This is a genomic window from Shewanella sp., from assembly GCF_047975355.1.
In the GTDB taxonomy this organism is placed as follows: domain Bacteria; phylum Pseudomonadota; class Gammaproteobacteria; order Enterobacterales; family Shewanellaceae; genus Shewanella.
The window spans coordinates 115,343-159,175 of record NZ_JBKEDJ010000028.1; the positions used below are offsets into that span (position 1 = coordinate 115,343).

Annotated in this window: 32 protein-coding genes (1 of these 32 running past the window's edge); 13 read left to right on the top strand and 19 right to left on the bottom strand. The window is 48.2% G+C overall.

From position 1 onward, the window contains the following. On the top strand, nucleotides 1–1,570 hold the 3' portion of the coding sequence (locus ACK5NH_RS09905; RefSeq protein WP_416919665.1) for a diguanylate cyclase. It extends 98 nt beyond the left edge of the window; only the last 1,570 of its 1,668 coding nucleotides appear in the window; the start codon falls outside the window, past its left edge; its stop codon occupies nucleotides 1,568–1,570. Between the two features lie 104 nt (nucleotides 1,571–1,674). On the opposite strand, the gene ACK5NH_RS09910 is transcribed toward ACK5NH_RS09905, so the two are convergent. The 5 genes from ACK5NH_RS09910 to ACK5NH_RS09930 all read right to left on the bottom strand — a co-directional run bounded on the left by ACK5NH_RS09910 (nucleotide 1,675) and on the right by ACK5NH_RS09930 (nucleotide 8,395). Continuing rightward, nucleotides 1,675–4,800: an NAD(P)-binding protein gene (locus ACK5NH_RS09910; protein WP_416919667.1), complete on the bottom strand. Its 3,126-nt coding sequence runs from the start codon at nucleotides 4,798–4,800 to the stop codon at nucleotides 1,675–1,677. Between the two features lie 237 nt (nucleotides 4,801–5,037). Then, complete coding sequence (locus tag ACK5NH_RS09915; protein WP_011626757.1) at nucleotides 5,038–5,196, bottom strand: hypothetical protein; 159 nt, start codon at nucleotides 5,194–5,196, stop codon at nucleotides 5,038–5,040. A 288-nt stretch (nucleotides 5,197–5,484) separates the two neighbouring features. Beyond that, entirely contained in the window at nucleotides 5,485–6,858 is a 1,374-nt protein-coding gene (locus ACK5NH_RS09920) for an RsmB/NOP family class I SAM-dependent RNA methyltransferase (RefSeq protein ID WP_416919669.1), read from the bottom strand. 180 nt (nucleotides 6,859–7,038) lie between these two features. Next, the gene (locus ACK5NH_RS09925; RefSeq protein WP_374911547.1) at nucleotides 7,039–7,707 is read right to left on the bottom strand and encodes a glutathione S-transferase family protein; all 669 of its coding nucleotides are present in this window, start codon (nucleotides 7,705–7,707) and stop codon (nucleotides 7,039–7,041) included. A 61-nt stretch (nucleotides 7,708–7,768) separates the two neighbouring features. Next, complete coding sequence (locus ACK5NH_RS09930) at nucleotides 7,769–8,395, bottom strand: glutathione S-transferase (RefSeq protein WP_416919671.1); 627 nt, start codon at nucleotides 8,393–8,395, stop codon at nucleotides 7,769–7,771. A 155-nt stretch (nucleotides 8,396–8,550) separates the two neighbouring features. On the opposite strand from ACK5NH_RS09930, the gene ACK5NH_RS09935 reads away from it, so the two are divergent. Beyond that, nucleotides 8,551–9,162 carry a TetR/AcrR family transcriptional regulator gene (locus ACK5NH_RS09935; RefSeq protein WP_416919673.1) on the top strand — a complete coding sequence of 204 codons (612 nt, stop codon included), beginning with the start codon at nucleotides 8,551–8,553 and terminating at the stop codon, nucleotides 9,160–9,162. Between the two features lie 61 nt (nucleotides 9,163–9,223). On the opposite strand, the gene ACK5NH_RS09940 is transcribed toward ACK5NH_RS09935, so the two are convergent. Continuing rightward, a complete protein-coding gene (locus ACK5NH_RS09940) occupies nucleotides 9,224–9,937 on the bottom strand; it encodes a DUF2461 domain-containing protein (RefSeq protein WP_416919675.1) in 714 nt (237 codons plus the stop codon). Between the two features lie 341 nt (nucleotides 9,938–10,278). On the opposite strand from ACK5NH_RS09940, the gene ACK5NH_RS09945 reads away from it, so the two are divergent. From ACK5NH_RS09945 to ACK5NH_RS09960, 4 genes are all read left to right on the top strand, one after another. Next, the gene (locus ACK5NH_RS09945; RefSeq protein ID WP_416919677.1) at nucleotides 10,279–10,842 is read left to right on the top strand and encodes a PhnA domain-containing protein; all 564 of its coding nucleotides are present in this window, start codon (nucleotides 10,279–10,281) and stop codon (nucleotides 10,840–10,842) included. Nucleotides 10,843–11,020: 178 nt separating this feature from the next. Then, nucleotides 11,021–11,557, top strand: coding sequence for a MarR family winged helix-turn-helix transcriptional regulator (locus ACK5NH_RS09950; RefSeq protein ID WP_416919679.1), 537 nt, complete (start codon nucleotides 11,021–11,023; stop codon nucleotides 11,555–11,557). A gap of 71 nt (nucleotides 11,558–11,628) precedes the next feature. Beyond that, nucleotides 11,629–12,642, top strand: coding sequence for a succinylglutamate desuccinylase/aspartoacylase family protein (locus ACK5NH_RS09955; RefSeq protein WP_416919681.1), 1,014 nt, complete (start codon nucleotides 11,629–11,631; stop codon nucleotides 12,640–12,642). A 48-nt stretch (nucleotides 12,643–12,690) separates the two neighbouring features. Then, nucleotides 12,691–13,317 carry a fumarylacetoacetate hydrolase family protein gene (locus ACK5NH_RS09960; protein ID WP_416919683.1) on the top strand — a complete coding sequence of 209 codons (627 nt, stop codon included), beginning with the start codon at nucleotides 12,691–12,693 and terminating at the stop codon, nucleotides 13,315–13,317. Between the two features lie 162 nt (nucleotides 13,318–13,479). Here the strand turns inward: ACK5NH_RS09960 and ACK5NH_RS09965 are convergent, their stop codons facing one another. From ACK5NH_RS09965 to ACK5NH_RS09980, 4 genes are all read right to left on the bottom strand, one after another. After that, nucleotides 13,480–13,722, bottom strand: a complete 243-nt coding sequence (locus tag ACK5NH_RS09965) for a hypothetical protein (RefSeq protein WP_416919685.1) — start codon at nucleotides 13,720–13,722, stop codon at nucleotides 13,480–13,482. A gap of 177 nt (nucleotides 13,723–13,899) precedes the next feature. Continuing rightward, entirely contained in the window at nucleotides 13,900–15,177 is a 1,278-nt protein-coding gene (locus ACK5NH_RS09970; protein WP_416919687.1) for a sigma-54-dependent transcriptional regulator, read from the bottom strand. Next, the gene (locus ACK5NH_RS09975; RefSeq protein ID WP_416919689.1) at nucleotides 15,167–17,491 is read right to left on the bottom strand and encodes an ATP-binding protein; all 2,325 of its coding nucleotides are present in this window, start codon (nucleotides 17,489–17,491) and stop codon (nucleotides 15,167–15,169) included. The genes ACK5NH_RS09970 and ACK5NH_RS09975 overlap by 11 nt, the downstream gene beginning before the upstream one ends. A gap of 44 nt (nucleotides 17,492–17,535) precedes the next feature. Continuing rightward, the gene (locus ACK5NH_RS09980) at nucleotides 17,536–18,855 is read right to left on the bottom strand and encodes an ABC transporter substrate-binding protein (protein WP_416919691.1); all 1,320 of its coding nucleotides are present in this window, start codon (nucleotides 18,853–18,855) and stop codon (nucleotides 17,536–17,538) included. A gap of 319 nt (nucleotides 18,856–19,174) precedes the next feature. On the opposite strand from ACK5NH_RS09980, the gene ACK5NH_RS09985 reads away from it, so the two are divergent. From ACK5NH_RS09985 to ACK5NH_RS10010, 6 genes are all read left to right on the top strand, one after another. After that, nucleotides 19,175–20,518 carry an MFS transporter gene (locus ACK5NH_RS09985; protein ID WP_416919693.1) on the top strand — a complete coding sequence of 448 codons (1,344 nt, stop codon included), beginning with the start codon at nucleotides 19,175–19,177 and terminating at the stop codon, nucleotides 20,516–20,518. A 92-nt stretch (nucleotides 20,519–20,610) separates the two neighbouring features. Beyond that, nucleotides 20,611–21,654, top strand: a complete 1,044-nt coding sequence (locus ACK5NH_RS09990) for a porin (protein ID WP_416919695.1) — start codon at nucleotides 20,611–20,613, stop codon at nucleotides 21,652–21,654. A gap of 157 nt (nucleotides 21,655–21,811) precedes the next feature. Next, nucleotides 21,812–22,345 carry a histidine phosphatase family protein gene (locus ACK5NH_RS09995; RefSeq protein WP_416919724.1) on the top strand — a complete coding sequence of 178 codons (534 nt, stop codon included), beginning with the start codon at nucleotides 21,812–21,814 and terminating at the stop codon, nucleotides 22,343–22,345. Nucleotides 22,346–22,407: 62 nt separating this feature from the next. Continuing rightward, nucleotides 22,408–22,998: a histidine phosphatase family protein gene (locus ACK5NH_RS10000; RefSeq protein WP_416919697.1), complete on the top strand. Its 591-nt coding sequence runs from the start codon at nucleotides 22,408–22,410 to the stop codon at nucleotides 22,996–22,998. A gap of 169 nt (nucleotides 22,999–23,167) precedes the next feature. After that, complete coding sequence (locus ACK5NH_RS10005) at nucleotides 23,168–23,977, top strand: hypothetical protein (RefSeq protein ID WP_416919699.1); 810 nt, start codon at nucleotides 23,168–23,170, stop codon at nucleotides 23,975–23,977. 124 nt (nucleotides 23,978–24,101) lie between these two features. Continuing rightward, nucleotides 24,102–24,518 carry a DUF3224 domain-containing protein gene (locus tag ACK5NH_RS10010; protein WP_416919701.1) on the top strand — a complete coding sequence of 139 codons (417 nt, stop codon included), beginning with the start codon at nucleotides 24,102–24,104 and terminating at the stop codon, nucleotides 24,516–24,518. 163 nt (nucleotides 24,519–24,681) lie between these two features. Here the strand turns inward: ACK5NH_RS10010 and ACK5NH_RS10015 are convergent, their stop codons facing one another. Then, the gene (locus ACK5NH_RS10015; RefSeq protein ID WP_416919703.1) at nucleotides 24,682–25,230 is read right to left on the bottom strand and encodes a BON domain-containing protein; all 549 of its coding nucleotides are present in this window, start codon (nucleotides 25,228–25,230) and stop codon (nucleotides 24,682–24,684) included. A gap of 272 nt (nucleotides 25,231–25,502) precedes the next feature. Further along, complete coding sequence (locus tag ACK5NH_RS10020) at nucleotides 25,503–25,979, bottom strand: hypothetical protein (protein WP_416919705.1); 477 nt, start codon at nucleotides 25,977–25,979, stop codon at nucleotides 25,503–25,505. Between the two features lie 253 nt (nucleotides 25,980–26,232). Between ACK5NH_RS10020 and ACK5NH_RS10025 the strand changes: the two genes are divergently transcribed. Further along, the gene (locus ACK5NH_RS10025) at nucleotides 26,233–27,645 is read left to right on the top strand and encodes a sigma-54 interaction domain-containing protein (RefSeq protein WP_416919707.1); all 1,413 of its coding nucleotides are present in this window, start codon (nucleotides 26,233–26,235) and stop codon (nucleotides 27,643–27,645) included. A 114-nt stretch (nucleotides 27,646–27,759) separates the two neighbouring features. On the opposite strand, the gene ACK5NH_RS10030 is transcribed toward ACK5NH_RS10025, so the two are convergent. From ACK5NH_RS10030 to ACK5NH_RS10060, 7 genes are all read right to left on the bottom strand, one after another. Then, nucleotides 27,760–29,451, bottom strand: coding sequence for a diacylglycerol kinase family protein (locus tag ACK5NH_RS10030; RefSeq protein ID WP_416919710.1), 1,692 nt, complete (start codon nucleotides 29,449–29,451; stop codon nucleotides 27,760–27,762). Between the two features lie 154 nt (nucleotides 29,452–29,605). Continuing rightward, the gene (locus ACK5NH_RS10035) at nucleotides 29,606–29,800 is read right to left on the bottom strand and encodes a hypothetical protein (RefSeq protein WP_023267356.1); all 195 of its coding nucleotides are present in this window, start codon (nucleotides 29,798–29,800) and stop codon (nucleotides 29,606–29,608) included. Nucleotides 29,801–29,822: 22 nt separating this feature from the next. Further along, nucleotides 29,823–29,999: a DUF1328 domain-containing protein gene (locus tag ACK5NH_RS10040; protein WP_416919712.1), complete on the bottom strand. Its 177-nt coding sequence runs from the start codon at nucleotides 29,997–29,999 to the stop codon at nucleotides 29,823–29,825. Between the two features lie 676 nt (nucleotides 30,000–30,675). Beyond that, entirely contained in the window at nucleotides 30,676–32,310 is a 1,635-nt protein-coding gene (gene pfaD, locus ACK5NH_RS10045) for an eicosapentaenoate synthase subunit PfaD (RefSeq protein WP_416919714.1), read from the bottom strand. 144 nt (nucleotides 32,311–32,454) lie between these two features. Further along, nucleotides 32,455–38,373 carry a beta-ketoacyl synthase N-terminal-like domain-containing protein gene (locus ACK5NH_RS10050; RefSeq protein ID WP_416919726.1) on the bottom strand — a complete coding sequence of 1,973 codons (5,919 nt, stop codon included), beginning with the start codon at nucleotides 38,371–38,373 and terminating at the stop codon, nucleotides 32,455–32,457. Nucleotides 38,374–38,381: 8 nt separating this feature from the next. Then, entirely contained in the window at nucleotides 38,382–40,646 is a 2,265-nt protein-coding gene (locus ACK5NH_RS10055) for a PfaB family protein (RefSeq protein ID WP_416919728.1), read from the bottom strand. A 113-nt stretch (nucleotides 40,647–40,759) separates the two neighbouring features. Beyond that, a partial coding sequence (locus ACK5NH_RS10060; protein ID WP_416919716.1) for an SDR family NAD(P)-dependent oxidoreductase occupies nucleotides 40,760–43,833 on the bottom strand: 3,074 nt, incomplete at its 5' end.

The window sequence follows — 43,833 nt, forward strand, 5'->3', positions numbered from 1 at the left end:
CTATTTATTCCATGCAGATGTTGAGCAGGTTCCCCCCTCTGATTTTAATCAAATTACTCAATGGATGAGCCAGCTTGATGAGGCCAATTCTGTGGATGTTAAGGGTGGCGATTATTGGATGGTGTCACCAGTGATGATTAATAGCCGACAAACCCATTGGGTGGTGGATGCCAATAATTCCATTGTTGAGTACGTCGATTATTGGTTACTCGGTAGTGATGGTTCTGTGCAAACGGCTAACAGTGGTTACTATGCGCCCTATGAATTTTTATTCGATTATGGTCGCAAAGTTCGACTGAATATGGGGACTGACTATTGGTTGGTCACACGGCTCAGTAGCCGCTATTATTCCTCCGCCCCAGAGTTGGTATTAGAGTCGGAAGAAGTTCATCAATTAACCAATGACCATGTAGCCACGGCGATACTCATCTGTCTAGGGGGATTGGTGTTTATTGCGCTATACAATCTACTGATTTACTTCTCTATTTTTGATAAGGCCTTCCTATATTACGGCCTGTATGTGTTGACCTATTTTGGTGGTTGGGCGCTAACCTTTCATTTGCCTGCACATCTGTTCCACTTTCATCAGCTTGAATTGCATCATCTGTTTTTTATCGGTTTGCCGATTTTTAACATTTTGTTCTACAAGCACTTTTTACAACTTCCAAGCTATTCGCCTCGATTATGGCGACTCAGTAAGTACCTGTTAATTGCCTGCGTTTTAGCCTTGCCAACCAGTATTTGGTTACTGTCCTACACCGCGATTATTGCCTCTGTGCTTATCATGCTGTGGATTGCCTTGGCGATCACCTGTGGCAATGTGTGTTTGATGAAGGGCTTTGCTCCAGCACGCTATTTTATTATGGCCTTTAGCTGCTTATTGCTGCCTGCAGTGATTATTCTGCCGGGTAATATGGGGATCACCCCCGATTTCATCGAGCATGCCGAGTTAGCAACGTTGTTGGGTGGCAGTGTGGATGCCTTGCTATTATCCCTAGCCTTGGCGAACAAGCTTAAACTTTTATCCGAAGAACGTAAGGCGCATATCGAAGAGTTAGGCATCGCTTGGGAAAAGGCCCGACTCGATGGCTTAACCCGAGTGGGTAATCGCTATGCATTTGATGAATTTATGAATTCACAATTAACTTTTGGGGATAAAGTGGTACAACCTATGGCATTGGTGTTGCTCAATGTCGATAGCCTTAAAATGGTGAATGACACCTTAGGGCATCAAGAGGGGGACCGTTTACTGCAAAATCTAGTGCAGTTTTTGCAGGCGACCAATATTGCTCAACTTAAGATTTACCGGATCAGTGGCGATGAGTTTGTGCTGATCCTGCCCGCAAATGGTATGGCAACCTTAACGACCTGCTTGAGGGGGTTAACGACGCAATTTGCCGCTGAGGGGTTAAAGGATTGCCAGTTTAGTTTTGGTTTCGCCATTAATACCGATGTGGCCGAGCCCCACGTGTGGCTTCGCAGCGCTGATAGCAGTTTGTATCAGTCACGGATGGAAAAGCGCCGTCAGGAATACGCCGATACCCGCGCGGGCGAGATAGTCTCGATTTAGAGTGTCTATTAAAAGAGCCTCCATTTAATCGAGCGCCTCTTTAAATTTGAATACACACAAATACTTGGATAAAAAAGGGGCTGCATAATGCAGCCCCTTGGTATTTAGGCGAAGTCTTTTTCGCCTTTGATAATGGCCGGATGGCCGCAGATGGCTTTAGCGGTATGCATACCCGCCATCGTTGCTGCCTCCACACAACCGGCGTTGAGACCGGTTTTAATCCAATCTCCCGTCATATACAGATTGTCGATGCCCGTACCATCCGTGGTGATCCGATATTGAGAGCTGCCTTTCACTGACAGGACATAACGCTCAGAAGGATCCACATTGGCGCGCCAATATTGGCTATCGAATCGCGCTTCGCCTTGGCGCTGCTGTTCATCGTGCAACCATTCCCAAGGGAAGGTATCGCCAACCTGCTGCCACAGCTTATGAATTTCTGTATTGAGTTGATTGATGGCGCCAGCCTTGGCTTCGGCGGTTTTGCGCTGCTGGAAACCGATATCCGTACGCGGAGGATAAGCATCCACTGGCAACGCCGAGCAGAAATAACTGGCATTTTTAGGCTCTAGGCCGCGCCAGTCTTCTTTATCGAGCAATTGGTCCATCGATGCCCACGTATCGAAGGGCTCGGTAAAGCCGGATAAGACGGGCTGCTCGCCATCCTCTGAATAATTGGGCCAACCTATACCATTAAGATCTTGATTCATCCACAGTTGATAAGCTTGGGTTGCGACTGTCTGTACTTTATCGACACAGGTTTTGAGCGCCGGACTCTGCGCCATAACCTCGCTCGCCACATGGGGAACCGATCCTAATGACAGACCAAAAATCACTTTGTCGAAGTCCACGCCTTTTTGCAGACGTTTTTTCGGTAGCGCCTGACCAAATTTCGCCTCGTACAGATTGTCCCAATCGCTCCAGAAGTGCTCAAGATTTATATCATGGGCTTTTAGCAATGCGGCTTGTTCAGGCTCTAGCTGGTCGTAATTTGGCGTGCTGGGCCAGCAGGCTAATCCCTTGACATCCACGAGTGGATTGTAGTCTTTAACCGACGGTGCCAGTGCGACTTGCTCTGTGATTTCAATCGCTTGAATACTGTTGTCGCGACATTCTAACTTATCAACCCGATTGAAGAAGTGGAAATTCACCCCGCGCCGTTTCAGCACTTCATAGTAGGGGGTAAAGACCACATCGCCCATACCCGCCTGCATTTTCCACATGACTCCGCCTTGATAACACAGGGCGATACGCAGCATGGAGCGGATAATAGTCCCCGCTTCGACATTGGGTTTGTCGAAGTTGCCTTTTTCGTAGGCAAACACCAGATCATAAAAACCACGTACCGGCGCGCTGTCGACCGTGTATTTTTGGCTGGCGCCGTGTTTGGTTAACCATTCTTGGTAATCATAGTCGTTGATGGCATCGAAGCCCTTTTCAAACACATCATCGGCAAACATCCCTTTTAAGATGGTTAAGCCTAAGTCGACGGCAATATACAGATGGCGTAACTCATCGTTAGTGTCTAAATGGTCGCTAAAGCGTTTAACCAACCTTTGGTGCAGGGCATCGACGGCGGATTCGACCAAACCATCGTCACTCTCGCTGTGGACATGCTCATCGCATTCGCGGCCAATCATTTGATTAAAATGGCATTCGAGCTTGTCACCTAGGGCGTCTAGGGATTCCATCGCATCATCGACCGAATCCTCTAACTTATCCTTCAGCCGTTCAAACCAGCCGATATCGAGCCAGTTTTTCGGCGTCGCCATGGCTTTTTCATCGGCTTCCTGCAGGGCGTCCATGTCCTTCAACCATTCTTTTATCCAAGCAAAGGCGGCCTTAACTACCTTCCAGAAGGTTAAGGTTTCGGTGCCATCTCCAGGGATCCCTGGGAGTGTGGGAAAGGTGATGGGCCAGCTAACGGAGCGACCATTAATTTCTTCCTGCAGCACAATAAAATTATGGGGTTTAAAGGCATCGAAGAAGGTGGCTAGCGGCGCTTCGGGCGGGCGGTCTAATTCTTCATAGGCTTTACGCATCAAGGCGCAGGCATTTTGGTAAAAACCAAACCAGATATGGAGGCCATGCTCTTCAATCCGTTGTCCCATCGCGGCATTACGGCCACTTGCGCCCTTGCCTCCGATTCGCCAGCCTAATTGATAGACATCAATCTCATATTGATTCTGCCAGCCTGGTCTGTCGGTGAGATAACAGGCGGCGGTCATGGCGGCGACGCCTCCTCCGAGAATAGCAATTTTTTGTTTTTTGATTTCAGAGTTATCGACCAGCACTTCGCCCGGCGGTACTTCAAAGTCAAAGTTCACATGGTAGGGCAGTAATACATGCTGCTCGCCAACTTCGACGCCTAGGGTCTCTTTAAGTGGGAAACTGGCGTTATCAAAAATGGTAGCGAGAAAGTCATTTTCCAACAGGGCGACACTGTGCACTTTATTGACCTGTGCCGGTGCGGCAGTTATCGCCTGATAGATGGCTTTTTGGCCTGAAGCATCCGGAAACTGTTTTAAAAACACTTGGTCGATAGCGGGCTTAAACAACAAATGAAACAGTTGCTCCTCTCCTAGCTTATCCAGCTCTGGAATAAAATCCGTTTGTTCTTTAAAGAGTTGCCAGGTTTGGGCTATGGCTTCTAGTGTGGTGAGCTGCGCTTCGGGCTTAGCATTACAATTCACGTCAATCAGCGGGTGCATGGCAAGCTCTGTGTCAGGGCTAAAGTGTAAGAAGCTCTTTGTAGCGAGGGAGAGACGGGTTAATGGCTCGCCGACCGCGGGCATAGTGTATTCACACAAATACTTGGGATAACCGAATAGTTCGCGGCCATTGATCAGGGCCATCGCATCATTCACCCAAATATGCAGTGGCTGAAAATACACATGGCTGATGGATGCGCTGTTGCTATTGTCTTGGCGACCGACCATAACCCAAGTGATGATGTCGGTTTCTTGGATCCAACCCTTGGCTCTGTCGGTCGGGTCTTCTGAATAGGCTTTCTCGATTTGGGTAAAGGTTGTCAGTACGTAGGGCGACAGCACTTTAAAGTACATGACGCTGCCAGCCACTTGATTAAGCGTTTTATCGATGGAGCGCTGCAGGTTGGCAAGTTTTCCCTTGAGAAAAAAACCGTACATATCGGCTTTATTCAACACTAAGGGAGAGTGCATTAGCATACTGCCTTGGGGATAGATAAAATCGGGGCGTTGTTTTTCCATGGGATCATCCTTTAAACCCGTTAAGATGTATAGGGTGGTTTTGTAGACAAAGGCATTAATAAACCCTAAGGAGCATAGGGTAAATCAACTCATTAGCCTATTGATTTTACAATTGAATTAAAACCGGAAGGATAAAGGAAAACTTGGACTAACTAGCAAGTTGGAGGTCATCCAACTTGCTCGGATTTGACGGCTTTTAAAGCTCGAATTTGCTAAGGCAAACGGGTCGTAGTTCGATCACTTCGATTTATGCTGATAGAAATCCACCTCTGCATCATCTGAATAACGGCGCTTAGTGTCCCTGCGACGTTGTTTTACGCGTTTGTTTTTTTGCTTACCTTTGACGTTATCGCCCCATGGCGCATCATCGTCGTCAAATTCATAGGAGTGTGACATGGTCAAAATTCCAAAAATACCTGTGCCATTCTCAGCACTCGATCTTTTTACCCAAAGGCGAGATTAAGCTAAAGCGAAATATTTCATCACTGATGGTGAAAAGTTTTGTCCAAGAAGGGGAGATGTGTCCATATGAGATTAGGTTGGGAGTTTTACCCCTCGCTGTAGGGCTTATCTTGATGATTATTAAATGAATAAATCAAAAAGCCTATTCATATTGTGTGGATGCAAAAAGAATGGCACTCAGGAGATGAGTGCCAAGTTATGATAAAAAATAAGGAGTTAGTGCTACTGATGACGCTGCATACGCGCCACGAACATTCCATCTGTGTTGGCTTCGAAGGGCCACACGGTCAACATTTCTGTTTGTTCACCTGTAAAGGGATGGCGGATCGGCACTAAGTTGAACTCGGGATGTTGTTGTAAAAAGGCGGAAACCACTTGCTCATTTTCAACGGGTGACAATGAGCAAGTGGCATAGACTAAGCTTCCACCCAGTTTTACCGCTTTGCTGCTGCGGCTTAAAATATCCAGTTGGAGTGCTGCTTTATCAGTGACGGCCTCGATGCTATCGAGCCAGCGCATATCGGGATTGCGGCGCCATGTGCCCGTGCAGCTACAGGGGGCGTCGACTAATACCCCATCAAAATGGTTGGCGTCGACCGGCAGTGCATCACTGCGCCAGCGTGCAATGCTGATACCATCAAACTTTGCCCGCTGGGCACGTTTGCTGAGTTCTTCTAAGGCGTGGGCGCGAATATCCGATGAGACTATGCTGCCCACGAATGGATTGTGCTTAGCCGCGGCCGTTTGCATCAGTGATCGCAATTGCAGGGTTTTTCCGCCTGCGCCACTGCAGGTATCCCACCAGTGTTGCCAAGGCTCTGGTGCACAAATTTGACCTATCACTTGCGAGGCTAAATCCTGGATCTCGATTTTGCCCTCTTTATAGAGTGATATTTCATTGAGATTCATGCTCTTAGTGCCAAGGTTGATGGCATCTTCAAAATAGAGGCTGAGGCTTGCATCTATCTCAAGTGCTTGCATTTGTTTGACTGCCGTTTGGCTGTTGATTCCCTGCGCACGTCCCCAAATTGGTGGGCGGCTAGACATGGCTTCGATGAGATTTGGACGCAGCTCTGGGGCAATTGGGCATACCTGCCAAAACCATTCGGGTAATAAATCCGTGAGTTCGAAGGACGCTTCGGGAAATTGCAGCCGTACGAGTGCCAATTTATCCGTTAAGCTGCTAACGCTAAGGGACTGAAGTTGTTGATAATCAACCTGCGATTGGGCGAGCTCATGCCAGGCACTGGCGATATCCTGCCATGGATGGGCTTCGATTAAGGCACTCGCGCTGAGCATGGCAAAAAATTGTGGCGCCTGTTGATGATCGCCTGTGGCTTTAAACCAGCCCCACCAACGGAACAGGCTAAATAAGGATTCGCGGATCACTTTGCGATCTTTAGAACCGTGCTTTTTATGTTCCCTAAAGTAGTTCGCGAGAACTCGGTCGGCGGGTTGCTTGGTATTTAAAATCTCATCGAACAATAACTTAATGGTATTAGCATAACTTAATCCGCGTTTTTGCGCGAGGGTTTGCGGTTCGATATTCACTGTAGATGCCATGGTTGCTGATGATAAGCCGTTTGGATTGCCCATAAACTTAGCCTGAAAAGGGGCTCGGCCGAGTGACGTTCATCCGATGGGATGAAAATGGCCAAGCAAATCAATAAGTGGCGCAGAGTGTAGCAGTTTTACGTATCGCTAGCAGTAAAAAAGCCCCAATGCTGAGTTGGGGCTTGATGGGGAAAACGAATGCGCGGGTGAGGAAAGGATGACCTACTTAGTCACCATCTTCTGGATTTGTTTAGCACGCTCTTCATCACTCAAGACCGAAGGCGGAGGTGTCACTATGCCTTTTTGGCAGGCGGGGCGCTGGGCTAGTTCGTCTAACCAACGTTGTAAGTGAGTGAGTCCTTCCATATTGATGCCGCTCCATTCATGGATGCGTACCCAAGGCCAAGTCGCGATATCGGCGATGGTGTACTCATCACCGGCCAGATACTGATGCTTGGCTAACTGAGTATTCATTACCTCAAACAAACGTCGACCTTCTTTTTGGTAACGTTCAATAGCCGCAGGGATTTTTTCGGGGAAGTAACGGTAAAACACGTTAGCTTGACCCATCATTGGGCCAACACCGCTCATTTGGAACATCAGCCATTGAATGACCTGCGAGCGTTTTTTAGGATCGGCAGGCAAAAACTTACCCGTTTTTTCAGCCAGATACAGAAGAATCGCGCCGGACTCGAACACCACAAAGTCATCGTTATCTCGGTCGATAATGGCGGGAATACGGCCATTAGGGTTAATGGCCAGAAACTCAGGCTGTTTCTGTTCGTTAGTGTTGAAATCTAATTTATGCACTCGATAGTCGAGACCCATTTCTTCGAGCGCGATGGAAATTTTAAAACCGTTCGGGGTGGCGGCGGTATATAAATCAATCATAGTTATCCCTTAAGTCTTAACTGGTTAGTGCTTAACTTGGCTGCCCAACAGGGCATCGCTGTCAGTTTTTTGGGGTAAGCGACACTATTGCTGGGCGCTGGGCCACTGTCGCAAACCAAGCTTTAATGTGGGGCAGAGTGTCATCCACCAGAATATCTAAGTTTTTAATAAAGCTAATAAAAACGTATGCAGAAATGTCGGCAATCGTAAAGTTATCGCTGGCAACATAACTTGATTTAGCTAATTGTTGGTCTAAGGTCGGCAGGAAGTCAATGACCCGTTGGCGTGATTCTGTGCCCCAAGCCTCGACGCAATTCTCTCTGTCTTTGTAAATGCCAGTCAGATTTCTAAAGGCTTGAAAGCCAACCATCAGTCCCTGTAATTCAATGATGCGTTGCCACATTTCCACTCTGGCACGCTCTAGCGGACTGTTGCCAAAGAGCGATGTTTCACTCGGATGGATTTCTTCTAAGTAACGGCAAATAGCTACGGATTCACATAGATAGCTACCATCATCGAGTTCGAGCAGGGGAATACGGCCGTTGATACTTTTGGCTTTGAATTCAGGATTGAGGTTTTCACCGCCACGAATGTCTACATTCACGCGCGGAATGTCTATGCCTTTTTCTGCGAGGAAAATACTCACGCGTCTTGCGCTTGGCGTAGGGGCTAATTCATAAAGCTTCATGCTATTTCCTTCTCTTTATCTTTAAGTTTGGCCAAATAGGTCTTTAACGGAACGTTCGGTTAGGATAGAATTTACGCCATATCTAAACGGTCAGTCAAGAATGTTTTTGCCCAGTGGCATTCCGTTTAATGCAGGCATCAATGTAGGTTTGGACCATGGCACGCAGTTGTAATTTTGATAGACAAGAAAAGCTTATCCAGGCGATGGAGTTGTTTTGGCAGAAGGGGTTTGCTGAGACCTCGATTGCCGATCTGGTCGAACACTTGGGGATTAATCGCTTCAGTTTGTATAACAGTTTTGGCGATAAACAGAGTTTGTATCGCGAATCCCTGCGCTTTTATCTCGACCATTATTCCTTTGGGGCGAAGGAGCAAATCCTGCATGCGCAGGCGGGATTGAGTGAGATCTTGACCTATTTAGCGCGATTTGTGGCATTGCAGCGTGAGCAAGAATACGGCTGCTTTATGCAGAATGCGGTGATGGAAAAATGCCTCGACGATGACTGCGTGCAGCAGGAATGCCAGCGCTTATTTGCTCAGTTGCAGAGCCATTTCACCGACGTATTACGCTACAGCCAGTTACAAGGTGAGTTATCCCAATCTGCTCAACCTGAGCCGTTAGCGGCTTTTTTAGTGCTTCAATTACAAGGGATTAGAGTGTTAGGCAAGGCGAAAGAATACGCTTTGTTGGATAATGCATTTCAGGTATTAAGCGAGTACCTTAAGAGTCTCGCGTTGACGCCACTTAAGCCGGACGACGGGAAATAAGGTTTAGGTTAAACCGATAAGTATAAGGCCAAGTGAACGCTTGGCTTCATCATAGATAAAACTAAAAGTCCAATTCGAGGGCAAAGCACAAGTAGGCCATTAATTGGCTACAGTGGGCGAATTGTTCGGCGCAGTAACGGGCGGCATCGGTTTGGCAGAGTCGCTCAAAGGGGATTGGCTTTAGTGCGATAAAGTCCTTACGTTTGAGTTCGTCCAGCATAGGGTGATGCTTATCGAATCCCTTTGGCGGGCGAGTTAAACTATCACCATCCATCACAAATCCTTGGCTGGTTAAGGTTTGCAGCGCCTTTTTATAGCCGTTGGGGTTTTCATCTATACAAGTTCGAATCGCATTCAGCACTTTAGATTCTGGGTGCCAAATACCGGCAGCAATAAAACATCCATCCTCGGCTATGTGTAAATACAGCCCAGGAGCATGCACATCTTTCCCCTGAAAATGCCGAAACTGGATCCCCACATTGGTTTTATAGGGTGTCTTGTCGTTGCTAAAGCGGCTGTCACGCTGCGGACGCATTAAGCTGCCACCGACTTTTTTCGCAACCGCCGTTAATCTTGGGGAAATAGCAACAATATCCGGCTGAATTTGCTCGATAAAACGCAACGCAGGAGTTCTAACGTGATTCTCATATTCATCCTGATGGGCTTTAAACCAGTCGCGGGAATTATTGTGCGCCAGCCGTTTGAGAAAATCTAAGCTTTCCGCCGTAAATGTTGTATCGGTGGCATGTGAGCTTGAAGATACTTGCATCGCCATTTTTCTAAATCCCTTAATGTTTATGCGCGCCGTGGGTAAGCGTTCTATATTGCCAGCCTTGAGTTTAATTTTAAATGTGTCAAATGGTTCGATGACTCAGGTTCAATGTTTTAAACCTTAGCTTTTGTGGCTGTTTCCCTTCGGGAAGTATGACGAAAAAGCTAATACACTTTATCGAGTGAACTTTGATTACACTATGATTTTTAAGAAAAATGTCTTTACCCCATCCATAGAGATAAACTTTAGTCCTATCAAAGTTTATGGTTATTTTACTCCTGCCCCTGCCGTGAAAAGCCAATTTATGGCATAATCCGCGTTTTATTACGCATGTAGACAGAAAAATGACTGAAAATGAATTGCTAACTCGCTGTGGCGGCAAATGTGAACTTTGCGGAAGTGACGTCGAACTCTCTATTTATGACTTACCGGCTTCCGATGGTCATGAAAACGAGATTATGATTTGTGAAAACTGCAGCAGCCAAATCGCAGCGCCGGATACTATGGACATGAACCACTGGCGTTGTCTTAACGACAGCATGTGGAGCCAAGTACCCGCGGTTCAAGTGATGTCATATCGCATGCTGAAACGTCTAAGCAGCGAAAGCTGGGCGCAGGATCTGCTGGATATGCTGTATCTGGAAGATGATTTACGTGCTTGGGGCGATGCCGAATCTGCTGCCGCCAGCGATGATACGCCACCGACGTTAGACAGTAACGGTGCAGTACTGAACGCGGGCGATACAGTGGTTATCATTAAAGATCTCAACGTAAAAGGTACCAGCTTTGTGGCAAAACGCGGCACAGCGGTACGTAATATTTCGTTAACCAATAATCCTGAACATATCGAAGGCCGTGTAAATGGCACTCGTATCGTGATCCTGACCTGCTTCGTTAAAAAGTCTTAATCGACTTAAGTTAAAGCAGTCCGCTTGATACCTGAACCGCCCAATTTGTATGAATTGGGCGGTTTTTTTATGCTGTATTTTATCTTGCCTACTTATTAAAAGTATCCGCATATACAAATAGTTAAATTAGGCGATAAAATGCGTAGCATGTGAAGAATCTTTATATAGAGATAAAGCTATGGACAAAAACTCGCAATCATCCGAAGCAAAGCAAATGTCGACTCCAGTCGAAGACGGATTGGATAAAATCCTCGGCCAATGGCAGGCTCAAGGGGTGAAAGAGGATCTTGTCCCTATGGCGGTGTTGGGACGTATCGCGCGGCTGACAAAATATATGGAAAACGCCATCGCCCAGTGTCACGGCGAATTTGGCTTAGGTCAGGGGGAGTTTGATGTACTCGCGACACTAAGACGCTCGGGTGAGCCTTATATGCTATCGCCTTCGCAGCTCTATCAGAGCATGATGTTAAGCTCTGGCGCCATGACAAGTCGTTTAGATCGGCTTGAAAATAAAGGACTGATTGCCCGTGAACACAGTAAGGAAGATCGCCGCGCCGTGCATGTGTCGCTCACCACTGCAGGTAAGGCGTTGATTGATGCGGCGCTGCCTAAACATATTCAATGTCAGAGCGCATTATTGGCTGGGGTGCCCAGCGTCGAGCACGACACATTGCAACAGATTTTAAAGACTTGGCTTGCTCACTTTGAACGTTGATAGATGTGGATTTTTAAGGTTGTGTACTGAGTGCCATATGGCGTAACTAGGGATAGCATCAGGGAGTGACTATGGTTAAAAAACGCGAAGCGTTTGAAATTGATGGCAAGCGAGTCATTGCGGGCACGCAAATGGGGATTAAACTTCCCGCGGCTAAGCTCTATACCGATACTCAGCTCGATATTCATGTCGAAGTGTTTCACGGCCTCAAACCCGGCCCGAGACTGTTAGTCTGCGCTGCAATCCATGGCGATGAGCTAAATGGTATTGAGATCTGTCGCCGCTTGCTCGGACGCGTCAATCCTAAAAATCTGGCCGGTACCCTGATTGTAGTGCCGATAGTCAATGTGTTTGGTTTTATACAACAATCTCGCTATCTGCCCGATAGACGCGATCTAAACCGCTGTTTCCCGGGGTCTTGTAAAGGTGCGCTGGCGAGCCGTTTAGCTAACCTTTTTGCGACCCAATTACTGGTGCATGCGACCCATGTGATTGATTTACATACGGGCGCAATTCATAGGGATAACTTGCCGCAGATCCGTTGTGATACTGGTGATGAAACCATGTTAGCCATGGCAAATGCCTTTGGGGCGCCACTTATCATGCATTCTAAGGCGCGTAGTGTATCGATGCGTGGCTATGCGAACCAGCAGGGCATTCCCTGTATTTTGTATGAGGCGGGGGAGGCGCTGCGCTTTAGTGAACTGGCAATTAAGTCGGGTCTTAAGGGCGTACTGAATGTCATGCGTAGCCTAGGTATGCTTAAAGGCCGAATCAGTAACAAGGTCGCCAGTGTGAGTGCGATACGCAGTTATTGGATCCGCAGTGAGTCCGATGGTTTGGTAAATATGAAGCTCAAACTCGGGCAGCGGGTCAACAAGGGGTATATCATCGCCCATATTGTCAGTCCGCATGGGGGCGATAGCGTAGCCATTCGCGCGCCCACCGATGGCATTATCATAGGGATCAGCAATATACCTGTGACCAACGAAGGTGAGGGCATGTTCCATATTGCGCAGTTCGAAGGGGATGAAATTGAAATCGCCAACGAACAACTCGATGAATTTTTAATGGAATACGCCTGATATTAACTGTGCCATAGCTTTACAGCCAATAGCCCATTGAGGAGTCAAATGAAGACTGTTAACGTTGGTGATAAACAGATTTGCCCCAGTAAAATTCTTTGTATCGGGCGTAATTATGTTGACCATATTCACGAGCTTGGTAATGATCTTTCCGAAGATATGGTGGTGTTTTTCAAGCCAAACTCGGCGATTAGCACAGTGTTACATACCGAGCATTTAGGCGAGGCGCTGCACTATGAAACTGAGCTGTGTTTCATCTACCAGCAGGGGCGTTTTAGCCATGCGGGGGTAGGGCTGGATCTTACGAAGCGTGAGCTGCAAAGCAAACTGAAAGGCAAGGGGTTACCCTGGGAAAAGGCCAAAGCTTTCGATGGCGCGGCGCTATTTAGCCCGTTTGTCGCTATCGATGATGCCTGCGCGGCATTTGAATTCAGCTTAACTATCGATGGGACCTTAACCCAAGCTGGTCATCTTGAGTTAATGATCTATAACCCACAGACAATTCTGGCCGAATTACAAAGCTTTACCACCTTGGAAGACGGCGACATTGTGATGACAGGCACCCCAAAAGGCGTCGGCATCATTCCACCGAATCGCGTATTTAAGGTGGCCTTAGGCCTTAAGGATGCGCCACACCAAACGCCTTTGGTCGAATGTGAATGGCAAAGCCAGTAATCAGCGATGTCGTGATAGTCGGCACCAGTTTTTTGATATAACAATATCTTAGCTGGTTAGCCCGTAGCAGTATTGATGGAGCTGTTGTTTATTGGCAGTAATCTGGTGGGCTATAACCGCCATTATTTTTGCGGGCAATGACGCTCGTACTAAGGGCAAAGATTAGATGCCTGCTACGGCTTCCATATCTAGCTCGATATCGGTACAGCCCTTAGGGCAGAAAATGCCTGCGGCTTGGTCGGCTTTGGCCGTTTCTGGCAGGATGACTTTAAGGGGTTGATTACAGCGTGGACATTGCACTGGCTTGCCTTTAAAGACCCGTTTGATCAGGTTTTTCTGTTCATTAAACGAGTTTGCGGTGGTTTGATTTAACACAGCAAAAGGGCTAGTGGATGCATTTGTCATAGGCAATCAGATCCTTAAGGATTCAACAGGGGGAACGAGTTTTTGTGGGATATCACAAGGCCTTGGCGTATCCCTTAAGTTTGGGGATTATAGCCTGAGTTGGCACGGGATGGAAAAGCGCAAATCGGCTTGCTAATTGGCAGGATCAGCAAGCCTAGGTTGTTTATGGGGTTTTAACTAAGACTTAGGCTTAAATTTATCCTTCTCTAAGTTCAGTTTTTTCATTCTTAGGTACAGCTTTTTACGCGGGATCCCTAAGTAATTGGCGGCGTCTGTCACTCTTCCTGAACAAAGGTAAAGAATGTTCTCAATCACTTGTCTTTCATAGGCATCGACGAGTTCATCGAGCGGCGCCTCGGGAGCCTGCACCAATTTTAGGGTTTCTTCGCCGGGGAGTTTGATAATGCCAACCGCATAGAGTTCGGCGAGGTTTCGCAGCTCGCGGATGTTACCTGGCCAATGGTGGCGTTTAAGGATCTCAATGTAATTTAAATCAATTTTAGGGGTTGGGATATCAAAGCGCTTACAACTCTGGCTAAGGAAGTTGCGGAACAAGGGAATAATATCGCTCTTGCGCTCGGCCAAAGTGGGCAATTGGATCCGAGCCTGTGAGAAGTAGTAATAAAGTTCGGGTAACAGGGCGCCAGTTTTGACTTCATCGTCGGGATTGGTATCGAAGATACAAATAGTTCGATGGCTTTTGGTGTTGAGTCTTTCTTGATCCAACAAGCGAGTGCATAGCCAACGCTGATGCTCATGGCTCAGTTGAGTTAATGAACGCAGCACTAAGGTGCCATTTTGAACTTTAACAATGCTGGCCTCCAATTCGGCTAAGCTGGGGTACTCTTTGCAATCATGGATGATTAAGCTATTGTTTTTGTGCTGGCTTAAGCTATGAAGCACGGAGGCGACTAAGTGGCGACCCGTGCCAATTTGCCCTTCAATCATTACATCTTTATCGATTCTGGCAATCTGGCTTAGCTGTTGGCGGATTTGGTTGATTTGCTCGCTAGTGCCGAAGAGGTGTTCCTTAAAGGTGCTCGTAATGGCTTCCCGTTGTTCAATTATCCCTTGGCGAATGTGTTGCGCACGCTTCAGTAGTTGGATGAATTGCGCCGAATCGAGCGGTTTTTCGAGAAAATCAAACGCACCTCGTTTGACCGCCTCGACGGCCAGAGGAATATCACCGTGCCCAGTGATCATAATCACAGGGATTTCGGGATCGATTTTTTTCACTTCATTGAGTAAATCCATGCCATTCATCGCCGGCATATAAATATCTGAGACGACAACGCCGTTCCAATTCTCATTGAGTAGGGCAAGGGCCTTAGTTGGCGAATGGGTGCCCTTAGCGCTGTAGCCCGAAAGCTGTAATAAATGACGGTATGCGGTGAGAACATCTTCATCATCATCGACGAGTAGCACTGTAAAGGGCGTCGAATTTTCAATCGGCATTGTGGAACTCCAAAATAATCATAGCGCCGCCATCTAAGTGTGATGCCACATAAATGTTGGCGTTAAAACGTTCGAGAATCGAGCGGCAGATGCTCAATCCTAAGCCTAGACCAACGGCCTTGGTGGTTGTAAATGGGGTAAATATTTGCGGAAGAATGTTTTGCGCAAATCCCGGTCCATTGTCGTAAATGGCCAGAGTCAGTTTGACTGAAGTCTGTTCAAGCACAGTCACATAGATGTGTTTATCGGCCTGACTTGCGGTGGCATCCATGGCATTAATCAGGATGTTAAGCAGTACTTGCTCGACTTGAACTGCGTCCGCTTGGATCAGATACTCTTTAGTTAACTCATTATGAATTATGATGTTTTCATTTCTCGCGCGGGTTTCAACCAGTACCAGCGCGTTATTCACCAGTGAGTTGATATCTATGCTGACACTTTCAACCTGGGTGGGGGACTTGCGTGCAAAGTTACGAATTGCAGCAATAATTTTCGCCATCCGCAGATTCATCTTTTCCGTTTTACCGAGCATGTCTGTGAGTAAATCGAGCTGATCCGTCTCTAAGGCCAAGCGGCAACTGTACAGATAGGTACTGACGGCCGAGAGTGGCTGGTTTAACTCATGGGCAAGGCTTGTCATGGTTTGGCCTACAGCCGCCATTTTGGCCGCTTGGATAAGGTCCGCCTGTGCTTGATGTAAATGGGCCTCAGCCAGTTTGCGTTGCTCAATCTCCGCGGTTAATTCTTGGTTTTTCACCGTGAGATTTAAGGTTCTATCCGCCACTAAGCGTTCGAGTTCACGGGTGTTGAGCTCTTGCTTAGTGATGTCGGTAATCGTCACCATATATTTGGCTTGCCGAGCGTGTTCGAAAGCCTGCAGGTGAAAATGTAAGTATTGCGGCGCGTTATGTTTCACTAAATTGAGGATACATTCACTCTGGCCTATTCGGTTCAGCTCGCTATCGACGGCGAACAGCGCCAATAATTGCGGTTGGCAGGCGGCGGGAAAGGCCTGCCATAGGGTCAAATTCGGTGCGAGCGTGCTTAGACTCAACAATTGCAAAGCATGGGGATTGGCCGATTCGATTTCGCCATTGGGATGGCAGGTTATCAAGCTAGCTTGGGCGTTATTGATCAGGGTCAGCGCATTGCTTTTGACCATGGCTTGCATATCGACACAGAATTGTCTTAAACAGTCCCCCATATGGCCAATTTCGTCTTTCCCTTGGGTGGTGATTGGCCAATCTAAATGGCCATCGGCCACATTTTTTAAGTCAATTTCGAGGGTGTTGAGGCGTTTTAATACCCTTTGGCGGATAAGTACCGTCAGCACCAATATGCTGATGACAATGGAGATGATTGAAATGAGCACAATAACCAACTTTCCATTGATGATCATGGATTTGGTATTGGTATTGAGGGAATTGAATGCTTGGCTAGATTGCTCAAGTGTTGCAATGTTCTTGAGGTGAAACTGGGTTAACATTTGGGTTAAAGGCTCGGCTAACTGGGATACAGCCAATTGCGCTTGCGTATCCAGTTTGAGTAGTCGAATCAATTCACCATTAGAGCTGATGAGGGTGATTAAATTCTTCATTATCTGTCTATGGCTGATCGTCGAGGGGAAGCTGGTGAGTTTCTCCACAAGCGCTTCAATTTCGGCGATTTTCTGATCCATATATGAGAAGGCACTGGTTAATTCCCGGGTGTATCTCTGGTCAATAATCTCATTGACTAGGGTAAATAGCTCAGTCTCCTTGGTTGAAAGTTCCTGCAGAATAAAGAACTCATTCATTAAGGCATTTGGCGATAGGTTATCGACTGGGTGTGAGAGTAACCGAGTGACGTGCCACTCGACTTCCTGCATCAAAGGGGTCATCTCATCATTGAGGTCTTGATGCAACCAAGTGATACGTTTCTGAAGATTATCAAGCTCTTGGCTATAAGCAATTTTTTGCTTTAACAATGTGTCCTGTTGTTCAATCAAACTCGAAAAGTGGTCAAGAGCCTGCCGTTGTTCTGGAAGTAATTGGCGGTCTGGATTACTGCTGATATAGGCTTGTTTTATGGTTTCTATTTCATCTTTTAAATCGTTCTCAAAGTTTTGATAACCGAGTTCATCGTTAATTTTATAACTGTTAGAGATAATGCTTTGCAGGTTTCCACTCGAACGCTCAAGCATATAAGCGCCGTTAAGCGGTGGCAGACTATGCTCGACAATATGATTGATTTTATTACTCAGCTCCTCCCAAATGAGCACTGTGGTAATGCCAATAAACAGATTCAGAAAAGTCATGCTCACAAAGGCGAGCATTAATTTTCCGCCTAAAGAAGTGGGTATTTTAAAATAATTCTTTTTCATAGTTTTTTAGAAGCTAGACTATTCATTAAACTAATGGCTTGGTCTAATTGGGATTCACTTTCCTTACGCCATTGGTACATTATTTGTTCTATTTCGTTGGCGTGTTTATATTCATTCGCCTGCCGAATAAATTGATGCTGTAGCTGTAATGATTCCGCCTCATCAATCGGCACCGCGCTAGCTAATTGACGCGCTTGATTGATTATATTTTGCTCATCTTGCTGAATGTTTTTTGCGGCTTCTGCTTGATGGATTAATTTCCAGGCGAGCTGAAGTTTAGGTAATTGATAGGTAATTACTTGATCAAATAAGGCATTAATAATAGTCGCCCGATTAAATAACATTTCTGCATTAATCACAGGGTGAGAGTTTTGTGCAAGGCTCGCATCAGTGAGTGAGTGCTTAGCAATGGCATTGGAGCTAATCAGTTTTTGACCATTATTTGAGAGAAAATATTGAATGAGCTTCTCTACATTGGCTTTATTTCTGCCACGGGGCGTGACGGAAATATAGGTCGGTAAAATAACGGTATTGGGTAAATAGTTAAAATCAGTAAAAGGGAATTTGTTTTTAGCATCAATCGCATAGCTATCAATTACCACCCCAGCCCCCACGAGTCCGCGGGAGATTGACTCACTGACGCCAAAGCTTCTGGCTGAGACTGAGGCCAAATTGCCACCTACCTCACGCAGTAAGGCCCAGCCTTGTGCCCAGCCTTTTTGCTGCAATACCCCTTCGACCATCATATGCGTGGTGCCCGAATTGTTGGGGGTGCTCATCATGATATGCCCCGAAAATTGCGCTGTCGCGAGGTCTTTCCAGGTAAGGGGGATGGGTAAGTTGTTTTTCTCCAGATAACGCTGGTTATACATAATGGTGATGCCAGAGTAACCTAATACAATGGTTTTATTACTCTTTGTCAGATCGTGCACCGTTAACCAGGCTGGCATTTCGTATCGCTCCGAGGGGGCGACGATAAGTCCCTCTTTATCTAAGTCATGGAAGAAGGTTGGGCTGGAGGAAATAATCATATCAACCGGATTGATTGATGATTGTTGTACCCACTTTAAGGCGGGACCAGTGCGACGATAAACCACTTGGATAGGAATATCGGGATTTAACTCTTTGAATTCTTCGAATAATGCTCCCATAGGTTCTTCAGAAAATGTGGTTAATACGACTATAGGTTCAGCCGCTTTGGCGGAATTAAAAGTTGCGCTTAAGCAGAGGCTAGCGCACAGCAATAATAATGACCTTGAGATGTTAATTTTTATTTTCTGCAGTGGATTTTTTGCACCCATTTTAATGCCACTCATATCATTCACACCTTAATTGGTGACTCAACTCGCATATTTTTTAAATTTTTAAATTCTTGTTTTGCGGTAGTTGAGTCAAATTTGACTCGATTTTTTGGGGTTTGAAATAGCTTAAGTCATCTTTCTCGTTTTCGCTTTGTACTAACACATAGGAATTAGCTTTTTAAGGACGAGTTTGTGTCAAAACTAACCCGTTTCTCCCAATTTGTTGCAAGTCTGACTGGGCATTAGTGTGTCTGTGAAAATGATGTTACATGGGTTTTTGGTATGTGCATCGTTATTTTTTGGCTAACTAGACTTCCAACTGTTGGAGCAAGCTATGATAAAAAAATTCTTCCAAACCGGTGCCGACCGACCAATTATGGACGAAACGCCCGAAAAAATTCGTTCGATTTATAAAAAATATCAGTGGCAAGTTTTTATTGGCTTAGTGTTCGGCTATGCCATGTTTTATGTAGTGCGTATGGCGTTGAGCGTAGTTAAAAAACCTATGCTCGACTCGGGAGTGGTCACCATTGAAGAATTGGGCTTAATGGGCTCGGCGTTCTTCTTTACCTATGCTATTGGTAAGTTTTCCAATGGTTTCTTAGCAGACTATGCCAATATTGGCCGCTTTATGTCTGTGTCTCTCATGCTTTCTTCCATTACGTGTATGATGATGGGGATGGGGGTTGCCGGTTTATTCTTCGTGATCCTGTGGGGGATGAACGGCTGGTTCCAATCCGTGGGTTCAGCACCTTCATGCGTCTCTATTTTCCAATGGTATTCGCCTAAACAACGCGGCAGTGTGTACTCCATTTGGGGTGGCTCACGTAACATTGGTGAAGCTATTAGCTGGATTCTGACCGCTTCATTAGTCAGTTTCTTTGGTTGGAAAATTGGCTTTGTTGGTGCCGGTATTGCTGCATTTGCCGCAGCGGCCTGTATGTTAATCCTGTTAAAAGACCGCCCACGTACCTACGGTTTACCTGATCCTGCAACAGCTTATGGCGAAGAACCCGAATCAGTAAAAGGCCATGATCCAGTCGCTATTCGTAAGGCTCAACTCTTTGTATTAAGACAACCTGTGGTATGGATTATTGCGTTAGCGTGTGCGGCTATGTATTCATCACGCTATGCTATGAGCTCTTGGGCTGTTCTGTACCTGCAATCGGAGAAAAACTATTCCCTGATCGATGCGGGTGTTGCTATGTCTTCCTACCCGATCGCTGGATTCTTCGGCGCTATCTTGTCTGGGGTTATTTCAGACAAAATCTTCAACGCTAACCGTCACATTCCGACCTTCTTATACGGTCTTGCCAATATCGTAGGTATGAGCCTGTTATTCTGGGGTTCTGAGAGCCGTATGATGGATGCCTTTGGCCTTGGTTTAATCGGTTTCTCTATCGGTGGTCTGGTGGTGTTCCTCGCGGGTTTAACGGCCTGTGACTTAATGCCTAAAAACGCGGTAGGTGCTGTAAAAGGCTTTATCGGACTGTTCTCTTATCTTGCCGCCTCTGTGCAAGAGATTGTTTCTTCTAAATTAATCCTAGTTACTGAAGTAGCTGGTGTTAAGCATTATGACTTTGGTAGTGCGCAATATTTCTGGTTAGGTACTTCAGTACTCTCCATTGTATTGGCCGCTTCGGTTTGGCGCGCGAAAAAAGTCACTGTCGTTGATTGATTAACCTGACGAGGTCATGGCGTTAATCATCATGACCTTTTTTAAAGCGTTTCTTCTCAACCATTAATCTCAAACTAAGTAAGAGAAACACGATGAAAAAAGTAATCTTAACCGCTTCAGTGTGTGCAATTTCCGCCTTACCCGTGTTGGCCGATGAATCACCCGCTGTATATGGTCGACTGGATTTATCCGTCACCCATTCTGAATTAAGTTCAACTGTTTATAGCGGTACTAGTGGCGTCAAGGTTGGTGAAAGCGGGACTTATCTTGAAAACAACTCATCCAATATTGGTGTAAAGGGCAAATCTGCACTCAGTGATGGCATTAATATCGTCTACAAGATGGAGTTTGGCGTAAACAATACCTCTAATCGGGCGAATGACTCCAGTAAAGTGTTCTCTGCGAGAAATACTTATCTGGGCGTAGAAACGGTTTACGGTACCTTACTTGTCGGTCGAAATGATACGGTTTTTAAAACCGCCGAAGGTAAAGTCGATATTTTTGGCACAACAAATGCCGATATTAATCAATTAGTCTCAGGTCAGACGCGCAGTGCCGATGGTATTTGGTATTACTCGCCTAAGTTATTTGGCTTGATGGATATTAACGCGACTTATTTATTACAAGATAATTATGATGCTGATGATGAGTTGTATGCCTTAAGTACCACGCTCGGGGATAAAGATCTTAAAAAGAACCCTTATTATTTTGCCGCCGCCATCAATAAAGGGATCGCCAATATTGATGCCTATCGTTTTGTGACCCAAGTAAAGCTGGGTGACATGAAACTGGGCGGGATTTTTCAACATACGGAAAGTTTGAAATTTTCCAATATGGAAGGGGACTCCTATTTTATTAACGCCACCTATGATTTATGGGGAACCACTTTAAAAGCGGAGTTTGGCCAAGATAGCTCGGGTTTAGGCGGTTATTTTTCTAAACTGGTTGGCCCAAATGAGCAAATAACGGACGTGGATATCAGCCAATTTACCCTTGGCGCGGATAAGAAACTGACCAAATCGACCCGTGTTTATACCCACTTTTCTATGTATGAAGGCGAGTATCAAATGTCTGGTATAACCCATGACATTGGCGACGATAAGGTTTTCACAGTCGGTGTTCGCTACGTTTTTTAACCTGTTAAATGAAAGCCGAGTGTATTGAGTGAGTCACACTCGGCTAACCTTCCAACTTAATGGCGCAGTAGAGGTGATTAAATTGGCCAATCTATATTTAATTAGTCAGGGAGACGCAGCAGTAGAAGTATTCCAGCCATCTGTACCTTCTCAAACTATGTTGTCCAGTCTTGGGGAGGTGCACGTGAATATGCTGGCACATTCCTTAAGGGATACTCGTTTTGAGATGGTGTATTCTTGCTCCTCACCCTTATCGATAGAGACCGCTGAAATATTAAACAGAAATCGAAAGCGCGCTATCTCTGTGATCAAGCGGTTAGCCTTAGCAGATTTTAAATCCGACTTTGAAATTAATGGCGAATGCTTTGATTTATCCCTGTGCATTTATACCATGATGGCGCAATCCCGCGGATTCTGTTCCTCCATCCATGCACAATTAAAAATAGTCGAAAAACGCTTATTAGAGATTGTTGAAAATATCGGCGCATTATACAAAGGCAATGTGCTTATTGTGATGGAACCTTTGATGGTGAAGTTATTAACCAATCATTTTTTAACCGATCAAAACTCTGAAACTAAGTGGAATACTATTCGTCCTACAAGTTTGAGCATCTTACATTCTGATGCCAAGGGATGCCATTTGATCCTCAATAACGATATTTCCCATTATCAATGTCAAAGTGTCGCCTAGTATATTGGCAAAACTAGCGCATTAGGCAAAATATGCATTTACCTTATGTTTAGGTTATTAAATTGATTAACAGAACGATTTATTTATTACGTCATGGACAAACACAGTTTAATGCAGAGTTACGTTTACAGGGACACTGTAATTCACCGCTCACTGAACTCGGTGAGTTACAGGCACAAACCTTGGGCTACGTGCTTAGCGAGTATGTTCAACATGCTGAAGACTGGGCATTTTATGTGAGTCCATTAGGGCGAGCGGTGCAAACCGCCGAAATCATCTGCCAGCAAATTGGCTTCCCCATTGCGCGTTTACAACAAGATGAGCGATTAAAGGAACTTGGCCTCGGTGACTGGGAGCAGCAGCGTGTCCCCCAAATCAAGCAAAAACAGCCAGAGTTAAATGATCTCGCCGATTGGTATACCCATGCTCCGAATGCGGAGTCGTTCGCCAGTATCAGTGAGCGCATTAAAGATTGGCTGCAGGATCCGATGGTTCCCGAGCGGGTGATCATCGTATCCCATGCGTTGTCTGGCGCGGTGTTTCGCGGGATTTATGCCAATCTGGATTATCACGAGCTTTGGGCGCAAGAGATGCCACAGGACGCCTTTTTTAAGCTTGAAGATGGTCAGGTGACAAGAATTCAGTGCCTTTGAGTTTTGGGACAAAATTAGCTGAACTTAACCTGACAAATTGCCAAATAGTGGTATTTTTTTACACTTTTCCCACTCCGCTTTAACTCCAGTATCTGTAATACTGCTCCAACATTCAGGTGAAATTGAGTGATGTGAAAAAGCGCGTTTATAGCGCGCATTGGGGGAGCGGATGAGTATGTTTGTCAAATTAACCATAGCGGCGACTGTCCTTGTGCTCAGTATTCTTGCCGCGGGCATTTATCGCTTTAACATGACCAATGATGATATTTACATGGTCATGGAAGATGGCCAAGTGTTGCAATACGATGAGGCTATGGCACAGGCCGATGCCAAGGCAAAAGCTAAAGAGGCGGCATTATCCTCGAGCGAAGATGCCATCGAATCTGTGGTACCAAGTGAGGTAAAACCGCTGGCGAACGCCTCCGAGGTGATGCTGAAACTCTTTAGCTTAAATACGGCGAATCCCTTTGAAGTGAAGCTGCCAGACAGTCAACTGCCAGTGGTATTGACACACTTTATTAAGATCAAGCAAACGGAATTTGCGTTGGGGGATTATCAGCAGGGGAGCGATAAGGGGCGGGTATTGCTGGATTATCTGCGGATCACGCCGCTTAATTTTGACCCCGCATTAGAGCCAGATACCCAAAGCGATGCGCCAGTACAGGACGATCCTAAGCAGCAGACCATGCCCTTTGTAGCGCCTTATTTAGTTACTAATCAAGGCTCTGGCGTGTTTTGGTATCTAGGCTTGTTTAGCTTGGATTATGGTCAAAATCGTTTGCAGCACTTAGGCAGTGTATTTATTGGCGATCGTATCGAGGTGGAGAATATCGAGCCCGTGTATCCCTTTGAAGCACCGTTTAAGGTTGCCGTCACCTACCGTGATAGGGCCGTAAATGAGCCCATGGCTGAGGAGCCAAGCGTGGTGAAAACCCTTGACGTCGGTGTGAGTGAAACTGAAATCAAGTCACTGCATTAGGTTTATATTGGGGCTTATGCTAAGTTAATTTTACCTCGGCTGCGGCTGAGGTATTTATTTCTCCTAGCAGTTTTGAAAGCTAAGGTTTTGAGAAAAAACATAAAATTAAAACAAGGAGCGTGTCATGGAAATGGCCAAAGTCATGGGCAAATTTGATGTTAAGCTCAATACCGAGAGTGCCTATGCCACAGGCGTGGGCGGCGTGAATCTTGGCAGAATGACCTTAGATAAAACCTTTTATGGTGAGTTAGATGCCCGTAGCCAAGGGGAAATGCTCAGTGCCATGACAGCCGTAAAAGGCTCGGCGGGTTATGTAGCGATAGAGCAAGTGGTGGGTAAACTGTGTGGCAGACAGGGCAGTTTTGTGCTGCAACATTTTGGTATTATGACCGATGGACAAAACCGCTTGCACCTTGAGGTTGTCCCCCATTCTGGAGCTGGTGAACTCACTGGGCTTTACGGCACTATGGCGATAAGCATCGAAAATGGTCAACATTTTTATGAATTTACCTTCTGCCTCGAACAAGAGCCGGAAACTTAAAACCAACACATTAAGTCTAAAGTGAGTCCTAAATATTTGCTCACGCGCGCAGATAAAACAAAACCAGCCTAAGCTGGTTTTGTGGTTTTTGTCTTACTGATTTATGGCTTAGTCACTTGGATAGAGTCACTTGGTTAGCCACAAGTTCAAGGAGTTAGGATACTTATGAGGTATTGACTTTGATCTTATCGACGACTTTTTTAACATCATCGGTGTTTTCGGCAATGGTCAGGGCTAATTGACGCTCGGCATCGCTCGCCACTTCACCTTTTAAGGTCACCACCCCATCGGCTACATCGACATTAATTTGGGTGCCCGAAACGTCGGTCGAGAATAACAGACGAGTTTTCACCACAGTTGCCACCTTAGAGTCGGTTAAGGTCTTCACCACCTCATTGGTGCCTTCGTCTTCTTTCATCACGGTTAACTTGTTATCGACCCCTTTTACGCCATCTAAGCTTTTGATGAGCTCAGCGGCGAGCGCCTTATCGACACTGCTCTCCACTTGACCGGTTAAGGTGACATGGCCGTTTTTCACGTCAGTCATAATGTCAAAGGAGTTGAGGTTAGTATTGAGCAACAAAGTCGTTTCGGCCTTGCCATCGAGCCAAGCATCTTTGGCATCGTCTTTCCAATCCTGTGCGGCGGCCACATTTAAACTGATAGAACCGACAAGTAAGGTGGTTAAGGCTAAAGTTGTCGTGTTTTTCATAATGATATCCTCCGTTGTTATCTCGAAGTGACTAAAGCGTGAATCGTGCCAATGTTTTTATCATACTGATTTTAAATGTGATTAATTGGAAAAGTGACTAGTTTTAGGTGTTTGGCTTTATCGCCAAATCGGCGCTTTTTACCGACAAAATGTAAATATTACCGAGGGTAATTAAGCGGTTTGGCATAAGTGGGATAGACGTTAAGAATCGCCAGATCGCAGGCAACAAAAACGCGGCTCAGTTGGCCGCGTTATTGGCTGGCATGGCAGCCTTACAGGGCTTGGCTACGCAGGTGTAAGGTATCTAAATGGATTTGTAGCCAGGCAATATCCTCGGCCAATTGGCTGATTAACCTTGGGTGATTGGCCTTTCTAATTAACTGTTTGAGGTGATTAAGGCGCTGACGCTCAAGCTCACAGAGTACGGCGAGGGCATCGGCGAGTTGCTGTTTAATAAGTAAAGCATCGACATCGGCATAGGGCCTAGTCTGCGACGGCGGCTCCGAATGCGGGCCTATGTGCGGGCCCATTTGTTGTAATGTTTGGGCGAGCAGTTGCTTAAATCGTGCCTGCATCCCTTGATATGTCTTGATTTGGGCAATAAAAATGCGTTTTAGGCTGTAGTCATCGACAGTGGTATTGGCCCGAGTATAAAAATCCACGCCGGTTTGGGTCAGCTCGATTAACTCATTAACCAGCTTAATATCGGCGCTCAACTCGGTCTGATGTTGCGCAACATTAGACGTCATAACGACCTCCTGTGGTAGTTTGGGCTGCTCCGCCGACACGGATTGCCCAACATTTTATGGACATTTCAGTTTCATTCAGCTTCTATGCATATTTCGTTCACTTTTTAATGATAAGTTAATGGCTTGATTTAACTGATGATATTTATCCATTGTCGCCAGTGCCTCGCTTATTATCGGCAACTCTTACAGTTGAGATTGTTAAAGTTTCACGGCTGGCATACAGTGGTGCTTCATTCACAGGGAGTGGCACAAGATGATCCGACCAACGCTTTTCTATCATCTACAGGACTTCGAGACCGAGCAGGCATTAGTGCAGCTCGAGGGCGCGCAGACCTACAACAAGCTACGCAGTACCGATGATTTATCTTGGATTAGTCAGCTGGAGGCCAATCGTATCGATGTGGCGATCATTGAGCTGCCCCGTCTAAGCCGTGAAGATTACTTAGCCTTACTCGAGTCCAGCGCCATTGCGGATGTGGAGTTTATTTTCCTCTCCGATGGCCTGCCGAATCCTCACCTCGATAAACTCTTGTCCAAATATGCGGGCTACCATTTCCGTAAGCCCATCGATATGTCGTTGCTGTGCGAAACCTTAGCGGATTTTGCCCAGCATCTGGTTGCCAATACTTCGACGCGCATTCGCCCCTTTGCTAGCGAATTAGACCAATATGGTCTGCTGGTGGGCTCCTCGTTACCTATGCACCGTTTGTATCGCACTATCCGCCGGGTGTCGGCCGCCGAGAGCAATGTGTTGATTATCGGCGAGAGTGGCGCGGGTAAAGAACTGGTCGCCAATACCATTCACTTAGCCAGCCCGCGGGTGAATAAGCCCTATATTGCGATTAACTGCGGCGCCTTGAGCCCAGAATTAGTTGATAGTGAACTCTTCGGCCATGTTAAAGGTTCTTTTACCGGCGCGAATCGCGATCATCAAGGGGTATTTGAGCAGGCCGAAGGCGGCACTTTATTCCTCGATGAAGTCACCGAAATGCCCCTAGAGCATCAAGTTAAGCTATTAAGAGTGCTCGAAAATAATGAATATCGTCCAGTCGGCAGCCCTAAGGTGCTCAAGGCCAATGTGCGTATTGTGGCGGCGACAAACCGCGATCCTTTAGTGGCGATTGAGCAAGGACAATTGCGGGAAGATTTGTACTTTCGCTTAGCGCATTTCCCCATTCAAGTGCCGCCATTGCGGGAGCGTGGGGAAGATATTGTCGGACTTGCGAAGCATTTTCTGGCCTATCGCAATGCGGCAGAAAAACAGAGTAAAGTGTTCTCGCCCTCAAGTTTAGAGGCGATTGCGGCCCACGCTTGGCCGGGAAATGTGCGCGAGTTAAAGCATGCCATCGAGCGCGCTTATATTTTGGCGGACCATGAGATTACCCCTGAGCATTTACAGCTTACGCCCAGTTTGGATAAGGAGGCGGCAGCGGAGGAAAATGTGGTGATCCCCCAAGGTATGCGCCTTGAGGAGCTAGAAAAAATCGCCATTTACCAAGCGCTTGAAACGAGTCAGGGCAATAAGACCGACACCGCCGAGCAGCTTGGGATCAGCGTTAAAACCCTCTATAACAAGCTCAGTAAATATGAGCAGGAGTCAGATGCTCAAACCGTTGTTGCTGATACCGTTAGCGAAGATTCCGTTAGCAATAGCGTCGCCAAGTAGTAACCTACATTAAATGCCTGAAAATAAGCTAATGCATTGATTCCGCTTTTGATTCAGCTTTGATTCAGAGTTTGGTTCAGAGTTTGGTTCAGAGTTTATTCTGAATGTGTTAGCTTATTTGGGCTCTGACTGAGGTTCATCATTTTGCGCTTGATAGGGCACAAACACTTTTAAAGAGGCGGGCAGGATATCGATATTGAGTTCCTCCGGCTCACAAATCTCGCCATCAATCACATACTTGCATGGGGGCTGACTGCTGATCTTCACCCTTTTAGCGTGGGCATGTTTCACTTTACCCGTGTTGGCCGAGGGCGCAGAGTCGCTATTGGCGGCCTCTTTAATCCAGCCGGTAAAAGCCAGTTCAGCCAGACTGATAAGCTGTTCATTCGGCTCATTATTTGAATCCAACCAAGTGATATCCAACAAGCCGTCGGTCATATTGGGTTCACCCTTACCTTGGGCGAGTAAGCTGGTAAAAGGTGCGGCATTGGCAACCACTAGGCTGTGGGTTTGCACTGTCATTGGGGCTTGGTCATCTAAAGTCAGCTGCAACTCGAGGTTGGTGTCGGTGTTCACCGCGCGCCACAAACCATCGAGGTAGGCGAGTTGGCCGAGGGCATTTTTACGCTCGCGGCTTGCCGACTCAATCATTTGCTCCTCAAACCCAATGCCGACCAGCAGTAACACCAGTCGCTCATTGCAACGCGCGGTATCTATGGTTTGTGTCTGGCCTTGGATAATATTATCAAGGGCTTGGGAGACGGCATTCAGCTTACTGCTTAAACCAAAGAGGGCGTGTGACAGGGCATTGGTGGTGCCTAGAGGGACAATGCCTAAGGTGATATCGGTATCGATAATCTCCGCCGCGACCTCAGTGACAGTGCCATCGCCCCCGCAAGCGATAATGATATCGGCGCCCTGAAGCCGTGCTTTTTTCGTTTGGGTTTGGGCGCTAATCTCTGGTGTGGTGAGCGCTAACTGCACCTCAAAATAACGTTTCAGTTCAGTGCAAATTTGTTCGCCATGGCTCTGCCATTTACCCGCGCCAGAGACGGGATTGGCGATAATCCAGGCTCGCTTATGTAGTTTGATTTCCCCTTGAGTGTACATCTGCTCCAGCGCTTTAAGTTGCCAGCGATTTAACCCTGCGGTTTTACGAATGCTTTTAATCTGTTGCAGCACCTCGGCAAAACTGAGTTCGGGGCGGCGGCACACAAGATAGGCGGCCAGCACCATCACGGAACGCCCGCGGCCGAGCGCGCAGTGGATTAATACCCGCTTTTGGGCGCGCACTTGGCGATGTAACCAGTTTATCGCCTGATTTAATTGGGCGCTAGTCGGTACGCTGTGATCAAGAATAGGGATATTTAGATAGTCGATATGCTCCTCATACAGGGACACATCGAGGCCGTCGAATTCGGCGGTGACATCTAAAATGGCGGTAATGCCATAACGATTCAGTTTAGGTAAATCGGCAGCGCTTAAGCGGCTACCCAAGTACAGATATTTATCAATAGCTTGCATTGAAGGCATGCTATCGCGGCGCCGTGCCCAGAGATTATAGAGTCGACATCCTAATAAAAATGGAATAAAGCCCCAACGGATATACCAAGGGATGGATCCATCCTGACGTTTTCTAAAAATACTGGCGAGATTAAACCAATAGGCCGAGCCGACAAGGGCGAGGGATAGGCTGCTCCATGCCCAAATAAAGGTGAGAATGGGAGAGTGCCCCGTTACGGCAAAATAGCCAAATAACAGCGCTCCGAACAGATAGAAATACTTAATGTGGATCCTACTCAGCATTGGCATCTCCTCCATTTATAAGCGGCGAGCCTCAGGGAAACCCACTTTATCGTAACCAATGGCTGTCGCGATAAAGTGGCTCGGTGGTACTCACTTGAACTGTGGTTCCCCTGATGGGCTCGTTTGCGGGACTATCTACTCTCCGTCAATCGTCCTAGCAGCGGGTATCTTTCGCTTTAACGCCTTCTTTCAGTTCTTCACAGGCATCTTCAATCGCATTGCCAGTATCTGTGATGGCTTCATCGATTTTTTCGCCTGCGTCCTCGGCGTGGTTGTCGCTACAGGCTGACAGTCCAAAGGTTAATAATAAAGCTAAAAATGCGGTGGTAATTATGGTCATAGGTTTCATATCGATTCTCCTTTTATCCAATTTAAGCGCGTGGTGCCTTGCCCTTAAGGGCGCTCACCAGCAGGGAAATCACAAGTAATACAATAAATAGGAAGAAAATAATCTTTGCGATCCCCGCTGCGGCGCCAGCGATCCCCGTAAATCCAAACAGTCCGGCGATAATGGCCACAACCAGAAACATTAAGGTCCAACCTAACATAGCCACCTCCTTTGTCTTTATTTCGGTTTTCTGTCTACTTTCACTCTGCATGTTTACGTCGAGCGAGCTAGTGGAGTTCGTTGTTGAGAGCTAGTTGAGTGAGCTAGGTTACGTCTTACATCCCGTTATCACTCAATCCCGCAATAAACTCACAAAGGGGATATTGCGAGCTTAATGCCAACTTTGAGATTTTAATTTAATTTATTGAATATTAAGATTATTTTTAAATGCTGTATTGACGGGAGTATTGACTGATATAAGCGTGATAGGCAATTTTTACCTGCGATTCGGTAAGAGTTGCAGTAGGGAAATCGAGGGGGAAATCTCGTCCATCAAAGTTTGTTTCTGTAATCCATTTTAAAATCAGGCCGTATGTATTTGATAGTTTGTAGGCGAGCATTGTCACGGCTGTGGGCATCGGGAAAAGGGATTTTTCCGTTGAGCCCCCAAGGATGGGTTTACGGCGCGCCACTGAAGTGACAATGCGGAGCGGAAACGGAACTCCAATCGGCTTTTGGCATTATGTATTCGATTGATTAAAAGCAACTATGCCGAGCGGAAGCTGAACCCGTAATCGAACCAAAAATGAAACCCCAAAATTTAACCCAAAAAAGCGGGTCAAGTTTTCACTTAACCCGCTCAATCAGCTTTAACCAATCGCATTAGCAGCCTTGCATTAGCAGCGTTGCAGTGGTTTCCAGCGTTGCAAGCTGACCGGAATACTTACCCCTTGGGATAACAACAGGTTAATCCGTGCTTGATAGGCGGCGCCCTGCATTAAATGTTTAGCCAAATCGACCGCATTGCGCTCGCGGTAATCATCTAAATAACTACCTTTTGCCCAGGCATTAAAGGCACCGAGGGCAGGGCCTGCCCAAATTTGGTAATCCATTTCGCGGCCAACTTCACCGGTGTTTGACCAGCGGCTCGAAAGACCCAAATACCAGCGGAAAATCAGTGCCATTTTGCGTTTTGGGTTATCCAGCGCGCGCTCAATTTGCTTAGGATCGCGCTCATTAAAGTGCGCTACAGTGCCTGCCCAAATCTCATCTAATGAGGCACGAAACACTTGCTCTTCCAGCTTTTGTCTTTCCTCTGTCGGGATCGCCTCAATCGAGTCGTAGCGGGTGTAAATCTCGTAGAGTTTATTGGCGCGCATCGGAAATAGGGTACCGCGCTTAACCACTTGTAACTTAACGCCCATTTCGAACATATCGGCGGCGGGCGCCATAGTCACATCGGCCATTTCGGTGGTGGCGAGTAATTTACGGGTATGTTCGCTGGCTCCGGCCTCAACACAGGCTTGGTTGATTGAGCCAGTGACAATATAGGCCGCGCCCATATTGAAGGTTGCCAGCGCCGCATCGGGCGTGCCGATACCCCCACCTGCGCCCACACGGATCGGCGTTTTGTATTGGTACTTGGCTTGAATGGTATCTTTGAGCGCCAAAATGGTCGGCAATAATGTGACCAAAGGGCGATTGTCGGTATGGCCGCCTGAGTCGGCTTCGGCGGTAATGTCATCGGCCATAGGGACAGATTGCGCCATCAACATTTGATCTTCGCTGATAAGCCCTTCGTTCACTAATTGTTGCAGCATCTTAACGGGGGCGGGCTCCATAAACTTGGTGGCCACCTCGGTGCGGCTGATTTTGGCAATCACTTTATTGCCAATCACAATCTCGCCGTTGGCATCGCGACTCAGACCTGCGGCGCGGTAATAGACGATTTGCGGCGTTAAGCCCAAGAAGGCCGAAGCCTCAACCGTACGCACTTGATGCTTAAGGAAGAGTTCGACACTGCCACGCTCAAGCGCTGGCTCGCTCGGGCTGTGAATGAGGTTAAAGGCGTAGGGGCCATTGGGCAATGCCGTTTGAATGCGTTTAATTGCGGCTTCAACGCGCGATGGGATTAACCCTGCCGCGCCAAAGGAGCACAAAATGCCCGCCTGACCTAGTGCAATAACTAACTCTTCCGAGGCGATACCGTTGGCCATGGCGCCAGCGTAGTAGGCGTATTTCACCCCATGCACGCGGCGAAAATTACTGTCGCCCAAGCTTTGAGTGCCAAGGGCGGGGGCGAAAGCACTCACAGGATGCAAACCATTGCTGGCGGCTGTATCCGCAAGGCCCACCACCTCGGCGCTTTGGGCTATGCCTAAGCCTTTTTCGGCATGATTGACTAAGTAACAGGCTTGATTGAGATCTTTAAGTTTTTTGCCAAGGGAATCGATATCGAAACTGATGGCGGCTTCATCAACCTGCCATGGCCAAGGACTGAGTTTTTTATTATCGAGTGTAGTATTCGTCATTTGGGCTTTTCACTTTTGGGTGTTTGGGGCCTGAATTGGTTTGCCGCAGTGGGGTTATTCCCTTGGCTGCGGCTGTTGTGTGCTGTTTTTAAGCTAATTGCTCTTAAGCTAACTGTGGTTAAAGCTGCAATGTAGGCGCTAGCGCTATGCCTCTTCTATGCAGATAGCGATATCGGTCACCTCATAAATGCGCAGGCTATCCTTACTCAGGTTGGCATCGCCCTTGATGATGCGTTTACCGTGTTTATCTTCAATGCTGGTGATATGCACATCCAGTGACATCTGTTTGTTTAATGGATTAATTTGACCGCGATACTTCCATTTAATTTCTGACAGAATTTGGCCAAATTTCGGATTATTGAAGCCTGCACCTAGGTCTTGGTCTATGGCATAGGTTTGCAGTAATTCGATAATCGCCTCGACGCCGAGGGAGCCTGGCATCACCGGATCCTGATGGAAATGGAACTGGAAGAACCAATCGCTCGGGTCAATGGTGCGCTCGGCGTACAAGTATCCCAGACCCTTCTTACCGCCAGTTTTTACAATCTCAGCCTTGTCGATAAAGTTCAGCTGACCACCCGCGAGGCGGTAGTGTGGTTTGCCCTGCGGCGCGACAAAACTGCGGCCGTTTTTATCTAACAGATTGATTTGGCTGTCGGCTTTTATACCGCGCTCAATATGCCACGCTTGGGTGATTTTACCATTGTCGATACCCAACTGGTTTTTGAGCGCATCGGCCTTAAAGTAACCGAAAACCGCATTACCACGGTAGAAGGGCTCGCCATCGCAGCTCAGTTCGAAACTAAAGTTTTGAATGATATTGCTGCCAGCAATCACTGTGGACAGCAGGCGCGAATCGTTGACTATGGTCTTACCGCGTAAATCCACTTCGCGCAGTAACTTGCCACTGCCATCGAGGTTGCGAAAGAATAACTCCTGCCCCGGGAAGCCTAAGGTCGTGCCCATATAACCCGAGATAAAGCCATTGGGCTGCAATGATATTTCCATCAGCACAGAGTAAGGCATTACGCTCGGGTGACTGTTTTTAGCGTAATACCACGCGTTGCTGGGCACTTCATACTCGGCAATACAGGAGGATGGCTTTTTCAGCTCCCCACGCTTGCCCTCAATGGAGACCACTCGGGTGGTGAGTTGCAGATCGCCACAGGGCGTGCGCGGCGGGATTAAGCCACGGTAAATACTAAAATCGGGGCCGAAGCAGTTTTCAATATCGCCGGTGGCAAATTCAAACAAATGGTAAGGCGTAAACGGCAGGGTGTCGGGCACGCGGTTGGCGTACTTAGAGCCTGCTGGCGCAATCGGCGCACTCACATGTTTAAGTGGCACAACGCCTTTATTCACGGGAGCGGCAACATCAGGGATTTGCGCCATCAGCGGCGCTTGTTCTGCTTGGTTGTCGATATTTGCTGCTTGGGTATCATTACCCTGTAAAGAGCGGTTCTGCAAAGGACTGCTTTGCGAATAGCGGGTGCAATCCGCTTCTTCTTTAATCATCACCCCGAGGTTTTGGAAATCCACCACCACTTTGCCATTGAGCAGGATATCGATATTCGCCTTGGCATAGGGGCGAGGACTCATGCCAATTTCGGTGACTTCCATGCGATAGGTGAGCGTGCCAGATTGTGGCAATACCTGACCGCGGCAGCGTACTTTTTGCGATGCGTTTTCAAGGGGTTGGAAACGACCGTTTGTGACGCCACCTGCTTGTGTATTAGCGTGCATACCAATATGCAGCATAAAGAATTGCAGTAACTGGCCACAACCCTCAGCCATGAGGGAGCCAGCCATCACTTGGTCGCCCTTGAAATGGCAGGGGAAATACCAATGGTCGGGGGCTAATTGCTTGTGACCTTCAATCAAGCCTAAGCCCCATGCGCCGCCATGCACTTCGAGCTTGCTGACTTGCTCGATCATCAGGAATTTTTCCGAGGCGAAGCACAGTGAAGGCTGGAGACCAAACTTTGCCTGATGGGCCGCATGTTCACCGCCGAAACAGCCGCCAATGTCGGCGCTCAGTAGACGGTGGATTTGGCCGTAGCTAAAGGCCGTTTGCGCGCAGTTAAGTAGCGGTGTGAAGCGCGGCTTATTGCCGTTTCGCGCATACTCATTGGCCAGTGCAATTTGTGCCTGCTCGCGCAGCTTAATTTCGGCCTCGGTGCGGATCACCCCTTTGCCATCGGCCAGTTCTTTATCGGTAAAAAATCCCGCGCAGCCGCCGTCCATCTTGAGGATCAGCTTATCGCCCACGAAGCATTCGTAGGAGAAGAAAAACAGCAGGGTATCGCCATTGCGGGCAAAGTGGTTGATGGAGATATCATAGCGCAGGGTATCACCGCCGCGGGGCAGATCCCCAAGGAAGGTGAGGGTGCAGTCGAGCAGGCGATAGACGCGCTCGCCTTTATTTTCAAAATCGATACCTAAGTAACTGATCAGCATTAAGTCGCACTGACCCGATTCGACCGCCACCGCCCAAGGAATTTGGCCATCGACCAAGAAGGGCGCATCCACGGGAATGTCGTACTCTGTGGTCATAGTGCTCGGCTGATAGCGGTTCATTTGCGCATTGAGCTTAGTCACCCGCGAGACCAGAAGATAATCCGAGGTCGGCAGACGCACGCGGCGTGCGTAGCTGTCGATAATGGCATAATCGTCGCCAAAGACCTTGGCAATGTCACCCTCGGCGTATTCCACCAAATCCTGATAGTTCCAAATGCAGGGCTTAGCCGCAGGAATAGGCGGTGTATAGGGGACAACATTCGCGTGATCAGGTTTTAACTCTGGTTTTAGTTCTGGTTTTAATTCTGGGATTGATACAGCTTGCTGCGCAGCAATGGGAGCGGCATTGGCGCTGCTGGCAACATGGGGTGCAACAGCACCCACTTGTGTCGTCTGGGATAATTGCGCCTTTAACAGCGCATCGGCCAGTTTGAGCCCTTGCTCACGGCTCTGTAAAAAGGCTAAGTGCGCCTCGCGGGCCAATTGCTGGTTTTGCAACAGTGCCGCGCAATCCAGCGCCAAGGGTGCCGCCAGATATTGGCGTGGTGCGTTAGATGACATACCGATCTCTACAGCTATTGGTGTGGCAAATGGGGTGGCGTTTTCAGCCCTGATATCAAGTGCTGCTTGTTCTGTGGGCTTAGTTTGTCTCGACTGTTGGGCTACAGGCTGCAACTGGCGCATTTTGCCTTGGATGGCGGCAAGTGCGGGCAGTGGCGTATCCATAATATGTTGATAGATATCGCGGCCACCGAGCGTCACGGGTTTGATTAAATGCTTTTGCTCACTTAGGGTTAAGTCCTGCTCAAGGCGCTGTTCTAGTTGTGCCGCCTGCGTTGCAGTCTGGCTTAACAGCAGCAGCGAGCTCACGCCTTGGCTTTGGGAGGAGACTAATGCCTGTTTAGCGGAGTATTTATCTGAACCCGCAGACCCGTTCTTTAGGCTTAACAGGGCACTCAGAAGACTGGCCATACCCGCAGCGGCAAAGTTATGTCCAAGGGTGTTGGCGACTCGGCTGCATGGCGTCCCCATAAGATTAAGCTGCGCTAATAGCTGCTCCGCTGGTAGTTGCTCTTCTGGGGCAATACATTGCTCAACCATATGGATGGCAGAAGGCATAGAAGGATTGGTGACAGCCGTTTCGGTTATCAGCGAATCAAGCAGCTTGGGCAGCTGATGATTTGTGCCAAATGCTTGACCTAGAATGTTCCCGTAACCCGTTTGATCACTCTTACTCGCCTGCTGGTTTGTCAGCACGATAGCGCCCGCGCCTTCACCCACCTTCCACTGTGGATTCGCGCTGTCGGCATCGAGATCTACGGCGGCTTGAGCATTTTTCAATATGATCTGTTCAACACTGCCGCTTAAATCCACGGCGGCAATCACTACGCCATCGAGTGCCTCTTGGGACAGTAAGTTTTGCGCCACATCGATACAGCGAGCGACCGATTGCTCGGCGGCTGAAATGGTAAACGCCGGGCCGTTAAAATTCCACAGCGAGGCGATGCGCGACGCCATAATATTGCCAATAAAGCTGGTGTATTGATTGAGCTTGGCTGCATCGAGCACGCTGTCCATGGCGATGGCTTCGAGGGCGAGGTATTCATCATTGGAGAGGTGAACGCCTTGTTTCTTTAAGCTATTCGCAAGTTGAGTGTGCAAATTCACGCGGCCACGGACTTGGTGCAGTTCGAGCTCGGTTTCCATCGCCACTAACACGGCGACCTTGCTGCCTGCGATTAACTTGGCATCGCGAATCGCTTCGTCGGCGACTTTGATCAGCAACAATTGCTGGGAGATAAGCCTGTCATCCTCATTGGGCGGCACTTTAAAGCGCAAAAAGTCGAAGTCAAACTGTTCGATATAGGCGCCTTTGGGCGCGCGATTTAGGCCAAATTGGTTAAGGATATCGGGGTGTTTATCTAAGCCTTTCCATCGTTTAGCTGGCAGTGGGATAAAGGCATCCGTTTGAGCTAATAGCGCATTATCCAGCGCATTGATGGAGGCCAAAGGCCCAAAGTGCGACGCCATACCGATAACGGTTAATGCTTGCTGCTGATAAGCAGGTTTGTTGGCTTGCTTCTCGGCGCTGTGCGCTGTTGGTTGATAGGATTCCAACAACAAATGGGCATTACAGCCGCCAAAACCAAATACAGATACCCCCGCATGGCGACGATCGTTGCCGGTTTTATCGGGCCAAGTCTGCAGCTGAGTGGGAATATTATTACCGCTAAACAATCCCTTAGGTGATGAAATCGGCGCCTTGAGGTTGATACTCGCCGGCAGCTGCCCTGAACGCATGGCGAAGATCATTTTCATGATCCCAGGCATGCCGGCAGCTGTGAGCAAATGCCCAAGGTTGGATTTAGCCGAACCTATCAGCGGCGCTTTAGTGCCGCCGAGTTTATCTTCGAAAAAACGCTCCATCGAGGTGAGCTCAACCTTATCCCCCAGCGGCGTGCCGGTGGCATGGCATTCAATCACTTCGATATTGCTCGGATGCGTGTTAGCGGCGGCATAGGCGCGCTCGAAGGCTTGCACTTGACCCTTACTGTTGGGGCTTAAGACAAATTGGCCTTTGCCATCGTTCGATAAACCAATACCACTGACCACGGCATAGATATTATCACCATCGCGCTCGGCATCCTCTAAACGCTTAAGCACTAATACGCCTGCGCCTTCGCCTGCGAATAAGCCTTTGCTATTGCTATCGAAAGGCGCCGAAATCCCATGGTCTGGATAGGCGTGGAAAATCGAGAATCCCATATTGATAAAGAAGGGATCGGCGCCCGATACCGCGCCCGCGAGCATCATATCAGCCTTGCCCGTAGTTAAATAATCGCAGGCCAATTTGAGGGCATAGACAGAGCTGGCGCAGGCGGCATCGAGGCTGAGTTGTGCGCCACCAAGGCCGAGGGCATCGCTTAACAACTTAGACGCCGTGTGGGCGATGGCGCCATTGGCGGCCTGTTGCGTGCCCGCAATCGAACCATTAGCGAAGGACTCTAGAGCAAATTCGGGTTGATTAAGCTTGGTTTTTAATGCCTTTTCAACCGCTTGATGGTAAATCGGTAAAAACAGCTCATTGGAGCTTGCGGTCGGGAACGACAGCGTGCCCATCACTATCCCTGTGCGTTCAAGCAATGGCGCCGTTAAATCCACACCCGCATCCAGCAGGGCTTTTTTACTGCAATCTAATGCCCATAAAAAGCTTTCATCGAGTCCCTTAAAGGCCGTCGGCGGCAACTGATAACCCTGTGGGTCAAAACGAAAGTGGCGGATATAGCCGCCCTTATCGCAATAAAAACGGTCGGCTTGGCCTTGAACACCTTGGTAATCCGCTGGATTAGCATTGAGTTTGGCCGCATCGATTTGGCTGCGGGAGTCTTTTTTATCCAGCAGATTTTGCCAAAACTGCTCCGGTGTGTCGGCATCGGGATACTGAACGGCAAGTCCGACGATGGCAATCTTTGGCATTGCCTGTGAGTTTTGGCTCTGGTCGTTTAGCACAGCGGTGTTGTGTTGCAGAGTGGGGTGAGCATGCATTTGAGAACTCAAAGGGGTTCTCCTTCTTGGAATACGTTTGAATAATGGCCTAATGCGCTGGCGCTGGCAGAATGTGGCGCTATCGTTTTCGCTGTAGTCTTATCTGCCGATTGAGGCATTAGCGGCGCAAGGGAGAGTGGCACTCTATGGCTGATAAGTTGAGCTAAGCATTTGAGTAAACTGGTGCTCGTATCGCTGCCCTTGGCATTGCATGCCATGGCAAATATCGGTTGCCCCTGTGTTTGAGTGCCATCGGCGTCCAACTCAAGTTGTCGGCCGATTTTATCGATAAGTGTGCTGGTTTGACGATCGGCGCCCACCTCAACAAATAAGCGCGCACCTTGGTGATACGCGGTGTTAATCAGCGTGGTAAAATTGAGCGGCGCGCAAAAGGTGTCGGCAATACTCTTGGCAATGCTTTGGCTGTCGATATTGACGGCGCTTTGCTGCGCCGAGCTAATAAAACGCACCTGAGTCTCGCAGGTATTCGTCTTTAAGCCTAAGGTATAAAACCTTTGGATTGCACTGTGCTGTGACTGCGAGGGCGGAGTATGCATGGCGGTGACTTTATTGCTGGCAATGCCACGCTTACCCAGCCTTGCAAGGAGTTGTAAGCAGCTTGCTTCGCAGCCTGCGATAATACTGGTATCGCCCTGTTCGATGGCCAGATAAACCCGTGGACAATCAGGGAGCATGGCATTAATTTCGGCACGAGAGGCGCGCACTAAAAAGCTATTCCACACTAGCGGAGCATCTTCACTCAATTGCCAATCGCGACGCACCGCAAGCAGTGGGCCTGAAATCTCCTGATTGAAGATGGCGCTGTTTTGGGTGGCGTTAATTAGGGCGTGTGGCGTTTGCCAAATATCCAAACTAGCCCACATGGCCGCTTCACCCATGGAATAGCCCAGAGCGAGTTGCGGTTGGATATTAAAGACTCGAGTCAGCAGCCGACTAAAAAGGTAACTGGCGCCAACACCGCTAATCGCAAGCTGGCTTAAGCTCATGTCTGCCGAGTCTTTTAAATCAACAGCACTTTTTACATCAACGGCACTTTTGGCGTATGCAGCGCTTTGGTAAATCGCCTCGGCCTGCAGCATGGCGGCTAAATCGCCCTCGCGTTCAAGCTCGCGATAAAGCTCAGGGAAATAGCCATGCAAGTCACTGAACATATTCGGATAAACTGTGCCAACCCCTGGATAGACAAAGGTTAAGCCCGTATCGCCGAGGGGCGAGGCTGTAAAATAACTGCCCGCAGGGGTCTTAAAGGCTAGATTGGCCGATGGCGTTGGCACTGGAGTCTGTTGCGTCTTTTCAATATAAGCGCGCATCGCCTTGGCTTCTTGCATTAACTCCTCAAGGGAGCCTGCCATCAGCACTAGGGCTAATTTATCCTGTGCTTGATAACGCTCAAACCAATCATTGCCTTGGGTACTAAGCCAATCCGTATCGGGAAAGCTTGCCGATAAATTCAATGAATCAATCAATTGCGACAACTCAATTGTTAAAGATTCAAGTGTATTGCCGCTAATGGGAATAAACAGTCTATTGGCATTGAGCAAAGGCTGAGGGATAAGCCGAGTGCCTTGGGTTAAGATAAGGCTTTGGGCGGTGCTCGCTTGAGGGGGCTTACCCAAGAGATTTAGGCTTAATACCCTTGCCTGATGGGGCTTGGTAAACCAATAGCCTAGCTCCGCGGTTTTTACTGGCTTTTCAGCGCGCAGTTCAGCGTGTTGTTCAGCAAGTTGTGCTGCATCAGTCGCGTCAAGCATTGGTGTAATACCTGCTAGCGTTCGATGACTTAATGCCTCAACCGCTTGAGCTAGTACATTCAACTGACTGGCAAGATTGCCTGCATCCGCGTAGCAATTTACCGCCTGAGTACAATCGCGTTTCGCCAAGCTAAAAGCGCTGTTTAAGCAGCGCTCGACTGTATTTGTATTGATAGTATTTGTATTTTTTTCTGCAGGTGTTTCAGCTTGAATTTGCGCTAATGCTGAAATATAAGCCTCGGCATGCAGGTGTAACTGCGCAGCCATCAGCCCATCGAGCAGATACAGGCTGCGGATTTGTTGCTGATATTCAAAGCGAATTTCAACAAGTTGTTTTTGCGCAATATGGACGAGTTGCTCGTTGAGTAAGTCAACCAAGGTGGGCTCATCTTTCGGCTCATTGGTTAATGGTTTATCTTCGACATTAAGCCGCACCCGAGAGTCCAGCAGGCGCTGTAGCGCAGTAAAATCAGTTTGAGTAGGGCTAAGCGCTGCCTGCATTCCAGTACTGCCAAGTTGAGCATCACTAAGCCACGCATCACCAAGCCACAGTGCAATACGCAGTGGCTTGGCAGGCGAGCAGTTTAATGCGGCATGCGCGCTTGGGTCGAGTGTCACTTAACACTTACCTCGGCCGAGCTTTGGGCGACTGCCTGCTCTTGCACCTGTTGCTGAGGTTTATTGGCCAAAAACGCTTGGTTGAGCGTCTTACTGACTGTGACCTTGGCCCGTTTCATTGCGCAGCTTAATCGGCCATCTTGATGATAGAGCGCAATATTGGCTTCAAGTGAACGGGACGAATGCTTGATAACATCCAGCACTAATACTGCCTTCTCGCCAAAACCTAAGGGCGAATAGGACACAAACTCGCCAATGGCACTGGGTAAGCTTGCCGCTTGATATTTAAGGCGCGCCCACACGAGCATGGCCTGCAATAACAGATCTTCGGCAAAGGGTTGTGTGCCTTTATCCTCAAGATTGGGTGCAAACTCGCCGCAGTCATCTATGGCCACCGCTGGCAGTGCTACCTTAGCTATGAGCTGCTGGTCATCAAAGGCGAGTACTTCGCTTATGCCTTGCAGTCTTGGGCCATGGAACAGTGTGCCATCGCTGTAGAGCAATTCGCGGTTCGCGATAGCGGGTTGCAGTACCATCTCCTCCATCAGAGAATGCAACTCGCCAACCTCGAAACGCTGCTCGTCTGGCGTGTCATCCGTCTGCGCCACTAACACCGCCTGATACTGCGGACGACCTTCAAAGCTAATCAGCGCGGTTAACGTCTCTGTCGATTGTTGTGTAGTGTCAGTAAGCAGCGTGAGCATCAATTCGAGCTCAATAGGCGCATCGCGGGCAAGCAGCGCCTCATCGAAGATTATTCCCTTGAGCAGTCGATAATCGCTGACACTCACCGCCTTACCTAAATGGGCCTTGGCGGCCTCACGCATCCAATCGATGGCGCACACCGTTGGCAACACCGCATGACCGTTGATGCAATGATCCTCAATAAAGCTCATGCGTTTAGGGTCGAGGCTGCGCATGACGCGAATGCTTTGCTGCACCGTTTGGGCCATAGGCTGCGGATCTAACGCCATGGTTAGATCCGCTTCAGGCTTTTTTGCTGATGCAGCTTCAACAGTATTAGCGGTATTGCCCTGCATATCGGTTCCGACCAACAGCTGCGCCCCTGTATCACTCAATAATTGGCTGGCAAATAACTCGGCACCGGCTTTGAGTGGAATGACATAGACCCCGCGGTCGATAAACATCTTTTTCAGCGCAGGATTGACCATGCCGCCATCCCAAGGACCCCAGTCAAAGCTCATCACCTTGGCTTGTGGCAATTGCTGCGCGAGTTGCAGCGCAGCCTTGTTGAGAATGTCGTTAGACATGGCGTAGTCGCTCTGGCCGGTATTGCCGTAAAAACCCGCCGCCGAAGAGAACAGGGCGATGAGTGTTAACTGGCTAAGATCCAGTGCCGACAGCAGATTGTTAAGTCCGGTCACCTTAGTGCCATAAACGCGTTCAAGTTCACTTAAGGTTTTGTCTTGAATATGTTTATCGGCAAGTACGCCCGCGCCGTGGATAATCCCCGTGATGGGCGATAGGGCGCTGATAGGCGCAATAGTGCTGGCAATGGCGGCAGGATCGTTAACATCCAGGCTTAAGTATTCGGCGCTGGCGCCCACTGCTTCAAAGGCCTGCAAGGCATGGCTGATTTCAAGGCTGCTTTGTACTGGCCAAACTAAGGCATCCACTTGTTTTGGTGTGGGTTTATCACCCAGGCTTTGCAGATGTGCAATGGCTGCTGCTTTCAGCTCGTTGCGATTTTTACCCAGAGCCCAAGTGGGGATCCCCTGATGGGCGCTGCGACCCGCGAGGATAAAATGTGCCTTGCAGTGTTTCGCTAAACTTAAGGCGCACTCGAAGGTGACACCCTTAGCGCCGCCTGTGACGAGGATTTTGTCCGCAGACGAGAGAGACGCGCCACTGCGGCGAAGCACGGCATTGCCCGCGACTAAGGTGGTGCGCTCAAGCTCGCTATCAATACCGACTTCGACTGGCGCATCTTGGAAGTAGTATTCCTGCACTACCGCATTGGCGACCGTCTTAGCGTCCAAGTTTGGCGCGATATCCAGCGCGCGGCAGACCACTCCCGGCCACTCGTGATTTAAGGTTTTAGTGAGCCCAGAGAGCGCCGCTTGGTTGAGTTCACTCTGGTTAATTAGAGCGCCAGCCAACTCGTTCATGCCGATATAGCCAAAGCCACCGTCGATACGGCTGACGGTGACAAAGCGGCAGTGGTCGCGCTCAGTTAACAGCGGTTGTAAGTGCTTGGCGAACAAGAAGGCTTGCTCGACCGAGGCTTTGGCGTCGTCTGCCAGCACTAAGCCAGCACCTTTATCGGCAACGGACTTATACTGTGGCTGCAGATGAATAAAACCGGCGATTTGGCCAAGCGCTTCAATCTGATTGATGACCTCACAAATGCTTTCATCATCAATCGCCTCCAGCGTGAAGCTGGCAATATGGCTATCGAGTGGTGATGCGCTGGTCACAACCGTTTTCGGTGAGCGTACAACCGCGACCTTAACGCCTTGGGCGTGAAGCTTTTCGGCAATCACCCCCGCGTTGTGGCCATCGTCGCCGATAACGACGTAACTGTTTGCCGTCAGTTGAACATCGCTAGTTGCTATGATGCGCGCTAACTCAGCCGCCGCTGGCAACTTTTTTAGCATCACCTCACTATGGGGCGGCAGGTCGATGGTGTCCTCGACGGTTTCTGCAATTGCCTCTTGAATTGGCGCAGCATGGTTTGGCTGTTGCGCCTTACTTGATGATTGCGAACCAGCATAGAGGGCGACAATTTCACCCAAGGTGCGACACTCGGCTAAATCCTCTGGGCTCAGTTCTGGCAGGTTCGGTAATTCGTCCTGTACCGTGCCTAAAATTTCCACGCGCTTAATGGAGTCGATACCAAGGTCCGCTTCCATATCCATGCTTAGTTCGAGCATTTCAACGGGATAGCCGGTCTTGTCGGCTACAACCGCCATCATAGTGCGTTCAATCTCGCCATTAGAAACCGCCGCGGTTGTGGCTACTGCACATTGTGTCGCATGGCTGAATTGTGCAGTAGCTGTTGCAGGAGTCGCTTGGCGAAAGAGCGAGACAAATTCCCCTAGGGTGCGAC

Bases quoted from the DNA above. Each gene is read 5' to 3' on its own strand.
- ACK5NH_RS10040 (WP_416919712.1), bottom strand. From the start codon at position 29,999: ATGTTAGGTTGGACCTTAATGTTTCTGGTTGTGGCCATTATCGCCGGA.
- ACK5NH_RS09940 (WP_416919675.1), bottom strand. From the start codon at position 9,937: ATGGCGATGCAAGTATCTTCAAGCTCACATGCCACCGATACAACATTT.
- ACK5NH_RS09950 (WP_416919679.1), top strand. From the start codon at position 11,021: ATGGACAAAAACTCGCAATCATCCGAAGCAAAGCAAATGTCGACTCCA.
- ACK5NH_RS10010 (WP_416919701.1), top strand. From the start codon at position 24,102: ATGGAAATGGCCAAAGTCATGGGCAAATTTGATGTTAAGCTCAATACC.
- ACK5NH_RS10055 (WP_416919728.1), bottom strand. From the start codon at position 40,646: ATGCAGGCAGCGCTTAGCCCTACTCAAACTGATTTTACTGCGCTACAG.
- ACK5NH_RS09995 (WP_416919724.1), top strand. From the start codon at position 21,812: ATGTTGTCCAGTCTTGGGGAGGTGCACGTGAATATGCTGGCACATTCC.
- ACK5NH_RS09935 (WP_416919673.1), top strand. From the start codon at position 8,551: ATGGCACGCAGTTGTAATTTTGATAGACAAGAAAAGCTTATCCAGGCG.
- ACK5NH_RS09945 (WP_416919677.1), top strand. From the start codon at position 10,279: ATGACTGAAAATGAATTGCTAACTCGCTGTGGCGGCAAATGTGAACTT.
- ACK5NH_RS09915 (WP_011626757.1), bottom strand. From the start codon at position 5,196: ATGTCACACTCCTATGAATTTGACGACGATGATGCGCCATGGGGCGAT.
- ACK5NH_RS10015 (WP_416919703.1), bottom strand. From the start codon at position 25,230: ATGAAAAACACGACAACTTTAGCCTTAACCACCTTACTTGTCGGTTCT.
- ACK5NH_RS10030 (WP_416919710.1), bottom strand. From the start codon at position 29,451: ATGCTGAGTAGGATCCACATTAAGTATTTCTATCTGTTCGGAGCGCTG.
- ACK5NH_RS09975 (WP_416919689.1), bottom strand. From the start codon at position 17,491: ATGCTCGCCTTTGTGAGCATGACTTTTCTGAATCTGTTTATTGGCATT.
- ACK5NH_RS09985 (WP_416919693.1), top strand. From the start codon at position 19,175: ATGATAAAAAAATTCTTCCAAACCGGTGCCGACCGACCAATTATGGAC.
- ACK5NH_RS09990 (WP_416919695.1), top strand. From the start codon at position 20,611: ATGAAAAAAGTAATCTTAACCGCTTCAGTGTGTGCAATTTCCGCCTTA.
- ACK5NH_RS09920 (WP_416919669.1), bottom strand. From the start codon at position 6,858: ATGGGCAATCCAAACGGCTTATCATCAGCAACCATGGCATCTACAGTG.
- pfaD (WP_416919714.1), bottom strand. From the start codon at position 32,310: ATGACGAATACTACACTCGATAATAAAAAACTCAGTCCTTGGCCATGG.
- ACK5NH_RS10035 (WP_023267356.1), bottom strand. From the start codon at position 29,800: ATGAAACCTATGACCATAATTACCACCGCATTTTTAGCTTTATTATTA.
- ACK5NH_RS10050 (WP_416919726.1), bottom strand. From the start codon at position 38,373: ATGCATGCTCACCCCACTCTGCAACACAACACCGCTGTGCTAAACGAC.
- ACK5NH_RS09910 (WP_416919667.1), bottom strand. From the start codon at position 4,800: ATGGAAAAACAACGCCCCGATTTTATCTATCCCCAAGGCAGTATGCTA.
- ACK5NH_RS10020 (WP_416919705.1), bottom strand. From the start codon at position 25,979: ATGACGTCTAATGTTGCGCAACATCAGACCGAGTTGAGCGCCGATATT.
- ACK5NH_RS10005 (WP_416919699.1), top strand. From the start codon at position 23,168: ATGAGTATGTTTGTCAAATTAACCATAGCGGCGACTGTCCTTGTGCTC.
- ACK5NH_RS09955 (WP_416919681.1), top strand. From the start codon at position 11,629: ATGGTTAAAAAACGCGAAGCGTTTGAAATTGATGGCAAGCGAGTCATT.
- ACK5NH_RS10025 (WP_416919707.1), top strand. From the start codon at position 26,233: ATGATCCGACCAACGCTTTTCTATCATCTACAGGACTTCGAGACCGAG.
- ACK5NH_RS09930 (WP_416919671.1), bottom strand. From the start codon at position 8,395: ATGAAGCTTTATGAATTAGCCCCTACGCCAAGCGCAAGACGCGTGAGT.
- ACK5NH_RS09980 (WP_416919691.1), bottom strand. From the start codon at position 18,855: ATGAGTGGCATTAAAATGGGTGCAAAAAATCCACTGCAGAAAATAAAA.
- ACK5NH_RS09960 (WP_416919683.1), top strand. From the start codon at position 12,691: ATGAAGACTGTTAACGTTGGTGATAAACAGATTTGCCCCAGTAAAATT.
- ACK5NH_RS09925 (WP_374911547.1), bottom strand. From the start codon at position 7,707: ATGATTGATTTATATACCGCCGCCACCCCGAACGGTTTTAAAATTTCC.
- ACK5NH_RS09970 (WP_416919687.1), bottom strand. From the start codon at position 15,177: ATGCCGATTGAAAATTCGACGCCCTTTACAGTGCTACTCGTCGATGAT.
- ACK5NH_RS09965 (WP_416919685.1), bottom strand. From the start codon at position 13,722: ATGACAAATGCATCCACTAGCCCTTTTGCTGTGTTAAATCAAACCACC.